We start from the raw sequence: 57671 nt of genomic DNA, 5'->3' as shown, positions 1-57671 counted from the left end.
TGTGGGTGGTGACCACCGTGGGGAAGTAGGAGCGGGCCGTCTCGAGGTTGTGGTTGTAGCGGTGGACGCCGATCTCGACCAGCTCGTCGACCTGCTCCTGGGTGAGCATGCCGAGCGAGGCGGCGACGTTGATGTCGACGGCGTCCTTGATCGCGGCGACACCGGCTCGCATCTGGGACATCAGCCGGGCGTCCGGTCCGCGGACGGCGGCGACGATGCAAAACTCGGTCGCCCCGGTGGCCGCCGTCTGTTTCGCGGCCTCCACCAGCGACGGGATGTCGAGCCACGCGCTGCGCACCGGGGACGCGAACAGCCCGGACTGGGAGCAGAAGTGGCAGTCCTCCGGGCAGCCGCCGGTCTTCAGCGACACGATGCCCTCCACCTCGACCTCCGGGCCGCACCAGCGCATCCGCACCTCGTGGGCGAGCGAGAGCAGGTCGTCCAGGCGCTCGTCGGGGAGCTCCAGGCACGCGAGCGCCTGCTCCTCGGTCAGGCCGCGGCCCTCCTCGAGCACCTGGGTCCTGGCGGTCCGGAGGATGTCCTCGGAGACACCGGTGGGTGCGGCAACGGTCGCGGTCATCGGTGACCTTCTTCCTTCGGGAGAGGGTGCGTGCGCTTACTGCGGGACGGCGGCCGGGGCCGGGTCGATGCTCGCGCGGAACGCCATCGCGTCGAACGTCCCGCCCCAGGAGGCGTCGAGTCCGGCGGCGGCGACCGCGAGAAAGTCGGCTTCGTGCGGTGCCCCGGCAGGCAGGACGCCGTCGAGCGGCCGGCCGGTGACGGTCTCCAGGTCGACGACGTTGCAGCGGGTGGCCAGGTCCGGGTCGGTCGGCCAGCTGCCGATCACCAGGCCGGCCAGCGGAACACCCCGGCCGTCCAGCGCCTCGACCGTGAGCGCCGTGTGGTTCAGCGTCCCCAGCCCGGCGGCGGCCACGAGCAGGACCGGTGCCTGCACGGCCCAGGCCAGGTCGGCGAGCGTCCAGCCGTCGGGTCCGAATCGGACGAGCAGACCGCCGGCGCCCTCGATGAGAACGAGGTCGTAGTCGTCCTCGAGCGCGGCGATGCTCTTCGCGACCGCAGTCAGCCGCAGCGGGCGGTCACCGGCCTGCCGCGCGGCGGCCTCGGGGGAGAGGGGATCGGGGTAGCGCGCGTATTCGTAGGTCACCACGCCGGGCGCCAGCCGTTCGATCTCGGCCAGATCGCCGGGCTCGCCGGGCCGCAGACCGGTCTGCGCGGGTTTGACGACGGCGACCGAGCGGTCGCGCGACCGAGCCAGTGCCGCGACGGCGGCGGTCGTGACGGTCTTGCCTACCTCGGTGGAGGTGCCGGAGACGGCGACGATGCCCACAGTCGGCCACCCTACGACGGCACGGTCTCCCCAGCCGCCCCACGACACCGACTGTGACCCGCGCCATCACCGTTTACCAACAGAGTGCTCGCTACTTTCGTACCTACCAAAGTCGACGGGCGCTATACGATCGAGTGTCTAGCACCCCGCTATTGCAGGAGAGCAGTCATGCCTCGAACGAGTCCCACCGTGCGTCGTCGTCGCCTGGGGCAGGAGTTGCGGGCCCTGCGGGAAGCAAAAGGCATGACGGTCGAGCAGGTAGCGAAAGAGCTCGACTGGTCACCGTCGAAGGTGAGCCGGATCGAGACGACCCCGATCAAGGTGGGGACCGTCGACCTGCGCGCGTTGCTCGACGTCTACGAGGTCTTCGAGAAGGACCGTCGTGCCGGCATGCTCGAGCTGGGCAAGGAATCGCGGGAACCGGCGTGGTGGATGAGCGTCAACGACCGCACGCCGGTCGACAGCTTCAAGGCATTCATCGGATTCGAGGCCGAGGCGCATCAAATCCTGACCTACGAGCCGACGATCATTCCCGGCTTGCTGCAGACCGAGGCTTACATGCGCGCGCTGATGCGTGCGCTGTTCACCAGGGATGCGGACATCGAGGAGGCGGTGAAGCTACGCCTGACTCGCCAAGAATTGCTCACCAGCGGGGACGATCCGCTCAAATACACGGCGATCATCGACGAGGCCGCTCTTCGCAGGCCGGCCGGCGGCGTCAGGCGGCGTGAGGTGATGCGGGAGCAGATCGAGAAGCTTCTGACGCTCTCCGAGCGCTCGAACATCGCGATTCGTGTACTGCCGCTGGCCAATGGACTTCACCCGGGGATGAACGGCGCGTTCACGGTGGTGGAACTGCCGCACCCGGATGATCCGGACATCGTTTGGCTGGAGGCGTTCACGGTTGGCGCGATGCTGAGCTCGAAAGAGGACGTCCGGTACTACAACCGCGTGTTCGACGGCGTGCAACAGGAGTCTCTCGGCCGCGACGCCAGTGAAAATTTTCTTCAGGAGATGCTCGCCACCTATTGAGGGCGGGCTGTGTCGGCGAGTTGGCCGATTACACGATGCCCTGACGACGGTCGGACTGTTCGATGCGGGACGGACGGCCGAGGCGCCCGGGCGGCGGCCGTCACAGCATGCCACCGTGCGGTGTGACCGAACTTGCGTGACCGGCGCAAACGCTGCGTGTTGCTACGTACCGTCACCGCGTGGTGCGGCTGTGTCGATGAAGACACGTGCAAGTCTCGCCTTGCAAGGCGCGTCTTGCACGCCCTAGGATGCAGATAACTCGGCGGGGCCCGCAGGCCAGGAGGTATCTCGATGCGGCCGCGTGTTTCGGGCCGGGAGGACTCTCAAGACGAGTTCTTCCCGCCCAGCTTCGGTGCTACGCGGATGATCTCTGCCTGTGCCGAGGTGCTCATCCGGTGCGGTGAATTCGCATGATGGTCGCATCGTGACGAGCCACCCGGCGTTGCTGGCGAATGTGGTCGGGAACCAGGTTCGTAACTCGTTCTTTGTGACAGCACATTATCGGTACAGTTTACGTCCGAAAAAGTGTGCCGAGCGTTCGAACGAACTAGGGGTTCGACCCGGGAAATGCTGTTCGGTCTCGCTTTCGTGGCCGATGTACTTTGTGTCAGCGTCGGTTGCCGCACCGCGTCAGCCGGCGATCGAAGGGCATTGAGCTGCGTCGTAAACCTGCATTCATTCCAGTGGGCACCATGGCGGTGCCGCCCGTTTCATTCGAGAGGTTCGGTCCTGATATGGAGACTTCATTGAGGTTCGAGGGTGTGGCGTGGCGCAAGAGCGCGTCCAGCGGCCTTGGAAACTGTGTCGAAGTGACGTCGGCTCCGATGGACGGTCTGGTCGGCATGCGTGACACGAAGGACCGCGGCGGCGTTGTCCTCGCGATTCCGACGACTACCTGGGTGTCGTTCTTGAGTGACCTCAAAGCGGGCCGCATGCGCTGAAACGAACGGAATGCGAAGCTTGGTGGTTAGGGAAGAAATTATCCGGTAACTCTCCCTTCCGGACGCCCGACTCTGCATACTGGTAGAGCCGTGGACACTTCAGCGTGCGGTGCCGGTCACGATAAGTGAGCCGCGCGTCTGACCCATGGGGAAGGGAGCGGGGCGTGGCGAAGAGGGACGGTGTATTCCGGAAGTCGATCTCGAGCGGCCTGAGCAACTGCGTCGAAGTGGCCTTCACCGAGAGCGATGTCCGGGTACGTGACTCCAAACAGGTTCCGGGTGGGGTGGTCTTAGCTTTTCCCACGTCGGTGTGGCTCGACTTCGCTGAAGGGGTGAAGGCGGGGCGCTTCGACCCACCGAGCTGCTGAGCGGCTCTGCACGTACGACTGTCCCCTCTGCGCAAGACGAGGATGCGCAGAGGGGACAGCCTTTTCTCGGCCCCCCCACCCCTGGGGCCGAGGCTCATGGGTGGTGGATCGTGCGTGTGAAGTTCGCCGTCAGCCGGCCGTGAGTGATTGGATCTCCGGGCCCGGTAGTCGGGCCAGCAGGTAACCGGTCGCGGTGGTTCGGTGCAGCGTGAGGCTGTCGAGCTCGGTCGTCAGGACCACCACCGGCCACTTGTCGGGGTCGTCCGAGGTGACCGCCCAGCCGACGATCTGTCGGCCGTGCAGGAGTCCCCAGGGCAGGATTCCCCCGGGTTCCGGATGAAACGGTGGCGGGAAGTGGTCGCAGGTGATCGTCCGCAGCGACGTCACCAACCGCTGAATGCCTTGCAGCCACGGCATCAGGTCGAGCGTGTCCTCGCCGCTGCCGGGGCCGTAGACGACGACGTCCGCGACGATGCCCGGCCCACGGTCGTCGATCAGTGCGCGATAGTCCGAGGGAAGTTCGGTGCCGAGATACCGCTCGGCGTCCGCCCAGGAGACCCGCCGTCGGCGCAGGGCCCTCGGCGGATCAACGCGGCGGAGTAAGTCGACCGCACCGGCCTGCGGTGGCTCCGCGGTCTTCCCGGCCAGGTCCCCCCACCCGGACGGGAACGCCCCCACCCCGCCGTGCCGTCGGCCACGCTCTGCGGCCGAGCAAGACGGGTACTCCGAGACCACCCAGACGGTTTCGCGCCGGAAGCGAAGCGTCCGGAAGGTGGGCGGCGTACTGCTGTTCCGCACCCGGAAGGCGCGGCGTACTCGGTGGAGTCCTCTTCGTGTCCAGAGAGTGTTCATCGCACTCACCCCTCCGACGGGCTGCCCATCTTCCCGTCCAGAGGCAGTATGCAAGATGCATGGCGAGTATCGCAACCAGCAAAGCGAGATTTCGCAATAGTCGGGCCGCAAGAATGCCCGCGCAAGTTTATGCTCGCAAAGTGACGCCAGAGCTCGTGCAGCGTACGCGCGACAAGCTCGTTACCAGCGCGTTCAGATGTGATTTCTGTGTCGAGAGTGGCTACGGATGAGGTCACGCTCCACGGTCTCGACCGTAGATGACACCATCCTTGCCATGACGACGTCGGGGCGGTCCGAGTCGCCGGCCGCGGAGGAGCGGGTCACCGGCGACGGGACGAGCGAATCCGCACCCGAACAGAGCCACGTCGAGGCCCCGTCCAACGGCTCCGCGCCTGCCGCGGAGCAGCCGCGGGCCGACGGGGCGCCGATCATCGAGGCGCCCGAGCCGCCGCGCCGCGTCCACCGCCCGCTCGACCTGGTCCGGCTCCTCGTCTCGGTGGCCGGCCTCGCGGTCGCGATGCTCTTCGGCGCCTTCGACAGCAACACGGTCGCCGGCCTCGACAAAGACGTCACCGCCGCCACCGCCCCGCTCCCGATCGCGCTCGGCGTCCTGATCACCACCGGGTCGGGCCTGCTGATGCTCGCGCTCCCGGCCGTCATCGTCGTGGACCTGCTCGTCCGCCGCCGGCTGCGGATCCTGGCCGACGGCACGCTGGCCTTCCTCGCCTGTCTGGCCTGGGTCGCCGCACTGCAGTCCGTGCTCCGCCAGCTGGGCAACGCGGACGCGCTCGCCGCCTCGCTCACCACCGCGCAGGCCGCCGACCCGGGCATCACCGGTTTCAGCGCCGGGGTGGCCGCGATCGCCACCGTGGCGCAGATCGGCCGCCAACCCCGGTTGCGCGTCCTGGGCGGCGTCGTATTTGTCTTGTTCGGCCTGGCGCAGGTCACGCTCGGAGCCACCGCCGTCGCGGTAGTGATCTCGCTGCTCATCGGCCGCGTCGTCGGCATGTTCGTGCGGTGGGCGGCCGGGACCACCCCGTCCAGGCCCAGCCCGCGCGCGGTGGTGGCGGAACTACGGCGGGCGGGCGTCGAGCTGGTCTCGCTGCGTCCCCGGCACCTCGACATCGACGACCCGGTGTTCTTCGACGCGATCGACAGCGGTGGGCGCTCGCTCGTCGTCCACGTGCTCGACCGCGACCACGAGGGCGCGGGTGTTCTGCAGGCGGTCTGGCGCACGGCGCGGTTCCGCGAACCGGCGGGCCGGAAGGCCCTCGTCTCGCTGCGCCGGGCGGTCGAACACGAGGCGCTGATCAGCGCGGTGATGGCCGCCGCGGGCGCGCGGGTGCAGGGCATGGTCGCGGCGGTTCCGGTGGAACCGGACGCGGTCGTCCTGGCCTATCAGGACGTTCCCGGCCCGACGCTCGACGAGATCCCGCTCGGCCAGCTGGACGACGACCGGCTGGACGCGGTCTGGCGGCAGGTACTGCTGCTGCACCGGCGAGCCATCGCGCACCGCGGGCTGGCCGGCCAGAACATCGTCTTCCCGCCGGACGGGGGCGCCGGGCTGCGGTTCAGCGGTGCCGGGTTGATCGCCGCGCCGGTCGCCGCGCTCCGCATCGACCTCGCGCAGTTGCTGGTCACGCTCGCGCTCAAGGTCGGCGTCGACCGCGCCGTCGAGAGCGCGCTGCGTGCGCTCGGTACCGAGCGGCTGGCCGAGGCGGTCTCGGCTCTGCAGCCGGTCGCGCTCGGCCGGACCAGCAGGCAGGCGCTGCGCCGTGACAAGGCGCTGCTCGACACGCTGCGGGACCGCGTACTGGACGTGATCGGCACCGCGCCACCCGAGCCGGTTCGCCTGGAGCGCCTGCGGCCGCGCACGATCATCTCGGTCGTCGCGCTCACCGCCGCGGCGTACGTGCTGCTCGACCAGATCGCCGGCCTCGACCTGGTCGCGGTGATCACCGACGCGGACTGGCGGTGGCTCGCGCTCGCGGTGCTGCTCGGCACCGTCCGGTTCGTCGGAGCGGCGATCGCGCTGACCGGTTTTGTCGCCGAACGTCTGCGGTTCGCGCGCACGTTCCTGGTTCAGGTCGCGTCGTCGTTCCTCGGGCTGGTGGCGCCGGCCGGTGTCGGTGGTGCCGCGCTGAACGTCCGGTACCTGCAACAGGCGGGCGTACCAGCGGCTGCCGCAGTGGCCGCGGTGGCGCTCTGGCAGCTCGGGACCGTGGCGGTCACCGTGCTGCTACTCATCGTCGTCGGACTGATCGCGGGCAACGACCAGGCGCGCTCGCTCGAAGTGCCGGACAGCGCGCTGATCACGCTCGGGATCGTCATGGCGGTGGTCGCTGCCGTGTTCATGGTCCCGTTCGGACGGCGGTTCCTGCTGGCTCGGCTGCGGCCCTACCTGGCCCAGATCACGCCCCGGTTGGCCAGCGTGTTCACCAGGCCGGCCCGCCTCGGTGCCGGAGTCTTCGGGACGATCCTGCAGTCGGCGGCGACCGTGCTCGTGATGAGCGCCTGTATCGAGGGGTTCGGCGGCTCGCTGTCCTGGTCGGTGGTCGCGGTCGTAGTGCTCGCCGGAACGGCGCTCGGCTCGGCCGCCCCCACGCCCGGTGGCCTGGGTGCGGTCGAGGCAGTGCTCTCCGCGGGCCTGACCGCGGGCGGCCTCGACGGTGCGACCGCGATCTCGTCGGTGCTGCTGTTCCGCATGCTCACGTTCTGGTTGCCCGTGCTGCCCGGGTGGCTCTCCTTCACCTGGCTGAGCCGCAAAGAACTGGTTTAGGACGCCAGGCAAGCAGCTGTTTCTGGGGCGCCTGAGCATTTCTGGGGCTGCTGCGTCGGCGCTCCGATTCTCGGCAGATCGTTGCCTTGTGCATGATGCATTGTTCGGGCATGCTTTCTGCAACTCATTGATCGCATCACTATCACTGCGGTTTGATCCACGAGAATTGCGGCGATAGGGAGGGTGGCGAGTAGCAACGGCGCTGATGGGTGTCGGAACGGCTCCGTGGAGTCGCACCGGGTCGACTGGGGGAGGCGGCGATGGGCGCGGAGGCATGGATCGGCCTGGTGACCGCGATCCTGGCGGCGGTGACGATCGGCGTGATGTACCGCCTGTCCCCGCGTGAACACGACGAGCCGCACTTCTCCGTCCTGCGGCGCCCCACCACCACCGGGTGGACGGTGACCGCCTACAACGCCGGGAACGGCGAGGCGCCGCTGGCGTGGTTCGAGCTGGTGCCCGATCCGGCGGGCCGTGCCTCGGCGATCGACCCCGACACCGCGATCCGGGTACCGGCGGGCGGGACGCTCCGGGCTGAGGTGCTCCGTTCCGAACGGCCGCGTGGGCTGGGGGTGGAGCTGTGCTGGCTCGACCGGGATCGCGAGGAGCACCGGTCGGCCGTGCTGCTCCCGGAGCCCGAGGAGCCGGCGGCCAAGAGCCGGAAGATCCGCCGCCGCCAGTCCTGACCGCCCCCGCGCGCCGCCCCGCATCGCCCGCGGGGCGGCGACGGGGCGATGGCGGTTACGGCATTGCCCGCGGGCCGGGCGGAGGGGATGGCCGCGGGGCGTCAGTGGCGGGTCGGGATGCGGAGCGTGCGGGCGACCGCGGTGAACGCACGCGCGGCCAGCGCCACCTCGGCGTCCGACAAATCAGCGCGCGCGGTCAATCGCAGGCAGGCCCGGCCCTCGGGAACCGAGGGCGGTCGGAAGCAGCCGACCTTCAGCCCGAACTCCGCGCAGACCGCCTGCGCGTGCAGCGCGGCGTGCGGATCGCCGATCGTCACCGACAGCACAGCACCGTCCGGACGCGTCACCGACAGCCCGGCCGAGCGGGCCGCCCAGGCCAGCTCGCTCGCCCGCGCACGGACGGTGGCCACCAGCTCCGGCGTGGACGCCAGGATCCGGAGCGCGGTCAGCGCGGCGGCCGTCGACGCGGGCGCCAGACCGGTGTCGAAGATGAACGGCCGGCCGCGGTCGATCAGCTCCTGGATCACCTCCGGAGCGCCCAGCACCGCCCCACCCTGCGACCCCAGCGCCTTCGACAGCGTCACCGTGCGGACGACGTCCGGCTCACCGGCGAGCCCGGCCGCGTACACCGCACCCCGCCCCCGCTCACCGATGACGCCCAGCGCGTGCGCCTCGTCGACGACCAGCAGCGCCCCGTACTGCCGGCACACCGCGTGCAGGTCGGGGAGCGGCGCCAGGTCGCCGTCGACGCTGAACAACGCGTCGGTGACCACGACCGCGTGCTCCTCCGGACGGCCGGCCAGTGCCCGCTCGACCGCGCCGACGTCCCGGTGCGGGGTGATCGTCACCCGGGACCGGGAGAGGCGGCAGGCGTCCACGATCGAGGCGTGGTTCACGGTGTCGGAGACGACCAGCACGTCCGGGCCACCCAGGACCGTCACCGCACCGAGGTTGGCCAGGTACCCCGAGGAGAAGACCAGCGCGTCCGGCGCTGCCGAGAACCGGGCCAGCGCGGCCTCCAGCTCCGCGTGCAGCACGGTCGTGCCGGTGACCAGCCGGGAGCCGGTGGCGCCCGCGCCCCACGTGAGCGCGGCCGCGGCCGCGGCCGACACCACCCGCTCGTCGCGGCTGAGACCGAGGTAGTCGTTGCCGGCCAGGTCGACGAGACCATCGCCGGCGACGGGCCGGGGGCGCAGCCGTCGGGTCAGCCCGGAGACCGTCCGGACCGAGTACGCGTCACGGAGACGCTGCAGTGGATCGCTCACTCGACGGAGTTCCTTACCTACTTCAAAGCCACGACCTGCGGTTATGCCCCGTGGGTCGGAGTCTGGCACAAACCTGGCACCGTCCGGGACGAGTCGCGGTTTCTCCTTACCGGGGAGTAGCACCGGATCTGGCTCAGTTGCGCGGCGCGACCTGGGACGAACCCTCCGAAGGGAGGATCAGGTCCCACGAGGGTCGAAACCGTCCGTTCGGAGGACCGGTTCGGTGGCCCCGACCTGCCCGTGCAATATTGAGCCGGTGTCGACACTCCGGGACCTGGTCGAGGAGCACACGTCTCTCTCCGGTGAGGACCTGGACCACCTGCACCGTCTCGCCGGCGACTGGCAGCTGGTCGCCGACCTGAGCTTCGCCGACCTCCTGCTCTGGCTGCCGGTCGCGGAGAGCGGCTTCCTGTGCGCGGCGCAGGTCCGCCCGACGACCGCGCCGACCGCCTACCACGACGACATGGTCGGCAAGATGGCCACCGGGCCGGTGGTCGACCAGCTCACGACCGCGATGATCGAGCGCCGGATCTGGCGCGAGGGCGACCCGGTCTGGCACGACGGCGTACCGGCCCGCCAGGAGGCGATCCCGGTCCGCCGGGGCGAGCGCGTGATCGCGGTCGTCGGACGGGTGACGAACCTGGCGGCGACCCGCGTGCCGAGCCAGCTCGAGCTCAGCTACCTGCAAGCCGCCGACGACCTGTGCCTGATGGTGGCCGGTGGCACGTTCCCGCCGCCGCCCGCGGAGGAGAAGACCGCGTCGGCGCCCCGGGTCGGCGACGGCCTGGTCCGGCTGAATTCGCTCGGCGTCGTCACGTACGCGAGCCCGAACGCCCAGTCGGCGTACCGCCGTCTGGGGTTGGCCGGGGACCTGGTCGGTGAGGACCTCGCGACGCTCACCCGCGGGCTGGCGACCGATCCGCTCGACGGCGGCGAGGTGTGCGCGCGGATCCAGGCGGCGGTGCACGGCGAGGTGAAGGGCCGCACCGAGGTCGAGGCGCGGGGTGCCACCGTGCTGATCCGGGCGTTGCCGCTGCTGCCGGACGGCTCGCCGATCGGTGCGCTGGTGCTGGTCCGCGACGTGACCGACGTCCGGCGGCGCGACAAGGCGCTGGTGACCAAGGACGCGACGATCCGGGAGATCCACCACCGCGTCAAGAACAACCTGCAGACGGTGGCCGCGCTGCTGCGTTTGCAGGCCCGGCGGGTCGGGACGTCGGACGCGCGGGCGGCGCTGGAAGAGTCGGTGCGGCGGGTGGCGTCGATCGCGATGGTGCACGAGACGCTCGCGTCGTCGCTGGACGAGACCGTCGACTTCGATTCGATCGTCGACCGGGTGATCTCGATGGTCGCCGACGTGGCCGCGCCCGAGTCGCGGGTGCTGGTGCGGCGGGTGGGTTCGTTCGGCGTGCTGTCGGCGCAGATCGCCACACCGCTGGTGACGGTCGCGACCGAGTTGGTGCAGAACGCCGTCGAGCACGCGTACGGGCCGGGTCAGGCCGGTGAGGTGATCGTGGCGGCGCACCGGTGGCGCGGCCGGCTGCACGTCCGGATCACCGACGACGGCCGGGGGCTGCCGGAGGACTTCGAGCTGGACAACTCCGAGCGGCTCGGCCTGCAGATCGTCCGGACGCTGGTCACCGGTGAGCTGAACGGGACCCTGGAACTCCGCCCCCGCCCCGAAGGCGGCACCGAAGCGGTCCTAGTAGTCCCCTTGATTCCCTTTCGCTGAGGGCGGCCGGGCCGATCAACGTGATCGGCCCGGCATCCCCGTCGTTGGGGGTGCCGGGCCGGTCAGGCTCGTGCGAAGGTTTCAGGCGGTGCGGGCGCGCTGCCGGTTGCGTCGCTTGAGCGCCCGGCGTTCGTCCTCGCTCATCCCGCCCCACACGCCGGCATCCTGACCCGATTCAATGGCCCACTGCAGGCAGGATTCCGTCACCGAACAACGGCGACAGACGGCCTTGGCCTCTTCGACCTGCAGCAGAGCCGGGCCGGTCGTCCCGATCGGGAAGAACAGCTCGGGGTCCTCGTCGCGGCAGAGGGCGCGGTGGCGCCAGTCCATGCCAATTCTCCTTGTATCGATCTGGGGTTCGCCGTCCTTGCCCACACCGAGCCGGACGGCGGCTGAAGCTCAAGTGTGGTGTTGCTTGTGAATGCTTTCACGAACTGCGGCTATGTCAAGGGGTTGTGAACCTTATTTAGGACGGTCGTGAGCCGACTCACCTGCGGTTAGATCGGACAATACGCTAGTAACGGTGTACTTCACCCTCAAATGAGGTGCAAACCGCGGCGAGTGTTACGCTCCGCAGCCACCGCCCGCGCCCGCAACGCTCGGCGTCGACACGTGGTGTGTTTAGCGCCGGGTGTCACGGATGTCGGTTGACCACCCTGAACCACAGGAGAGTTCTCTACTGAACCGCGTCCTGCCGGTCAGGTCCGTAACGCCCCTCACTGTCATGAACGCTCATGCGGCGGGGGGTTCCGCGCTTCTTAACGCCTAAAACGTTCGCGCACGAGGAAGTTTTAAGGTCCGTCGTTCAGTGATGCGAAAAAACGTGTCTCACACCACGACGCGAAGTGCGTTCGGCACCGCCGTGAATCGCAGCTCGGAGAGTTCGCCGAGGTAGTCACCGTCGACCTGGGCGGCCAGCGCGGCGTCCGAACGGAGCACGAACCCGGACAGGTCGTGCTCGCGGAGAATGTGGCGGCCGTGCGGATCCGGTTGCGGCGAAAGGATCTGCCAGACCGTTCGGAGCGTGCTCGGCAACCCGAGCGCGCGCAGCGCCAGCAAATCCAAACCCGCGTCGAACGACGCTTCGGGGCACGGATTCACCGGGCGCGGTCCGAGATAGGTCCACGGCGAACAGTTCTGCACGATCACCGCGGCGAACCGTCCACTCGGTTCGGCGCCGACGCCGTCCGCGGCATCCGCCGGCGGGGCGTCGAGTTTCAGCTCGATGCTCGTCGTGGTGCGCTCCGGCCCCCGGAAGTACTGGGCGACCGCCGACCGGACGTACAGGCCGGGCGTCGCGGTCCGGCCGCGACTGCGTGCCTGCTCCACCCGGCCGACGACGGCTGCGTCGAGGCCGAAGCCCGCGCAGAAGATGAACCAGCGGTCGTTGACCTGGCCGAGCCCGATCGAGCGTCGGCGGTTGGCCCGGAGGGCTTCGAGCAGCAGACCGGTGGCGTCGACCGGGTCCCGCGGAGCGCCGAGCGCCCTGATGAACACGTTCGCGGACCCACCCGGTACCACCCCGAGCGCCGGGAGGTCGTCGCGCGGCCCGTCGACGAGGAGGCCGTTGACGACCTCGTTGACCGTGCCGTCGCCGCCGAGCGCCACCACCACGTCGTAGTGCTCGCGGGCGGCACGGGTCCCGAGCTCGATGGCGTGCCCTCGGTGGGTGGTCTCCGCGATCTCCAGGTCGAGCTCGGCCGACAGCGCTGAGACCAACACCTCACGAGTGCGTGGCCGGGTGGTCGTGGCGATAGGGTTGACCACCAGAAGTGCACGCATAGTGGCGACTCTACTTGTCGGTAGGCTTGAGCTGTGACTGACCGCCCAGACCCGGTCGCCGGGACAGGCGCCCCGAAGCCCGCGACCCCCGACGTTCTCGCGGACGACGGCCCGCTGACGTTGCGCGTCGGCGTCCTCGTGCTCTGGATCCAGGCGGTGCTGGTCGCCGTGCTCGCCGTCGCGGAGATCGTCGGCCTGGTGCGCGACGGCACCGACCAGCTCGAATGGGCGGCCTGGATCATCGCGGGGCCGTTGGTCGCGGCCGCCGCGCTCTACTACGCCGGCCGGCTGCTGATCCACCGTCGGCTGGCCGGCCGCGGGCTCGCGGTCGCGCTCCAGCTGTGCGCGGTCCCGGTGGTGTTCTTCATGGTCACCGGTGAGAGCGACGCCTGGGTGAAGGTGCTCGGCGGCCTGATCGGGCTCTCTGTGATCGCCTGCGTCGCACTGGTGGTCGCCCCGGCGTCCCGGCAGGCCTTGACTGCCTGAACACCGTTTACGGACGGTGACGAAACAGCCACTACTCTGGGTGTCCCAGACCCTCACGCAAGTGTGCCAACGTCCGGCTGAGCAACCGGGACACGTGCATCTGTGAGACGCCGATCTCGGCGGCGATCTCTGACTGCGTCATGTTCGCGAAGAACCGCAGCGCGAGGATCTGTCGCTCCCGCGGGTTGAGCCGGTTGAGCAACGGTCGCAGCGACGCCCGGTGCTCGACGTTCTCCAGCGCCACCTGAGCGTCCCCGGCGGCCGGGTGGGCGGCGCCGCCGGGCGAGTCGTCCGCCAGCTCGACGTCGAGCGAGACGGTCGTGTACGCGTGCGCCGACCCGATCGCCTCCAGCACCTCCTCCTCGGTCAGGTGCGTGTACCCGGCGAGCTCGGCGATCGTGGGGGAGCGGGAGAGTCGGCCGAACAGGTCGCCGGTCGCCCGGGAGACCGCCAGCGTGTGCTCCTGCATTCGCCGCGGCACCCGGATCGCCCAGCCCCGGTCGCGGAAGTGTCGCTTGACCTCGCCGACGACGGTAGGGGTCGCATATGTGGAGAATTCGACCCCGCGTTCGAGGTCGAAGCGGTCCACAGCCTTGATCAGGCCGATCGTGGCGACCTGGATCAAGTCGTCCATCGGTTCACCGCGCCCGGCGAACCGCCGCACCAGGTAGTGGGCGAGCGGCAGGTGGCGCCGCACCAACTCGTCCCGGTGCACCCGCCACTCCGGGCTGCCCGGCACACAGGCCTGCAGACGGCGGAACAGCTCGTGCGACGCGTGCCGGTCCCGCTCCGCAGCGGTGTGGGCGACGTCCGACCCGTCGGCGGCGTCGGCCGGATCCGCCGACGAGGCCCGGCGCCGCATCGGCGCTCGGCGTAGCGGGGGACGCTCGTCGGCCGGGCCCTCGTCGGCCGGGCCCTCGTCGGTGGTGCGGTCGTCGGCCGGACCGGCCGGAACCGGCACCCGGGACGGGTCGTGCTGGGTGGCGTCGGGCCGGCCGGTCCGACGGCCGACCGGGCGTACCACGGGATCCGAGGAGGGGTTCCGGCTTCCGGCCCCCGGGCGTCGCGCGCTGCTCACGAGGCGCGGCTCCGCCGCTTGACCAGCCCGATGGTGAGCTGGTCGTTGCTGACCTCGGCGTCCACCTCGCCGGTCAGTGCGGTGAGCACCTGCCAGGCGAAGGTGTTCTGCGGGGGCAGACTGCGGCGGACGCCGGGGAGCGTCACGGTGACGGCGATCTCGTCAGGGGTGAGGGTGAAGCGGCAGTGCAGTTCGGAGTCGGGGAGCTCTTCGCCGTTCAGCAACATCGCGCACGCCTCGTCGACCGCGATCCGCAGATCCTCGATCTCGTCGAGCGTGAAGTGCAGCCGAGCGGCGAGGCCGGCGGTGGCGGTACGCAGCACCGAGAGGTAAACGCTGTTCGCGGGCAGGGTCAGAAGGACGATGTCCGGGTCGCCCTCCACACTGTCCCCCTTCGCGGTGCTGGGCCGGTTCGAGGTGCTCGGCCCGGTGGCGGGGTCTCCCGGTGCACGCGAACCGGGGACGTAGCCGGCGAGGAGCGCGCCGGAAGCGGATGGTCGGACGCCGGGGCTCGCTGCCCGGCCGGCTGCGGCGCCGCCGCTGTGGTGAGCTGCCCTCGCCTCCACGCCACCCCTCCCCGTGCGCCGTCGCCGTGCGGTGTTCTGTCGCGCTATGCGGTGTTCCCCCGCCCGCACTTTACGGCTCGGTGGGGTCGGAGGGGAGTCCACACGCGAGTAGCGGTGGTGATCGGTGTCGACAGACGCGGTCGACACGCCCGCCGAAGCCGATTCCGCCCGGCGTGTCGGATCGGTCAGCCGCCGGCCAGGCGGAGGAGGTCCTGGCCGTCGACCCGGTACGGGATCCACTCGGTGAGCGCGTTCGCCCCCATCGCGGCGTACGCGTCCCGAGCGGGGGTGTTCCAGTCCAGTACCCACCACTCCAGCCGGGCGTACCGGCGTTCGACGCAGATCTGCGCCAGGCGGGAGAGAAGAGCACGGCCGGCGCCGCCGCGGCGCGCCTCCGGCCGGACGTACAGGTCCTCCAGGTAGATCCCGTGGACGCCACGCCAGGTGGAGTAGTTCAAGAACCACACGGCGAAGCCCACCACGGCATCATCGTCCGCCCGGCTCACGACGTGCCCGAACAGCGCCGGAGACGGCCCGAACAGGGCCGTCTCGAGCTGCGGGACCGTCAGCGTGCACTCGTCCGGCGCCTTCTCGTAGGCGGCCAGCTCGTGCACCATCGCCACGATGTCGGCGACGTCGTCCGGGGTCGCCTCACGAACCCGCCAGCTCACCACGCCGCCGGCGCGTTCCAGCGCCGCACGACCGGTCGGTCGTGCTCGGTGTCCAGGACGCCGATCGTCGCGGTGTCGAGCGCGAACAGCCGCCCCTCGGATGCGGGCAGGCCCAGCCAGCGTGCGGTCAACACCCGCAGGATGTGGCCGTGCGCGAACAGCACGACGTGCCCGTTCGGCAGCGCTTTCCGGGCTCGGTCGAGAACCCGGTCGATCCGCCTGCCTGCCTCTTCGGCGGTTTCTCCGTTGGGCACCGCACCGGTCCAGACCGTCCAGCCGGGGTCGCGTTCCCGGATCTGCGGCGTGGTGATGCCTTCGTAGTCGCCGTAGTCGACCTCGCGGAGGTCCTCGTCGAGCTCGACCGGGACGCCGGCCAGCTCCGCGGTGCGGCGCGCGCGCTGCAGCGGGCTGGAGAGCGCCAACGCCGGCGGCCGCCCGCCGAGAACCGAGGCCAGCACCGGCTTCAACGCCAGCGCGACGGCCTCGCCGGTCTCGGTCAGCGGGAGGTCGGTGTGGCTGGTGTGCTGACCGGACCTCGACCACTCGGTCTCGCCGTGGCGCACCAGATAGAGCACGGCCGAATGAGAAACGCCGGCTGCCCCCACCGAGGTGGAGGCAGCCGGCGCCTGGTCGTCGGCCGTCACGCCTTCTTGGTCTCCCAGAAGATCTCGGCGATCTCGTCGATCTTGCCGAGGAGCTGGTCGGCGACCGCTACGTCCAGCGTGCCCTTGCCGCCGGCCGCACCGGCCAGCTTGGTGGCCTCGTTGAACAGCTGGTGCAGCTGCGGGTACTTCTCGAAGTGCGGCGGCTTGAAGTAGTCCGTCCACAACACCCACAGGTGGTGCTTGACGAGCTCGGACCGCTGTTCCTTGATGAGGATGGCCCTGGTGCGGAACACCGGGTCCTCGTTCCCCTGGTACTTCTCGATGATCGCCTTGACCGACTGCGCCTCGATCCGGGCCTGGGCCGGGTCGTAGACGCCGCAGGGCAGGTCGCAGTGGGCATGTGCGACAGTGCGCGGCGCGAGGAAGCGCGGCAACCGCATGGTCTCAGTCCTCCGGTGGGATGATGCGTCCGACGAACGACTACAGCCCGAACCCTACTCCCGGTTCACCGGCGCGCTTTCGACGCGGGCAGGTGTTCTGCGGACGGTTTCGAGCACGGAAGGGCCGGTGGTACCGGATGGCCCAGCCGGGGGCCGCATCACTACCGCCGGATTCCGGGCCGCCGGAGTCCGGAACGGCCGCGGAGCGGTCGCTGGGACGCTCGCGGTGGGTGCACATCCTCGTCAGCGGTCCGTCGATGGTTCCGACATTGCGGCACGGCGACCACATCCTGGTGCGCCGCACCCGCCGGATCCGCGCCGGCGACGTCGTCGTCGGCGCCTTTCCCGCCCGCCCTGAGCTGCTCGTCGTCAAGCGGGCGGTCCGCCGGGCGGGTAGTGGCTGGTGGCTGGCCTCGGACAACGAAGCGGTCGCCGACGACTCGCGCCGCTACGGCCCGGCCGAGGTCTACGGGCGGGCCGTGGCGCGCTGCTGGCCCCTCCGTCGCGTCGGTATTCTGAGTCGGAGGGATCTCGCCGGGACCGAGTGAATCACCGCACTCCGTCCCAGCACGTGGTACACCTGATCGATTCACCCGTGCGAGAATCCTGTGTTATCTCCGGGCGACCCCCGGGTGACGCGACGCCGCACCCACGACCGTGGGGTCATGCCGCACTGCCGGGCGATGAGCCGTGCTCGTCGTCGCCGCCGCACACCCGAAGTCGAGGAGCCCCCGTGAGCGCCCTACCCATCGATACCTCCGCGCTGGAGACCGGTGACGGTCCCGACCCCGTTTTCGCCGCTCACCGGGGCGGCAAGATGGAGATCGCCGCGACGATTCCGCTCGCCGACCGCGACGACCTCTCGATCGCGTACACGCCGGGCGTCGCCCGGGTCTGCAGCGCGATCGCGGCCGAGCCTGCCCTCTTCGACGAGTTCACCTGGGCGTCCCGCACCGTCGCCGTGGTGACCGACGGCACCGCCGTCCTCGGCCTGGGCAACATCGGCCCGAAGGCCGCCATGCCGGTGATGGAAGGCAAGGCGGTGCTGTTCAAGAAGTTCGGCGGCATCGACGCGATCCCGATCTGTCTCGACACCACCGACCCCGAGGAGATCGTCGAGACGGTCGTTCGGCTGGCACCATCGTTCGGCGGCATCAACCTCGAGGACATCAGCGCGCCGCGGTGCTTCGCGGTCGAGGCGATGCTGGCCGAGCGCCTCGACATCCCGGTGTTCCACGACGATCAGCACGGCACCGCCGTCGTCGCCACCGCCGCGCTCCAGAACGCCGCCCGGCTCACCGGCCGGAGACTCGCCGATCTGCGGGTCGTGGTCTCCGGGGCGGGCGCGGCCGGCGTCGCGGTGACGAAGATGCTGCTGTCGGCAGGCGTCGGTGACATCGCGGTGGCTGACTCCCGTGGCGTCATCCACGTCGGCCGGGACAACCTCACGCCGGTGAAGAGCGAGCTCGCCGCGATCACGAACCGGGCGGCGATCACCGGCTCGATCGAGGAGGCGCTCAAGGGCGCGGACGTGTTCATCGGGCTGTCCGCGGGCAAGGTGCCGGAGTCCGCGGTCGCGACGATGGCGCCGGACAGCTTCGTCTTCGCGATGGCCAACCCCGACCCCGAGGTGCACCCGGACGTCGCGCACAAGTACGCCGCGGTGGTGGCGACCGGGCGCAGCGACTATCCGAACCAGATCAACAACGTGCTCGCGTTCCCGGGCATCTTCCGTGGCGCGCTCGACGTCCGGGCGACCGCGATCACCGAGGGCATGAAGCTGGCGGCCGCCGAGGCGCTCGCCGCGGTGGTGGCCGGCGAACTGCGGGCCGACCACATCATCCCGAGCCCGTTCGACCCCCGCGTCGCTCCCGCCGTCGCCGCGGCCGTCGCCGCCGCAGCCCGCGCCGACGGCGTCGCCCGCGTCTGAAAACCACGAGGACGCTCCGCCGCGCGGCGGAGCGTCCTTTGTCGTTTCTAGACTCGGGACGTACGCGTGGGGCGCTCGTAGTCCTGGCCGTGCCACGCCTTGCCGAGCAGCGTCACCACGACGACCAGCCCGATGACGCCGATGTAGTTCCAGGCGCCCAGTGCCTCCAGCGCCGGCACCGAGAGCAGCGTGTACGCCAGGATCCAGGCCGCGCCGAGGAACGTCAGGCCGGTCGAGAGTGCGCCGACCCACGGAGCGGACGGTGGGCGTCCGGTCGCGGCGTACGGTCCCTGGTTTCCCGGTGCGGTCATGGTCCCTCCGAGGGTGTGGCAGCCGTCACGTGTACCGGAGAGTAGCGCCTGTCGCGGTCGATGACACAGATCCGGATCGTGACAGTTCCGCTGACATTTCCGAGCCTCTTGTCAGCGCGGGTGATCGCTGCCACAGTCGAACCAGCGACTCGATGCCATTGAGCGGTGTCGAGGTCCGACTCCCGCCTCACCGGAGAGGACCCAGCACAATGTCGACCGAAACCAGCAGAATCTCGTGGCGCGACGGCCGCCGGTACCTGTGGCCGTCGGCCATCATGGTTCCGATGCTGCCGTTCCTGAGCTACGGGATCGTGTCGCAGACCGGAGTCGAGGGCTGGTGGTGGCTCACGCCAGGCCTGGTCTTCGTCCTGATCCCACTGGTCGACATGGTCGGCGGTGACGACGTCGGGAACCCGCCCGAGGACGCGGCGAAGACGCTGCAGTCCGACCGCTACTACCGCTGGTTGACCTACCTCTACCTGCCGCTCCAGCTCGGTGGCCTGGTACTCGGGTCCTGGCAGTGGCAGCAGGGTGACCTCGGATGGGTCGGCCTGCTCGGCGTCCTGGTCTCGATCGGCACCGTGAACGGCATCGCGATCAACGCCGCGCACGAACTCGGGCACAAGCGCGAGAGCCTGGAGCGCTGGCTGTCGAAGATCGCGCTCGCGCCGACCGCCTATGGGCACTTCTACGTCGAGCACAACCGTGGTCACCACACCCGGGTCGCCACTCCCGAGGACGCCGCGAGCTCCCGGTTGGGGGAGAGCTTCTGGCGGTTCTGGCCCCGGACGGTGTGGGGCAGCCTGAAGTCGGCGTGGCACCTCGAGAGCAGCCGATTCGCGTTGCGGAAGCGCAACCGCTGGTCCTGGCGCAACGACGTGCTGAACGCATGGGCGATGACGCTCGCGCTGTTCGTCGTGCTCACCGTCGCCTTCGGACCGGGGCTGATCCCGTTCCTGATCGCCCAGGCGGTGCTCGGCTTCTCGTTCCTGGAGGTCGTCAACTACCTGGAGCACTACGGCCTGTGCCGGCAGCGGGTGGGCGAGAGCGGACGTTACGAGCGAGTCGACGAGCAGCACAGCTGGAACTCGAATCGCCTGGTCACCAACATGTTCCTCTACCAGCTGCAGCGGCACAGCGACCACCACGCCAACCCGATCCGGCGGTACCAGATCCTGCGGACGTTCGACACCTCACCGCAGCTTCCGGCGGGCTATGCCACGATGATCGTCGTGGCGCTCTTTCCCCCGCTCTGGCGCCGGATCATGGATCCGCGGGTGATCGCCCACTACGGCGGCGACCTCGACCAGGCGAACCTGCATCAGCCCGCCCGGGCCCAGCTGCTCGCGCGGTACGGCCCCCGGCCCGGCGGTGCCCTCGCCGCGGAAGCCCCTTGAGCACGGACGAGTTCGTCGGCGCGGGGCCCTTGGGAGGCGCACAGTCTTCCGAGGGTCGGCGCCGGTACGTCGAACGGGCTCGCGCAGGCATGCGCGAGGCCGTGCTGGACGCCGTCGAGGTGCTGGTGCGCGACCGGGGCTGGCAACAGACCCGGATGGCCGACGTCGCGGACGCGGCCGGGGTCAGCAGGCAGACCGTCTACCAGCTGTTCGGCTCCCGCGAGGAACTGGCCCAGCACTACATCCTCCGCGAGGCGGACCGCTTCCTGGGCAGCGTCGAGAGCGCGGTCGCCGCGCACGCCGACGACCCCTACGCGGCGGTGGAGGCGGCGCTCGACGCGTTCCTCACCGGTGCCGCCGACAACCTGATGGTGAAGGCGATCCTCTGCGGTGATGGCAGCAGCGACCTGCTGCCGCTGGTCACGACCCAGGGCCTGCCGGTGATCGAGGTGGCGCGGGAACGGCTGATCGCGGTGATCGGCGCGCACTGGCCGACGCTCGCCGCGGCGGACGTGCGGGTGTTCGCGGAGACGATCGTCCGGCTGGCGATCAGCCACGCGACGGTGGCCAGCGGTGACACGTCGCACGCCGTACAGGACGTCGTCGGGGTGCTACGGCCGTTCATCGCCGAGGTGTTCGCGGCAGCAGACTGACCCCGTAGGCGGATGCGTCGACAAAGCTTTCAGCCCGTTGGGGGCGCGAGCCGGCGGTAGCGGCCGTGCGCGAACACCAGCGGGTCGTTGTCGGCGCCGAGCCCGGACGCGCTGACCCGACCGGTGACGAACACGTGGTCCCCGGCCGGGTGCACCGACTCCAGCATGCAGTCGATCCACGCGATGACGCCGTCGAGCACCGGCGCACCAGAGACGGGCGAGGGACGCCATCCGACGCCCGCGAACCGATCGGCGACCGCTCCGGCGAACCGCCGCGCCAGCGCCTCCTGGTCGACCGCGAGCACGTTCACGCAGAACGCGCCGACCTGTTCGATCGACGGCCACGACCGGGACGTCACCGCGGGGAAGAACCCGACGAGCGGTGGCTCCAGCGAGACCGCGGTGAACGAGTTGATCGAGAGCCCGACCGGGCCGGGCGCGGTGGCGGCGGTGACGATCACGACGCCGGTCGCGAAGTGCCCGAGGACGTGCCGATACGTGTGACGGTTCACAACCCGACCAGACTACCCGCCGGTAGTGTCAGGTCGTGTTCGCCGCATACGCCGCTCGTATCGATGACGCCGATCCGCTGTCCGCGCTGGAGACCGGTCAAGTGCCGGATCCGACGCCTCCCGACGGCTGGGTGATCGTTGACGTCGTCGCCAGCGCTCTCAACCATCACGATCTCTGGTCGCTCAAGGGCGTCGGCCTCGGTGCAGACGCGCTGCCGATGATTCTCGGCTGCGACGCCGCCGGACGCGACCCCGACGGCAACGAGGTCGTCATCTACTCGGTGGTCGCCGACCCCGCGACCGGGAAGACGTCGATCCTTTCCGAGAAGTTCCAGGGGACGCTGGCCGAGAAGGTCGCGGTGCCGCGGGAGTCGCTGGTGCCCAAGCCGGCCGAGCTCTCGTTCGCCGAGGCGGCGTGCCTGCCGACCGCGTGGCTCACCGCGTACCGGATGCTCGTCTCGTGCGGGCAGGTCGGCGCCGGGTCGTCGGTGCTGGTGCAGGGCGCCGGGGGCGGTGTAGCGACCGCCGCGATCGCGATCGGCGTGGCGCTCGGGGCCACCGTCTACGCGACCAGCCGCGACGCGTCGAAGCGGGAGCGGGCCGAGAAGCTCGGTGCGATCGCGCTGGAGAGCGGTGCACGGCTGCCGCAGCGCGTCGACTGCGTGATCGAGACCGTGGGTGAGGCGACGTTCGACCACTCGCAGAAGTCGCTGAAGCCGGGCGGTCGGCTGGTCGTGTCCGGTGCGACCTCGGGCCACCTGCCGCGGCTCGACCTGCGTCGGCTGTTCTTCCACAACATCTCGGTGCTGGGGACGTCGATGGGATCGCGGGAGGAGCTGGCCGGGCTGCTCGATTTGTGCGCCCGCACCGGCCTGCGCCCGATCATCGACTCCACGTTCACGCTCGCGAACGCCCGCGACGCGTTCGCGCACCTGAACAGCGGCGACGTCTTCGGCAAGGTCATCGTCACCCCGTGAGCCGAAGCGGATCGGGCTCGCCGCGACGAGCCCGATCCGCAGCCGTCAGGCCTTCTTCAGATCGGCGAGGATGCCTCGGATGACGGGCTCGAAGGTCGTCTGGGGATTGTCTGCCCCGGTGCTGCTCTGGAGCACCGAGACGAGGTTGTGCCCCACCGCGAACTGGTACAGCGAGAAGTAGACCGTAATCCCCTCGACGGTGGTTGTGAACTGGATCGCGGACTGCTTCTCGCCCAGCGCGAGCGGCGTCAATTTCTTCGCGGTCACCGGGTAGGTGCCGTCGGGCTCGGTGGCGGAGAACGACGCGCACTGGTCGGCGGACGCGCCTGCCTCGATCGGCAGGGCGCTGTCGGCGGCGTTCGTCCAGGAGGCGACCTCGAAGAGGACCTCGGTGTACGAGCCGGGGGCCTCTGCGGTGTAGCCGGTGTTCTCCATGACCGCGATCTTCGGCTTGTAGCCGCTGTAGTCGGTGGCCACCTGGTTCCAGAGTGGGGCACAGGAGGCCGGTTCGACCTGGGAGTCTCCGTCCTCAGCGGGCACCGGAGTCGCCTTCCAGCCGCTGCCGGGCAGGTCGGTCAGGGCGGGAAGCGCGGCTTTGGCCTCGGCGGCGGTGAGCAGCCGGGCCTCGGGGGCTTCGGACGGGCTGGGCGACGCGGAGGGCGCCGGCTGGTCGACGGCGGCGGGTTTCGTGGCGGAGTCGGAGTCGTCGCTGCATCCCGTGAGTGCGAGAGTCAAGGCGCAGACGGTGGCTACGAACACGCTGGTGCGAGTGAACACTCAGTCACGGTAGTGGTCTGCTCTCACAGGAGTGACACAGGGTCCGGCAATCAGTGGAGCCCGTCGGCGTACACCGGCGGGCTCCACGGTCGACAGCGGTCGGTAGCGAGTGTCAGGCGGTCTTCTGCAGGTCCGTCACGATCGACTCGACCAGGGGCTTGTACTCGTTCGACTTGTCGGTGGGGTCGGGGCTGGTCTGGACCATGCTGATCAGGTTGTGGCCGATCCTCGCCTCGAAGACCGTCAGGTAGATCTTGGTGCCCTGGAATTCGGCCGCGAGCCGCACCGCGGCCTGCTGCTCACCGATCTGCAGCGGCGTAAGCGTCTCGGCGGTGAACTCCAGCGTCAGGCCCTCCTCGGTGGCGGAGAACGTCTTGCAGTTTTCGACGAGCTGCGCCGCGGTGAGCGGCAGTTGGCTGTCGGCCTCGTTGGTCCAGGAGGCCACCTCGAACAGCAGCTCGGTCTGGCCGGCGGCCTCGTTCGTGAACGTGATGTTCTCCCTGGCTGCCAGCTTCGACTTGTAGCCGGTGTAGTCGGTGGAGATCTCGTTCATCACCGGGGAGCACTTCTCCGGCGTCACCTTGGGTTCGGTGGTTTCGGTGGAGGCGGGGGCGGTCGTCCAGCCGCTGCCGGGCAGCTCGGAGATCGCGGGGAGTGCCGCCTTCGCGTCGGCGGCGGTCAGCAGGCGGCCCTCGGGCTTCTCAGCACCACCCGTCGGGGACGCGGAGGTCGCCGGCTTGTCGGCGGTGTCCGCGCTGTCGTTCTCGCTTCCGCATCCGGCCAGCGCGGCGCTCAGGGCAACCGCGGCGGCGATCAACAAACTCGTTCGAGTGAACATGTCGGCGCACCATAGTGGACCCTGCCATTGGTGATTGCGCAGCATCCTGCAACCACTTGTGCTCGGTGCCCAAAATCGCTGGGCCGGAGTCAGGCGGCCAGCCGCCCGCGCAGCCTCTCCAGCGTCGGCCAGTAGGTCTCCAGCGGGTCCTCGAACTCCGTGCCGACATGGATCATCGTGATCACGTTCCGGTCGATCTTCGCCTCGAACGTCGTGACGTGGACGGGCACGCCCTTCACCGTCAGCGTCAGCCGGAACGCGCACTGCTCGCGGCCGAGCGGTAACGGGCGCATCTGGGCGGCCGTCACCTGGAACGTCCCGCTCGAGTCCCGGCCGGTGAACGAGCCGCACTGACCGGCCAGCACGTCAGCCTCCGACGGCCGGACGGTGTCCGCGGCGTTCCGCCAGGATTCGACGATGAACGTGACCGTCGTCCGAGTACCGGTCGCGGTCGTCTTCGAGAACGAGACCTCGGACTCGACCGCCGCCAGCCGCCGGTTCCGGTCGACCTCCGGATCGAGCAGCGGCAGGCACACCGGCGGGTCGGCCGACGTGCCGCTGACGTAAGCCGAAGGACGTCCGCTACCGGTGGTGGTGCGCGGCCGCCCGGGATCGGTGGTCCACCCGGTGCCCCCGATCTCGTGGACGGACGGAAGCACACCCTCCGCCTCGTCCGCGGTCAGTAACCGGCCCTCGCGCGTCTCGGTCGCCGAGGGTGCCGGAGACGCCGTGGCCGGGGAATCCTCGGCGTCGGACCCTAAAACGCCGCACCCGCCGAGAGCGAAACTCAGGGCGAGTGCGGCGGCCGATGCGGACCAGGAACGCATCCGGTTATTCGTCGTCCTCGTCGGACCGCGCGAGGTACGTCGCGAGCCGCTCGACGGGGGTCTCGAACTCGGGGTTGAGGTCGACGAAGTCGCGGAGCTGCTCGGCGAGCCAGCCGAGCGTCACGGTCTCCTCGCCGCGACGCTCAGCCAGCTCCTCGATGCCCTTGTCGGTGAAGTACACGCTCAGCCCTTGGTGGGTAGCGCGGCCTCGATGAGGGCCTTCTGCTCCTGCTCGTGCACCTTGCTCGACCCGACGGCCGGCGACGCGGCGGCCTTGCGCGAGACCCGACGCAGCCGGATGCCCTCGAGCTGCTCCAGCAGGTTCAGCGCGACGAAGCTCCAGGCGCCCTGGTTCGCCGGCTCCTCCTGCACCCACACGTGGTCCTCGGCGTTCGAGTAGCGGTCCAGCGCCGCCCGCGCCTCGTTGACCGGCAGCGGGTAGAGCTGCTCCAGCCGGATGATCGCGACGTCGTCGAGCTTGCGCTGCGCCCGCGCCGCGGCCAGGTCGTAGTAGACCTTGCCGGAGCAGAGCAGCACGCGCTTGACCTTGGCCGGGTCGGGCTTGACGCCGTCCACCCCCGGGTCGTCGATGACCGGCTGGAAGCGGCTGCCCTCGGTGAACTCCTCCAGCGGCGAGACCGCGGCCCGGTGCCGCAGCAGCGACTTCGGCGTGAACGCGACCAGCGGGCGGTGGATGCCCGACAGCGCCTGCCGGCGGAGCAGGTGGAACCAGTTCGCCGGCGTCGTGCAGTCGACGACCGTCATGTTGTCTTCCGCGCACATCTGCAGGAAGCGCTCGATGCGGCCGGACGAGTGGTCCGGGCCCTGGCCCTCCTGGCCGTGCGGCAGCAGCAGGCCGACGTTCGACCGCTGGCCCCACTTCGCCTCACCCGAGGACACGAACTCGTCGATCACGGTCTGGGCGCCGTTGACGAAGTCGCCGAACTGCGCCTCCCACAGCACCAGCGCGTCCGGCTGAGCCAGCGAGTAGCCGTACTCGAAGCCCATCGCCGCGTACTCCGACAGCAGTGAGTCGTGCACGAAGAACCGGCCGGTGCCCTGGTCGTTCCGCGCACCGAGCAGGTCGAGCGGCGTGAACTCCGAGCCGTTCTCCTTGTCGATGAGCACCGAGTGCCGCTGGACGAACGTGCCGCGGCGGGAGTCCTGACCGGCCAGCCGGACGACCTTGCCCTGCGCCACCAGCGTGCCGAGCGCGAGGATCTCGCCGAACGCCCAGTCGATGTTGCCCTCGCGGGTCATCTTCTGGCGCTTCTCCATGAGCGGCTTGACCCGCGGGTGCGGGTGGAAGCCCTCGGGGTAGCTCACGTGCGCGTCGCCGACCCGGTGGAGCAGGTCGAGCGGCACCGCGGTGTCGACGATCTGCTCGGACGGGTTCGGCTGCAGCTTCGGCTCCCGGCGCGACGTCTGCGTGGAGTCCTTCGTCGCGCGGAAGACCTGCTCGAGCTTGCCCTGGAAGTCCTTGAGGGCTTCCTCGGCCTCCTCGACCGTGATGTCGCCGCGCCCGATCAGGGCCTCGGTGTAGAGCTTCCGGACGCTGCGCTTGTTGTCGATGATCGCGTACATCTCCGGGTTGCTCATCGAGGGGTCGTCCCCCTCGTTGTGCCCCCGGCGCCGGTAGCAGACCAGGTCGATGACGACGTCCTTGTGGAACGCCTGCCGGTACTCGAACGCCAGCCGCGCCACGCGGACGCAGGCCTCCGGGTCGTCGCCGTTCACGTGGAAGATCGGCGCCTGGATCATCCGGGCCACGTCGGTCGAGTAGAAGCTCGACCGGGAGTAGGCCGGGGCGGTGGTGAAACCGACCTGATTGTTGACGACGACGTGCACGGTGCCACCGGTGCGGTATCCGCGCAGCTGGGAGAGGTTCAGCGTCTCGGCGACCACGCCCTGGCCGGCGAACGCGGCGTCGCCGTGCAGCAGCACCGGCAGCACCGTGTAGCCCTCGAGACCCTTGTCGAGCAGGTCCTGCTTGGCCCTGACGATGCCCTCAAGGACCGGGTTGACCGCCTCGAGGTGGCTCGGGTTGCTGGTCAGCGAGACCTTGATCGTGTGCTGGCCGTCCGGGGTCGTGTACTTCGACTCCGCGCCCAGGTGGTACTTCACGTCGCCGGAGCCCTGGGTGGACTCCGGGTCCATGTTGCCCTCGAACTCGTTGAACACCTTCTCGTACGGCTTGCCGACGATGTTCGTCAGCACGTTCAGCCGGCCGCGGTGCGCCATGCCGATGACGAGCTCGTCCATGTCGTCCTCGGCCGACGCCTGGAGCACCTCGTCCAGCAGCGGGATCACGGCCTCGGCGCCCTCGAGCGAGAACCGCTTCTGCCCCACGAACTTCGTCTGCAGGAACGTCTCGAACGCCTCGGCCTCGTTCAGCTTGGCCAGGATGCGCTTCTGTGTCTCGGGGTCGGGCTTGGAGTGCTTGACCTCGACCCGCTTCGCGATCCAGGCCCGCTCGACCGGCTCCTGGATGTGCATGTACTCGACGCCGATCCGACGGCAGTACGAGTCACGCAGCACACCGAGGATCTCGCGCAGCTTCATCGTCCGCTGGCCGGAGAAGCCACCGACCGGGAACGTGCGGTCGAGGTCCCACAGCGTCAGGCCGTGCTCGAGGATGTCGAGGTCGGCGTGGCGGCGCTGGCGGTACTCCAGCGGGTCGGTGTCGGCCATCAGGTGGCCGCGGACCCGGTAGGAGTGGATCAGCTCGAGGATGCGCGAGGTCTTGTCGATCTCGCCCTCGTGCATCGTCGTGACGTCGCGGACCCAGCGGACCGGCTCGTACGGGATGCGCAGCGACGCGAAGATCTCGTCGTAGAAGCCGTCGGCGCCGAGCAGCAGCTGGTGGATCCGCTTGAGGAACTCGCCGGACTGCGCGCCCTGGATGATCCGGTGGTCGTAGGTGCTGGTCAGCGTGATGACCTTGCTGATCGCGCTGTTCGCCAGCTGCTCCTCGGACAGACCGGAGAACTCGGCCGGGTACTCCATCGCGCCAACGCCGAGGATCGTGCCCTGGCCCTTGGTGAGCCGCGGCATCGAGTGGACGGTGCCGATGCCGCCGGGGTTGGTCAGGCTGATCGTGGTCCCGGCGAAGTCGTCGGTGGTCAGCTTGCCGTTCCGGGCGCGGCGGACGATGTCCTCGTAGGCCTGCCAGAATTGCGAGAAGTCGAGCGTCTCGCACTTCTTGATGCTGGCGACGACGAGCGAGCGGCTGCCGTCCTTCTGCTGCAGGTCGATCGCGAGCCCGAGGTTGACGTGGTCGGGCACGAGCAGCGCCGGCTTACCGTCCACCTCGGTGTAGGAGTTGTTCATCTCCGGGTGGGACATCACGGCCTTGACCTGGGCCCAGCCGATCAGGTGCGTGAAGCTGACCTTCCCGCCCCGCGAGCGGGCCAGGTTGGAGTTGATGACGATCCGGTTGTCAGCCACCAGCTTCGCCGGGACCGCCCGCACGCTGGTGGCGGTCGGGACCTCGAGCGACGCCTCCATGTTCTGGACGATCCGCGCGGCAGCGCCGCGGATCGGCTTGGTGGAGGGGCCGGTCTTCTCCGGCTCGGCGGCCTTCGGCTCCGCAGCCTTGGCGGCCGGAGCAGGGGCCGGGGCGGGCTTCGCGGGGGCCGGCTTGGCCGGGCCGGGCTTGGGAGGCGCGGGCTTCGCAGCCGCCGACGCGGCCGGCCCGGGCTTCGGGGCAGGCTTGGGAGGCGCGGGCTTCGGCGCGGCCTTGCTCGCGAGCGTCGCCGGGGACGGTGCCCCACCGTTCGACGAGGACGTGGAGCCGCCGGCCCGCCCGTCCGCACGGTCCGCCGCCGGGGCGGTGCTGTTCTCGGTCGTGGCCGGACCGCTCGGGCTGCCCGCGCCGGTGGGCTTGTAATCGGCGAAGAACTCGTGCCAGGCCGGATCGACGCTGGCAGGGTCGGCGAGATACTGCTGGTAGATCTCCTCGACCACCCATTCGTTGGCCCCGAAGGCCGCCAGGGAATCCTCGGTCTGCGTTGAGGTGCTGCTCTGCGTCGACACGGCCGCGTGTTCGCCTTCTTCTCAGCTACTCGTGCGTACGGTTCGTTCGTTTTCGAGGGGGTTCCGGAGGAGCCCACCCACGGCACGGTAACCCCGCCGCCGCAACTGACCAGGCTACGCCGCAGCGCTATTGAGTGCTGAGCGCGCCCGGTCAGCGGAAGGGATTTCGAGTGCAACACGACACTCGGTTCTCAGGGGTCCCGCCCAGCCGAATCGGTTCAGTGCTCGCGGCGTGTCAGCTGACGTCGCGCGCCGCCGTGATCAGCGTTCCGTAGGCGGTGGTGAGGACGCCGTAGACGAGCAGGACGAGCGCGGCGATCCACCAGGCGGGCATATCCTCCAGCGGGATCACCGACGTCATCGCGCGGGACGCGCCGCCCGGGAGGTAGTACTGAAGGCTGCGGATCCAGTCCTGCTCGAAAGCGGCCGCGAGCTGCGGGAACACGAACCCGGAGCCGAGCTCGCCGAGGTACAGGACGATCGCGGCGACCACGGCGACGACCTGGTTGCGGATCATCGTCCCGAGGCCGACGCCGAAGATCATCCAGATCACGTAGGCCAGCGCGTTGAGGGCCACCGCGCCGAGTGCGGTGCCCAGTTCGGTTCCGGCCGGGACGCCGAGCGAGAGCAGCATCGCGGTTCCGCCGCCGACCGCCAGCACGGTGCTGATCGCGAAGAAAGAGAGTGCAAAAAATAGCCCGGCGGTGATCTTCGCCAGCACGACCCGGCTGCGGCGGGGCGTGGCGAGGAACGTCGAGGTGATCGTCTGATGGGTGTATTCGCTGGTGACGATCGTGACGCCGAAGATCATCGTGAGCAGCAGCCCGAAGTACTGGCCTGCGGTGAACACGCTCTGCTTCACGTCCGCCATGTCGTCCGCGGCCACGTCCTGGGCCTGCAGGAGCAGGTACCAGAACAGCAGCGCGAGCAGCGTCACCAGCAGCACGCCGAACGCGGTGGCCCAGCCGACCGCCAGCGACCGGATCTTCAGCAGCTCGGAACGCACTGTGTTCATCAACGGATCCCCGCGGTGTGGTTGGTCAGCGCGAGGAACAGGTCCTGCAGGTCGGACTGGACCGGTGTCAGCTCGTGCAGCTCCACCCCGGCGGCCAGCGCCACCCGGCCGATGTCCGCGGCCGCTACCCGCTCGATCATCAGGAGGCCGGGCTCACCCGCCGCCCGTACCGGCACCCCGGGCAGGGCTCGGACGAGCCGGTCGGCGTGCGGTGTGCGGACCCGGACGCCGGAGTGCGCCTCCGCCTTGAGTTCGGCGACGCGTCCCTGCCGGACGCTCCGGCCCGCCGCGATGATGACGACGTCGTCCACCGTCTGTTCGACCTCGCTGAGCAAGTGGGACGAGACGAGGACGGTCTTGCCCGCGGCGGCCAGCGAGCGGAGCAGCTCGCGCAACCAGCTGATCCCGGCCGGGTCGAGGCCGTTGGCAGGCTCGTCCAGGATCAGCACGCCGGGATCGCCGAGCAGCGCCTGCGCGAGCGCGAGCCGCTGGCGCATGCCGAGCGAGTAACCGCCGACCCGGCGGCCGGCGGCCGGTCCCATCCCCACCAGCTCCAGCGCCTGGTCCGCGCGCCGCGCGGGCAGGCCGGCGGCCGCGCAGAGGACGCGGAGGTGCGCGAGCCCGGTGCGGCGCTTGTGGAAGCCGGACGCCTCCAGCGCCGCGCCGACGACCTCCACCGGCCGGGGGAGGTCGGCGTAGCGGTGACCGCCGATCGTGGCGGAGCCGTGCGTCGGGGCGACCAGGCCCAGCAGCATCCGCAGCGTGGTCGTCTTGCCCGCGCCGTTCGGGCCGAGGAAGCCGGTGACGGTGCCGGGCTCGACCGTGAACGAGAGGTTGTCGACCGCGCGGATCGCGCCGAAGCGTTTGGTCAAGTTGTTGACCACGATCCGGCCGGGGTGCTGGTGAGGGCGCAACGGTCTACCGATCGGCGAGGCGGATCACGAACTTCAGGCCGGACCAGGTGCCGTCGACCGCGCAGACCTTGGTGTCCACCCGGCCGTTGGCCAGGCCGTAGTCCCGGACGACGTTCTCGTCGAGGTCGGTGGGGATCTTGGCGGCCCGCTTCGGCCAGGCGACCCAGAGCGCCCCGGCGGCGGTGGTGCGCTGGTGGACGGTTGGCCACCGCTCGCGCAGCGTCGCCTCGTCCGGGCAGAACAGCAGGACGACGTCGTAGGGCTGGTCCGAGACCGGGGTGCGATCCACCTCGACGTCGTCGGGCAGCGGAGCCAGCGCGAAGTCGGCAGGCGCGTTGTCGAGCAGCACCGAGTGGCCGGACTTCACGCCGAGCTTGCGTGGCAGCGGCGTGCCGCTGTAACCGGCGTCGGAACTCACGCGGTCACGCTAATGGTTCCGCCGATCCCGGCGGGTCCGAAACCTGACGTCAACAGGGGGTGGGACGCGAGTGACCGCTGTTTCTTAGGGATTTCGATGGTTAGCCGCTTTCAAACGGACTCCTCAAGACTTGCTCAGATCTGCGGCCTCCGGGTGACGCTGCGCGGATGCTCTCCGTCAGCGGGGGCCGTGGACGCCAGAGGGCTGGGAGGTCACCATGATCCGCTCGGAGGTGGACGCGCTGCGCGCAGCGATGGTCCGCGCACCGCTGGATCCGGCATGGGCGCCGTTCGAAGCGGCCATGCTCGTCCGGACGGCGGCCCGGCCCGGAATCTGCCGTTCCCCGGGAACCCGGCCGACCGTGCACCATCCCCGGCCGGAGACCTGGGCGGGCGAGCCGGGTCTTCTCGCCGAATTCGACACCGACGCCGCCGCGCAGCGGCTCGTATCGACGCTGGCCGCGATCGCCCCGTCCGCCGCGGTGGACTCGGGGTATCAGGGTGGGCGCCACCGCTACGAGATCCATCGGGTGACGGTCGCGCCCGAGGCGGGCGCGCAGGTGCAGGAGGTGCTCACCCGCTCGGCGTCGGCCGGGGCGACCGCGCTCCGGACGGTTGCCGTCGTGCCCGCGGGCAGCGCGGCACCGACCGCGGCCTCGCGTCGGCGACGGGAGCTGGTCATCGCGGCGGCGGCCTGGCGAGCCGCGTTGCTCGCGGTCGGACCGGGCCGGGGCGGCCCGGACGGGCTGGCGGTCCGGGTGGGTGACCCGTGGTCGGCGTCGACGCTGCTGCGCGCGGCCGACCTGCTCCGGGTGCCGGTGCGGGCGGTCCGGCGGCCGGGTGGCCAGCTGTTGACGGTGGACGGGCGGACCGCTCTCGGCGCGCTGGTCCACGTGGTGACCGGCGGCACGGGGGCGCCGGTCGCCGCGCGGGTCGGCCTGGTGGGCTGAGAAACACGCGGGCCGGAGCTCGTCGCCCGCGATCATTCGCGGGATCCCGAACACCGCGGCGGTGATCCGCGCGGGCTGGTGGTCGTGTTCGTGGCCGGGGCGGTCATGATGGTGGTGGCCCGGATCACGTGGAGGATGCAGTGCCACCGAAGGCGACGTCATGACCGCCCCGACGTGCGGTGCCACGGCCGGCCCCGGCGACGAGGCCGCGGAGGAGAGCGTCACCACACGGCTGCCGGTCGCGCTCGCCCGGCTGTCGCGCGCGCTGCGCCGCACCGAGCCGAGCGAGCTCGGCCCCGGGTCGGTCGCCGCGCTGGCCACCGTCCGGCGGGAAGGCCCGATCCGCCCCGGTGACCTGGCGCTGCGCGAGGGCGTGACCCCGTCGACGATGACCCGGATCGTCGCGCTGCTGGAGAACAATCAGTTCCTGGCCAGGGAGAACGACCCGGCCGACCGGCGCGCGTACCTGGTGCGCATCACCGAGGCCGGTGAAACCTTCCTGACCCGCCTGGCCGGCATCCGCTCGAAGGCCCTGCAGGCGCAGCTGGACCAGCTCTCTCCGGAGGAGCGCGCCGCGATCGAAGCAGCACTCCCGGTGCTCGAAACGCTGGCCGCGAACCTCTCCCGCTGAGTTCAGTGACGCGAAACCGGCCTCTACCGACGCGGTAGAGGCCGGTTTCGAGTCTCTGAGCGCAGCAGTATTCTGGAGTTGTCTACATGGCGTAGACGACTCGCTGGACGGGGAGCGCGGATGGACCAGCTCGACCTCGCGCGGTGGCAGTTCGGCATCACCACCGTTTACCACTACGTGTTCGTGCCGATCACGATCGGCCTCTCGGTGCTGGTCGCGGTCCTGGAAACCGCGTACGTGCGGACCGGCAAGGAGCACTACAAGCGCGCCGCCAAGTTCTGGGGCAAGCTCTTCCTGATCAACTTCGCGATCGGCGTCGCCACCGGGCTGGTCCAGGAGTTCCAGTTCGGCATGGCCTGGAGCGACTACTCGCGCTACGTGGGCGACGTGTTCGGCGCGCCGCTGGCGATCGAGGCGCTGCTCGCGTTCTTCCTCGAGTCGACGTTCCTCGGGTTGTGGATCTTCGGCTGGGACAAGCTCCCGAAGTGGGCGCACGCCGCGTGCATGTGGATCGTCGCGATCGGCACGATGCTCTCCGCGTACTTCATCCTGGCCGCCAACTCGTGGATGCAGCACCCGGTCGGGTACCGGATCAACCCGGACAGCGGCCGCGCGGAGCTGACCGACTTCGTCGCCGTGCTCACGAACTCGACGCTGCTCTCGGCGTTCCCGCACGTGCTGTTCGCCTGCTTCATGACCGGCGCGGCGCTGATGATCGGGGTGTCCGCCTGGCACCTGGCCCGGCGTCGGCACCAGGACGTCATGCGCCCGTCGTTCCGGCTCGCGTCCTGGGTGATGCTGGTGGCCGCGGTGGGCGTCGTGATCAGCGGTGACATGCAGGCCCGGATCATGACCGAGCAGCAGCCGATGAAGATGGCCGCGGCCGAAGCGCTCTACGACACGGTCGCTCCGGCGTCGTTCTCGATCTTCACGATCGGTTCGCTCGACGGTTCCGACGAGCTGTTCAGCGTCCGCGTCCCGCGTCTGCTCTCGTTCCTCGCGACCGCGACCTGGGACGGCGAGGTCGAGGGCATCAACGACGTCCAGCGCGAGGAGGAAGCGGCGTACGGCCCGGGCGACTACCGGCCGAACGTCCCGGTGGCGTACTGGACGTTCCGACTGATGATCGGCACCGGCCTACTCGCAGCGGCCGTGGCCGCGGCACTGCTCGTGCTCACCGGCCGCCCCGGACGGTGGATCCGCGGGCTGTGGCCGCGCCGGCTCGCACCACCGGACGGCGAGACCGTGCCGCGCAGGGTGTGGCGGATCGGGGTGTGGGCGATCCCGCTGCCGATCCTGGCCAACTCGTTCGGCTGGATCTTCACCGAGATGGGCCGCCAGCCGTGGGTGGTCTACGGCATGTTGCGCACCGCCGACGGTGTCTCACCGAGCGTCTCGGCGGGCACCGTGGCGACCTCGCTCACGGTCTTCACGCTCCTCTACGCGGTGCTCGGCGTCATCGAGTTCCGGCTGCTGCGGTCGTACGCGATGGCCGGGCCCGAGGAACCCGCCCCGGAGAAGCCCGTCGACGAGGACGCCGAGGACGCCGAGCGGCAGCTCGCGTTCGCGTACTGAGGAGAAACGGCACATGGAGCTCACTACCGTCTGGTTCGTCGTCCTCGCGTTCCTCTGGACCGGCTACTTCTTCCTCGAAGGGTTCGACTTCGGCGTCGGCGCGCTGCTGCCCGTGCTCGGCCGCAACGACACCGAGCGACGGGTGCTGATCAACACGATCGGCCCGGTCTGGGACGGCAACGAGGTCTGGGTCGTGGCCGCCGTCGGCGCCACGTTCGCGGCGTTCCCGGAGTGGTACGCCACCCTGCTCAGCGCGTTCTACCTGCCGATGCTGCTGATCCTGATCGCGCTGATCGTGCGGGCGCTCGCGTTCGAGTACCGCGGCAAGCGGGTCGATCCGGCCTGGCAGCGGCGCTGGGACCGCTGCATCGTGTTCGGTTCGGTCGTCCCGGCGTTCGTCTGGGGCTTCGTCTTCGGGAACCTGCTGGCCGGCCTTCCGATCGACGCCGACAACGAGTTCGCCGGGTCGGTGGCCGACCTGTTCACGCTCGCCGGTCTGGTCGGTGGCCTCACCACGCTGACGCTGTCGGTGCTGCACGGCGCGGTGTTCCTCGCGCTCAAGACCACCGGCGACGTGCGGACGCGGGCCCGGACGCTGGCAGGACGCGTGCTGCTCGGGGCGCTGGTGGTCACCGCGGTCGCACTTGTCGCCAGCGATCCGGAGCCGATCACCTGGGCCACCGGCGCCGCCGCGCTCGTCGCGCTGCTGGCCGCCGGGGCGGCGAACGCCCGGGGCCGCGAAGGCTGGGCGTTTCTCGGCACCGGCGCGGCGATCGTGCTCGTCTCCGCGACGCTGTTCGTCCGGCTGTTCCCGGACGTCGCACCGTCCAGCCTGGCCGACGCCTACGGCCTGACCACGACGAACGCGGCCGCGACGCCGTACACGCTGTCGATCATGTCGTGGGCGGCGCTGGCGTTCACGCCGCTGGTCCTGCTGTACCAGGCCTGGACGTACTGGGTGTTCCGCAAGCGCATCGGGGTCAACGACCTCCCGCCGTCGGCGGGCGCGGCGCTGGCCTCCGCAGCGAAATGAAGCCTCTGGACCCACGGCTGCTCCGCTACGCGCGGGCGACCCGCTGGTTCCTGGTCGCGAGCGTGGCGCTCGGGACGGCGTCCGCGGTGTTGCTCGTCGCGCAGGCGACGTACCTGGCGAGCGCGATCGCCGGAGTGGTCGCCGGCGGCGACCGGGACGTGCGGCCCGAGCTGATCGGGCTCGCGCTGGTGACGCTCGGTCGCGCGGTGCTCGCCTGGGCGCAGGACACGATCGCGCACCGGACGGGCGCCGCGGTGATCTCCGCGCTGCGGCGCGCGCTGCTCGCCAGGGCCGTCGCGCTCGGCCCCGCCTGGCTGGAACGCGCCGGGGCGGGCAACCTCGCGACGCTGGCCACCCGCGGCGTCGACGCGCTCACCGGCTACTTCGCCCGCTACCTGCCGGTGCTGATCCTCGCGGTCGTGGTGCCGGTCCTGCTCGGTGCCCGGCTGCTGGCCGCGGACCCGCTCACCGCGGTCGTGCTGGTCGTGACCGTGCCGCTGATCCCGATCTTCATGGCCCTGGTCGGCTGGTACACGCAGAGCCGGACGCGGCGCCAGTTCGACGCGTTGTCCCGGCTGTCCGGCCACTTCCTGGACGTCGTGGCCGGGCTCCCGACGCTGATCGTGTTCGGCCGCGCCAAGGCCCAGGTGGCGACCGTGCGGCGGATCACCGACGACTACCGCCGCACCACGCTCGGCGTCCTGCGCGCGGCGTTCCTCTCCTCGTTGGTGCTCGAGCTGCTCGCGACGATCTCGGTGGCGCTGGTCGCGGTGTCGATCGGGCTGCGGCTGGTCGAGGGTTCGCTGACGCTGGAGGTCGGCTTGCTCGTGCTGATCCTGGCGCCCGAGGTCTACCTGCCGCTGCGCCAGGTCGGCGCCCAGTTCCACGCGAGTACCGAGGGGCTGGAGGCGGCGAACCAGGTGTTCACGGTCCTGGAGACCCCGTTGCCCTCGGCGGGATCGCGCACCGGCGTGCCGGTCGGTGCGCTCACGCTGGAGAACGTCACGGTCCGGTACCCCGGGCGGTCGGAGGCGGCCCTCGACGGCACCTCGCTCGTCGTCCGGCCCGGAACCGTCACCGCGCTGACCGGCCCCAGCGGGGCAGGCAAGTCCACGGTGCTGTCCGTACTGCTCGGTTTCGTTCCCCCGGACGCCGGTCGGGTGCGGATCGGCGGTACCGACCTGGCCGACCTCGACCCGTCGAGCTGGCGGTCCCACCTCGCGTGGGTCCCGCAGCGGCCGACGCTGATCGCGGGCACGATCGCGGAGAACATCCGGCTCGGCCGCCCGGACGCGACCGACGCCGAGGTCGCCGCCGCGGCCGCCGACGCCGACCTGGGTGGGTTCGCGCTCGACCGGACGCTGGGGGAGGACGGCTCGGGGTTGTCCGCCGGTGAGCGGCAGCGGGTGGGGCTGGCTCGGGCCTTCCTGCGTAACGCACCGATCGTGCTGCTCGACGAGCCGACCGCCAACCTCGACGGGGACAGCGAGCAGCGGGTACTCGCCGCGCTGCGTCGCCTGGTGGAGGGTCGCACCGCGGTGGTGGTCGCGCACCGGCCCGCGCTGGTGTCGCTCGCCGATCACGTCGTGCGGATGGGTGGTGTACGCGTTGCGTAGGTTGGTCGCCGCGGGAGCACTGGGCGCCGGGGCGCTCGGGTGCGCGGTCGCGCTGCTGGCGACGTCGGGATGGCTGATCAGCCGGGCGTCGCAGCAGCCGCCGGTGCTGGAGCTGGCGGTCGCGGTGACCGCGGTCCGCGCGTTCGGGCTGGGGCGGGGCGTCCTGCGGTACGCCGAGCGGCTGGTCGGGCACGACGCCACGTTCCGCGTCCTGGCGTCGCTGCGGTCGCGGGTGTACGCCCGGCTGGAACGCCTCGGCCCGGCCGGCCTACCGGCGTTCCGGCGTGGCGACCTGCTCGCCCGGTTCGTGTCCGACGTCGACCAGATTCAGGACCGCTACCTGCGGGTCCGGCTGCCGATCGCGGTCGCGGTGGTCGTCGGCGGGCTGTCCGTCCTCGGCGCCGGGCTGCTGCTCCCGGCCGCCGGTGCGGCGCTGGCCGTCGCGCTGCTCGTCGCGGGCGTCGTCGTCCCCTGGCTGACGGTGCGCACCGCGGCCAGAGCCGAGCGGGAGACGGTCACCGATCGGGCCGCGATGACCGCCGGGGTGGTGGAGCTGCTGCAGGGTGCGCCCGAGCTGATCGCCCACGGCTCGGCGCATGGGCGGCTGGTGGCGCTCGACGCTCTCGATCGGCGGCTCGCCCGCGCTGCGGCCCGGTCGGCGGTCGCTGCCGGCGTCGGCGCGGGGCTCACCGCGCTGGCCACCGGCGGAGCGGTGCTCGCCGCTCTCGCCGCGGGCGCGACCGCGGTGGACGCCGGGCGGCTCGACCCGGTGCTGCTCGCGGTCGTGGTCCTGCTACCGCTGGCGGCGTTCGAGGCGGTGACGGGGTTGCCTGCGGCGGCGCAGTCGCTGGTGCGGGTCCGGGAGTCGACCGCGCGTCTGAACGAGGTGTTCGCGGCCGAGCCTCCGGTGGCCGCGGGGACGGGGACGCCGGGCTCCCCGTTCCCGCTCGTGCTCTCCGGGGTGAGCGCACGCTGGCCGGGAGCGTCGCGTCCGGCGCTCTCCGACGTCGACCTGCGGGTCGAGCCGGGGCGTCGGATCGCGGTGGTCGGCGCCTCCGGCGCCGGTAAGAGCACGCTCGCCGCGGTGCTGGTGCGATTCCTCGACCCGTCTGCCGGATCGTTCACGCTGGCTGGCCTCCCCGTCGACAAGCTCGATCCGGACGCCGTCCGCCGGCTGATCGGCTGGTGTGCACAGGACGCCCACCTGTTCGACACGTCGATCCGGGACAACCTTCGTGTCGCCCGTCCGGCCGCGGACGAACCGGAACTCTGGGCCGCGCTGGCGGCCGCGCGGATCGACGGGTGGGTGCGGTCGCTACCGGACGGTTTGGACACGCCGGTCGGGGAGCGTGGCGCGCAGGTCTCCGGTGGGCAGCGGCAGCGGCTCGCGCTGGCCCGCGTGGTGCTGGCCGGGTTTCCGGTGGTCGTGCTGGACGAGCCGACCGCGAACCTCGACCCGGTGACCGCCGACGCGCTGGCCCGGGACCTGTTGGCGGCCACCGAGGGCCGGGCGACCGTGCTGATCACGCACCGGCTGGCCGGATGCGAGCAGGCCGACGAGGTCGTGGTGCTGGACGCCGGACGGGTCGTCCAGCGCGGAACGCACGAGGCCCTGCTGGCCGTTGACGGTCCGTACCGGAACTGGTGGGACCGTGAACGACGCACCGACGCCTGGCTCAGCGCGACCGGGGCACCCGAGCGAGTGGGAGACTGAGGATCGTGACCGGAGAACGCAAGCTCCATGTCGTCGCCGGCTCGGGTTCGTCCGAGTCGGATGATCCTGGGTCGGGTACGTCGCTGACCGATCGGACGTCGGTCCGGTCGAAGGCGTCGATCGGCTCGGCAGGCAGCATCTTCTCGTTCGGGAGCGCGGGGTCGATCGCGAGCATCGGCTCCGCCGGGAGCATCGCGTCGATCGGTTCCGCGGGCAGCATCGCGTCGATCGGCAGCGCCGGGTCGATCGCGAGCATCGGCTCGATGGGCAGCATCGCCTCGGTGCGGTCGATCGGGTCGATCGGCTCGAAGAACGCGTTCGGCTGCGTCTTCAACGTCCCGGTCGCGGAACTCTGGCTCCGTTGGCTCGGCCGTAAGCGATAGCTTCGGCCGCGACGCCCAGGAGGCCGGCCTTTTCGGCTTCTTCGGCGAGGGCGCGGAGTTCGGCCGGATCGGGGGCCTCGGCCAGCTGCGCTGCGAGCAGGCGGCAGCGGAGCAGGGTGGGCTGACCGCCGGTGCGTTCGGCCAGCGCGCGGGCGGCGTCCAGCGACCGGTGGGCGGCGTCGTGGTCGCCCGCCAGCGCGTGCAGCCGGGCCAGCGCCAGGTCGACCGGGCTGAGCACCCCGATGACACCGATGTTCGCGATCTGCCCGGCCAGCGGCTCCAGCGCCGCGAGCAGCGCCGGGACGTGCCGGGTGAGCCCGGCGTCCACCGTGAGGTGCGCGAGCAGCGTCAGCTTGCCGTGCGTCGTCCAGGTGGTGAGCGCGGTGTGGGCGAGCGCGGACCCGATCAGCCCGTCCAGGTCGTTCACCCGGCCGTCGGCGGCCGCCTGCGCCGCCCGGGTGAAGTCGAGGACGTCCGGATTCGCCTCCTGGTCCTCGGCCCACTCGTCCGGCGGCAACGCCGCGTCCAGCCGCCCCTCCTCCCAGCGCAGCGACAGCATCGCCAGGTACTGGGCGCCACCGATGTACAGCTCGGTCTGCCGGTGCAGCTGATAGGCGTGGTCGTAGATCGCCTGGGCGGCATCCAGGTCGCCCCGCCAGTGCGCGAGCGTCCCCTCGGCCCACCGGAACTGGACCCGGCTGACCGGCAGCCGCAGCAGGTCACAGCCCTCCGCGCCGAGCCGGTGGTGCTCCTCGGCGGCGTCCAGGTTGCCCATCATGAACTCGGCCAGCCAGAGCATGCCGTGCCGCAGGACGTCGTCCACCGGTGCTTGTTCGTGGGGCAGCTCGGCCAACCGCTGCAGCACCGCCTCGGATTCGGCCGCGCGGCCGGCGATCGCCGAGAACGTCAGCGCGCGGCCCAGCAGCGCGTCGGCCAGCGCGTCCGGGTCGCCGGTCTGCTCGGCGAGCTCCAGCGCCCTCGCGCTGAGCAGGTCGGGCACGGACGAGTCGGGGTCGTAGTAACTGCCGACCGCGAGCGCGGCCAGCACCTGTGCGTGCGCAACCGGATCGTTCACCAGCCGGCGCTCCACACCGGCCAGACGCGCGAGCAGCGGCCCGGGGTCGGCGCCGTACGTCGCCCACGGCCAGGAACCGGCCGTGCGCAGCAGCGTGCTCGCCAGCCGTCCGGCCGAGCGCGTGCGGCCTGCCCGGACCGCGTCCAGCAACGCGGCGTCGACGACGTCCAGCACGGTCTGGCCGCGACCGGCCTTGGCCAGCGCGTTCACCCGGGCGATCAGCAGCTCGTCGCGGGCGGCGTCGGAGCGGCGGTCGGGCGGGAGGAGGTCAAAAACCTCCGACGCCGCACCCCACCATTGGGCCGCCGAGTCGGAGTGCCAGTGGTGCTCCGCGTCCGTCGCGGCGGTCCGGCAGGCCTCGTACGCCTCGGTCGCGTCGACCATCGGGACGGCGGCGGTCAGGTGCGCGGCCCGGCGGACGAGCCGCTCGGTCGGGCCGCCGGGCCCCAGCGCCTCGGCCGCCCTGGCGTGCAGGCGCTGCAACCGCACCGGCGACATGCCGGTGAGCACCTCGTCCCGCAGCAGGCCGTGCGCGAACGCGTAGCTGCCGCTGCCCGGTGCCGGAACGATGATGCGTTCGTCGGCGGCCTCGTCGAGGCGGTCGGCGAGGTCGTCGGCGTCCAGCCGGGTCACGGTCCGGAGCAGGTCGAGGTCGAGCGGATCGCCGAGCACGGCCGCGGCCCGGAGCACCTCGACGACGGCCGGGTCCAGGCCGCCGAGTCGCCGTCCGAGCACCGACCGCACGGCCAGCGGCAGCTCGCCCGCCGCCCGGTCCTCGCGGGGCAACCGCGCGTACTCGCTGACGAAGAACGGGTTGCCGCCGGTGCGGTCGGTGAGGTCCCGGGCTTCCTGGACCGCGACGGCTTCGCCGCTCACCGTGCTGACCAGCTCGGCGACCTCGTCCGCGAGCAGCGGCGGCACCGGGAGCTGACGGGTGCCGGTCCGCCGCGCGATGCCGGTGAGCAGCCGCGGCATGTCGCCGCACGGCGGTCCGGACGGATCGCGCATCGTGAGGATGACGGCCAGCAGCAGCGGGTCCGGAACGGCGGCCAGGTAAGTCAGGAACCGCAGCGACGAGGCGTCCGCCCATTGGACGTCGTCGACGAACGCGAGTACCGGCGCCCTGCCGGTGGCCTCGGCCAGCAGGCCGTGCACCCGCTCGTAGACCGCGTAGCGGGCTGCGTCGGCGTCGATGTCGGCGGGCGCGGCCAGGACGACGTCCGGGTCGGCACCGAGCCCGCGGATCAGCTGACGGATCGGCCACCAGGGCGGCACACCGTCGTCCTCCGGGCAGCTCGCCCTGGTCACCGTGCCACCCCAGCGCGCCACCGCCTCCTCGGCGAGCCGGGTCTTCCCGATGCCCGCCGGGCCGGTGATCAGCGCCCAGCGGCCGGTGCCCGCCCGCAGGTCGGCGAGGAGCGCGTCGATCTCCGCGAGTTCGCGGTGGCGGCCGACCAGCGTCTCGGTGGTCGTCGGAGCGGTCGGCGGCGCGGCCTGCTGTTCCACGGCCGACGGCGGAGGCGCGGTCGGGGCCGGCCAGGCGAGCAGCGCGGCGTCCTGCCGCAGGATCGCGCTCTGCAGGTCGCGGAGGGTGGGGCCGGGCTCCAGCCCCAGTTCGGTGTTCAGGATGCGGACGTGCGCCCGGTAGACCTCCAGGGCGTCGCTGGTTCGTCCGGTGCGGTGCAGCGCCAGGACGTGGAGCCAGCAGGCCCGCTCACGCAGCGGCTGGGCGTCGTGCAGTTGCCGGGCCAGGTCGAGCGCGTAGGTGGCCCGCCCGGCACCGAGCAGAGCGGTGACCAGGTCCTCGACGCACTCGGTGCGCCGCTCGTCCAGGCCGGTGGCGACGAGCCGCACCCACTCCTCGTCCTCCACCTCGGACAGCAGCGGACCGCGCCACCGTGCCAGGGCCCCCTCCGCAGCCACGACGGCGTCCGCCCACCGCCCGTCCCGCACGGCGGCCTGCGCCCGGTCGGCGTCGGCCCGGAAGTGCGTCAGGTCCAGCTGCTCCGGCCGGACGTCCAGCAGGTAACCGGGCATCCGGCGGACGATCGGGGAGGTGACCGAGTCACCGTCCCGCAGGATCCGGCGGAGGTTCGAGACGTACGCCTGCAGGCTCGCCGTCGCGCTGGGCGGGTGGTCGTCGCCCCAGACCGCGTCGAGCAGCCGGTCGACCGACACGACGCGCCCGGCGTCGAGCAGCAGGAGCGCCAGCACCGTGCGTTGCTTGGGGGCGCCCAGATCCAACGGCCTGCCGTCGCGCAGCACTTCCAACGGACCCAGGACGCGGTACTCCACCTGGTCCTCCGTCACCGGTCGCGGTACAGCCGTCCCACGATTTTTGCCCCGGGAACGGCCGCGCACGGTGGACGAGTCGGAAATCCGTCCGCACACGCACCGGAACCACCCGATCGGCCGGTAGGGGATCCGGCCGATCGGGTGCGTCACTCAACCGATCACTTGCTCAGCAGGCAAGCGGCGTGGATCGGCTGGGCTGCGGCGATGACCCCGCGAGCGTCGTAGGTCGCGGCCAGCGTCGCGAGCCGGGTCAGCGTCTCCGCGTCGTACTTGCGCGCGACCTCGGCCGGGTCGTGCGACGCGACGAAGTTCGGCAGGCACCCCTCGACCGACCACGGTCCCAGCGCGCTCAGCAGCGCGTCGCCGTGCGCGGTCACCGCCTCGACGACCGGCGGCGCGCCGATACCGATCGTCTGCACGGTGTAGGCCGCGTGCCGGTGGTTGAACGCGCTCGGGTGGGCGGACGGGCGGGCGAACGCGCCGCCGAGGTGCCGCAGCTCGACGATCACCTGCGGGCACTCGGCGTCCGGACCGGCCAGCGCGATCAGCTGGTCGACGGCCGCGGAGGGCAGCCCGCTGAGCAGGCCGCTGGCCTCGTGCACCGGCATCGGGTCGACCGGGTCGGCGTGGATCGAGCCGAGCGCGGCGTACGGCAGCACGCCCATCCCGCCGAGGACGATCGTGCCGAGCTTCAGCATCGGCGCGACGACCCGCTCGCCCTGCTCGGGGTCACCGACCCAGGCGAAGCGCAGCGCCACGGTGACCTTCCCGGCCAGCGGCTCGGGCACACCCGGCATCGGCGGCATCCGCATCACGGCCAGCGACGAGGTCGCCTCCTCCGGCAGCTCCTCGGTCCACATCGCCCACGAGTGCGCGATCGCCGACGCGTCCGCGGCGTCGAAGTAGACGCAGCCGCCGAAGATCTCCGCGACCTGGACCAGCTCGAACTCGACCGCGGTGACGATGCCCAGCGCGCCCTTGCCGCCGCGCAGGCCCCAGAACAGCGCCGGGTTCTCGGTGGCGGTCACCCGGCGGAGCTCGCCGTCGCCGGTGACGACGTCGAACGCGGTGACCAAGTCCGAGGCGACGCCGAACGTCCGGACGACCGGCCCGATCCCGCCGCCGGTCAGGTAACCGACAACGCCGACGTTCGGCGCGGAACCGGCCAGCCCCGCGAGCCCGTGCGGCGCGGCGGCCTCCAGCACCTGAGCCCAACGGACGCCGGCACCGACCCGGGCCGACCCCGCCGGGTCGATGACCAGCTCGTCCAGGCGCCCGGTGTGTACGAGCAGCGACGGGCGCTGCGGTCCGGCCGGGGCCCCGTGGCCGGTGGCTTGGACGCTCACCTCGATCCCGTGGCGCCCGGCGAACCGGACCGCGGCGACGACGTCGTCCGCGGACGCCGCCTCGACGACCGCGATCGGTGCGCTCGGAACGGCGACGTTCCAGGGCATCGCCAGCTCGGTGTAGCCCGGCTCGCCGGGCAGCAGGACGCGTCCGGCCACGGTCAGCTCGGACAGCGGCGCGGCAACGGTGAGGTCGGTCATGGGTCTTGCTCCATTCGGTGTCGGTGGAATGCCGACACCGTGACCCGCCGCTATTGGGGTGCGCTTGGGGCGACTTGGCGAGTACTTAAGACGACGCTTGGCGTCCGGTGCGTGCCCGTCAGCCGAGGACCAGGCGGCCGTCGGGATCGACGCTCACCGGGTAGGACGTGACCGGCGGCTGCCCCGTGGTGGAGCACCCGGTGGCCAGCTCGAACGCGTTGTTGTGCAGCGGACAGAGCACGATCGCCCCGTCGATCAGTCCGTCGGCCAGCGGACCGCCGGCGTGCGGGCAGACCGCTCCCAGCGCCCGTACCGACCCGTCGGTCAGCCGGAACACCGCGACCTGCTCGCCGTCGACCACGTACACCCGCCCTTCCCCCGGCGGGATCTCGTCCACCGGCCCGACGACGGTCACCGCACCTCCACCAGGGGCAACGCCGTGCGGAACTGTCCGGGCGTCGCCGGGTCACGCCCCTCCAGCCACGGATCGCGGTACGCGCCGATCGATACCGCCAGGCGTGCGTCCAGCCCTTCGGCGTCGTCGGCGATGGCGGCCCGGATCGCCTCGATGCCCAACCGCGGCACCCACGTGTACGTGCGCTCCAGCCACTTCGCGGTCTCCCGGTAGTACTGGATGCAGCGCCCGACCAGCTCCACCACCGTGTCGGGGGAGTCGACGGTCGCCAGCAAGTCGCCCTTCCGGATGTGCGCGCCAGCCGCCCCACCGATGTAGATCTCCCAGCGCCCGCCGTCCACCGCCACCACGCCGAAGTCCTTGCAGTACGCCTCGGCACAGTTCCGTGGGCAGCCGGTCACCGCGAGCTTCATCTTCGCCGGGCTCTCCAGGCCCTTGAACCGGTCCTCGATCGCGATCCCGAGCGCCGTGGAGTCGCCGAGACCGTAGCGGCAGAAATCCGAACCGACGCACGTCTTCACCGTGCGGAAGCTCTTGCCGTACGCGTATCCGGACGGCATGTCCAGGTCGGCCCAGACCTTCGGCAGGTCCTCCTTGCGGACGCCGAGGAGGTCGATGCGCTGACCTCCGGTCAGCTTGACCATCGGAATCCGGTACTTCTCCGCCACGTCCGCGATGCGGCGCAACTGGTGCGGGTTCGTGACGCCCCCCTTCATCTGGGGGACGACGCTGAACGTGCCGTCGCGCTGGATGTTGGCGTGCACCCGGTCGTTGATGAACCGGCCGCCCCGTTCGTCGACGAACTCGTCCGCCCACATCATCCGCAGCAGCGACGTGAGCGGCATCTTGCTGGCGGCGTCCTCCTGTCCGTCCATGGCCAGGGCCGCGAACACGGCCGAGACGGATTTCAGCTCCTGCGATCGAATCGCCGCCATCAGCTCGGGCTTCTCCATCGGGATGCACGGCACGTACCAGTCTGCGGCCGGATCTTCCTCGACGTCCCCGTCGGCGGCCCACTCGACGACCTCGGCGACCAGGCCTTTGCACGCCCCGCAACCCTTGCCCGCGCGAGTCGCGGCCATCACCCCGTTCACGGTGCGAACGCCGCCGCGGACGCACGCGACCAGCGCACCCTTGCTCACCCCGTTGCAGTTGCAGACCTGGGCGTCCTCGTCGAGCTCGGCCACGCCCACGGCCGCTTCCGGGGTGCCGAGGTCGAAGAGCAGCGCCACCCGTTCCTCGGGCAACGGCAGCCCACGGTCGAACGCCTGCATCAGGAACGAGACCTTGCCGACGTCGCCGAGCAGTACCGCGCCGACCAGCCGTCCGTCCCGCACCACCACGCTCTTGTAGACACCGCGCTTCGGCTCGGAGAAGCGGACGAACTCGTCGTCGTCCCGCTCCGGGCGGGTGAACCCCATCGACGCCAGGTCGATGCCGGCCACCTTGAGCTTCGTCGCGGTGCGTGTGCCGTGGTACGCCGCCTGCGGGTTCGTACCCGTAAGGACATCGGCCAGCACCGACGCCTGCTCCCAGAGCGGAGCCACCAGGCCGTACACCTCGCCGCGGTGCTGGACGCATTCGCCGACCGCGTAGATGGCGTCGTCGTCGATCGATTGCATCCGGTCGTTGACGACGATCGCACGCTCGACGGTGAGGCCGGAGACCTGCGCCAGCCCGGTGTTGGGGCGGATGCCCGCGGTGACCACCACCATGTCGGCATCGAGGACGGTGCCGTCCGCGAACTCGACGCCGGACGCTGCTCCGGACGAATTCCGCCGGATCGCCACCGTGCGGGCACCGGTGTGGACGGCGATCCCACGGCGCTCGATCGTATTCCGGAGTATTCGGCCGGCTTCCTCGTCCAACTGTTGGTTCATCAGGACCGGGCCACCCTGCACGACGTGCACCGTCAGACCGTGCTGCTGGAGGCCGTGCGCGGCCTCCAGGCCGAGCAGGCCGCCGCCGATCACGACCGCACGCCGATGGCTCTTCGCGTACGCGACCATCGCGTGCGTGTCGGCCAGCGTGCGGAAGCCGAAGACGCCCGGCGTCAGCCGGTGGTTGTCGGCCCAGAGGCCGTCCATCGGCGGGAAGAACGTGCGGCTGCCGGTGGCGAGGATCAGCGTGTCGTACGGCGTGATCTCGCCGTTGTCCGCGTAGACCAGCTTCGCCCACCGGTCGATCCGGACCACCCGGACGCCCGCGTGCAGTGTGACCGCGTTCTCGCGGTACCAGTCGACCGGGTTGAGCAGCAGGTCCTCGGGGTCCTCACCGGCCAGCAGGTGGGAGAGCAGGATCCGGTTGTAGTTGCCGTGCGGCTCGTCGCCGAACATGGTGATCGTGAACCGCGCGCTGCCGCCGCGGGCGAGAATCTCCTCCACCGCGCGGGCGCCGGCCATCCCGTTGCCGACGACGACCAGTCGCGCCATCAGATCTCCACCAGGCCGAGATCGACGATCAGCGTCCCGGCCAGTCCGTCCGGTGCGGCGACGTACAGTTCGATCCGGGTGTCCGACAGCAGGTCCTCGACCACCCGCAGCGCGACGTGCGTGTTGCCCTTGGCCCCGATCGGGAAGTACCGCATCGGTGTCCCGTCGCGCATCAGCACGACGGCGACCAGCTCGTCGGTGCTGTTGCCGCCGCGGAAATAGAGCGGTTGTGCGGTGGCTCCGAGTGGCACGACGTAGGACAGGCTCGGTGCCAGCAGGATCGGCTTTTCCAGGCCCTCTCCGACGAACGGGAAGGCTCCCTGCAGGAATCGCGGCGTCGTCTGCATCTCTCGAGGGTCGGTGACGGGTATTTCAGCCGGATTGTTCGCGGGTTACTACGTCGCTCGTGGGTTATTGGGCTTGCGAATTGAGGTAGCGCAGAACGGCGAGCACCCGGCGGTGGTCGGTGCGGTCCTGCGGCAGGTCGAGCTTCGTGAAGATCGCGGTGACGTGTTTCTCGACGCTGCGCGCGGCCAGCCGCAGGTGTTCGGAGATCGCGATGTTCGAGCGACCCTCGGCCAGCAACTCGAGGATCTCGCGCTCGCGGGCCGAGAGCCGGGCCAGCCCCGCGTCGACCGGCCGGACCGCGACCAGCTGGCGGACCACCTCCGGGTCCAGCGCGGTGCCGCCCTCGGCGACGCGCTGCAGAGCGTCCAGAAAATCGCGGGTCCGGACGATCCGGTCCTTCAGCAGGTACCCGACTCCGGTGGGCCGGTCGGCGAGCAGCCGACGGGCGTATCCGGTCTCCACCCACTGGGAGAACACCAGGACGCTGGTTCGGGGATGCTCGGCCCGGATCGTGATCGCGGCCCGGAGCCCCTCGTCGGTGTGGGTCGGCGGCATCCGGACGTCGACGATCGCGGCGTCCGGGTCGTGCTCGGCGACGGCGGCGAGCAGCTCCTCCGCGTTGTCGACGGCGGCGCAGACCGCGATGTCGTGGTCGGTCAGCAGCAGCCGGATGCCGTCCCGGAGCAGGGGATTGTCCTCGGCGATGACGACCCGCACTAGTCAGGCCTCCTTCGGGAGCGTGACGGTCACGGTGGTCGGGCCGCCGGTCGGGCTGTCGATGTCGAGCGTGCCGTCCAGCGCGACCGCCCGGCGACGCAGGCCGACCAGACCGCTGCCGTGCGGGTCGAGGCGGGCGCCGCCGCGTCCGTCGTCGGCGACGACCAGGCGCACCACCTCGCCCTCCTCGCGGAGGTCCAGCCGGGCGCGGGTCGCGCCCGCGTGCCGGGACACGTTCGTCAGCAGCTCTCCGGCCGTGAAGTACAGCGCGGACGCGATCGCGTCCGGCGGCTGGCCGGTCAGGTCGATGTGGACGTCGACCGGAACGGCACCCCGGCCGGCCAGCGTTTCGATCGCGACCGGCAGGCCGTCGTCGAGGGCGGGCGGGTGTAGCCCCCGGACGATGTCGCGCAGTTCGGTGAGCGCGTCGACGACCGCGTCCTGGGCATCGGCGACCATCGAGCGCACGGCCCCGTCGTCGACCCTGGCCTCGATGCGGGACAGCGTGACGCCGAGGCCCACCAGGCGGGCCTGGGTACCGTCGTGCAGGTTCCGTTCGACCCGCCGCAGCACCGCCGCCGAGTCGGCGCGCAGCGCGGCCCGGCTGGCCTCGAGCGCGGCGATCCGGGTGGCGTCCGGGTGGGGCTCGAGCAGGGCGCGGATCAGTAACCGGTCGAGGCCGACCAGGAGCCGGATCACCCAGGGGAACACGAGCACGAGCGCGACGCCCTGGGGTACGAACCACCAGGTGCCCGCCCACGTGCGGTCCAGCGGAACGAGGAACCACCAGGCCGGGTACGTGGTCGCGAGGACGCCGACCAGCGCGGCGCTCCCACCCAGGTAGGTCGCGGCGAACATCAGCGGGAACTTCACGATGCCGTACGCGAACGCACGCCACGCGGTGCCGTCACGCAGCACGGATTCCACGAATCGGACGACGCCCCCGGAGGTGGGCCGGGGAGCCGGTGACGGCCAGTCCAGGCCGAGTAACCAGCGCGCGGGCAACCGGAACCACCGCACCGTGTGCCGGAACACGAGCAGGGCGCCGACCAGCAGCGGGAGACCGATCGTGACCAGCGAGTAGATCACCCCGGCGATACCCACGACCGCGACCGGGACCACCGGCAGGGCAAAACACAGGCCGACGAGGACGTAGCGGAACTCCTGCCACGTCCTCGCCTCGATCGGCGCCCGGAGGAGGGACCGAATCACGAACCGTCTCCCACCGAGGCGATCGCCGGCCGGCGCATCACGCCGAGCGCGGGTGCGACCATCCCCGCCCCGACCACCAGCGCCGTGCCGAGCACACCGGCGACCACGACGCCGCTCGGCACGTAGGGCGCCGTGGGCAGCATCGGCAGCAGCGTCGCGGCAGCGGCGCCCGCCGCCACCAGCAGACCGGTGACCGTCACGATCAGAGCCTCGCAGACCACGACCCCCAGCGCGGACGCCCGCGTGGCACCGGCCAGCCGCAGCAGCGCCAGTTCCCGGCGGCGGCCCAGCACCACGGTGATCAACGTGGTGAGCGCCGCCACCGCGGCGAACACCGTGTAGACCGCGGTGCCGGAGTAGTCGAGCCAGACGTCCGAGGCCGGCTGCGGACGCCCGGTGACGTGTTCGGCCGTCGTATGCGCCGCGATCTTGATCAGGGCGAACGCGGCGGCGAGCACCAGCGGGACGAGCGCGCCGGAGTACGACCTCGCCCGCGCGGCGAGGTTGTCGGCGGCCAGCCGTCCGATCGGGCCGAGCAGCAGGGCGAGCGGAGCGGTGACCCGCAGCAGCGCCGGTGCGAGCAGTCCGGCGCCCACGCACATGGCCAGCAGGACGAAGAACGCGCTCTGCTCGGCCGCGTCCGCGTCGAGCCCGGAGATCACGATCGACCCGGCCACGCCACCGGCGACGAAGAGGAGGCCGAGCAGCGTCCGGATCGGTCCGAGCTGCCGCCGCGGCGCCGCGGTGTCGGTCAGCGCGACCGCTGGCCGCACCCGGGACGGGCGGATCGCCGCGATCAACGCGCCGACGACCGAGGTTCCCAGCGTGATCGCCAGCGCGATCGGGAACGCCGCCGGATGCGCTTCGAACGTGACCGTCGCCGATACGACGTCGTGCGTGACCAGGCTGTCGACCCAGGCGCTGCCACCCACCGTGCCGAGCGGGACACCGGCCAGCGTGGCCGGAACGGCCACCACCGCGGCCTGCCCCGCGGCGGCCCGCCGCACCTGTCCCGGCGCGGCCCCGACCGCACGGACCAGCGCGATGTCCCGCGCCTGCCGGGCGATCGTGGAGCTCATCGTCACGCCGACGATGATCGCGGAGAGGTAGACCGCGAGACCGACCAGGACCCCGGCGAACGCCGCGAGGTCCGATCCGGCCGGGAGCGACGACGCGGCTCCCAGCGCTCCGGTGACCAGCGCGGCGGCCAGGCACTGGGTGATGAACGGTCCGGCGAACGACCAGGGCTGCTTGCGCAGTGCCTGCCGGACGAGCCCGGCCCTCATGCCGCGTTCACCCCGGCGAACGCGGCGCGCAGCCGGGTGGCGATCGTCTCGGTGGCGGGCGTGGGGGAGTCGGAGACGATGGTTCCGGTGTGCAGCAGCACGAGCCGGTCGCTCCAGGCAGCCGCCACCGGGTCGTGGGTCACCATCACGACCGTGAGGCCGTCCCGGTCGACGGATTCGCGCAGCAGCCGGAGGATCTGGCCGCCGGTCGTGGGGTCCAGCGCCCCGGTCGGCTCGTCCGCGAACACCACCGCGGGACCGGTGATCAGCGCGCGGGCGAGCGCGACCCGCTGACGCTGCCCGCCGGACAGCTGCCCGACCTTGCGTCCGCCGAAGCCGCCCAGCCCGACGGCCTCCAGCGTGTCCTCCACCGGCCTGGTGCGGCGCGCGCCCAGCCGGACCGGCAGCAGCACGTTCTGCCGGACCGTCAGCTCGGAGAGCAGGTTGTACGACTGGAAGACGAAGCCGATCTTGTCGCGCCGCAGCCGCGTCAGCGCTCGTTCGCGCTTCCGGCCGATGTCGTCACCGGCGAGCCGGACCGTTCCGGAGTCGGGCCGGTCGAGCCCGGCCGCGCACTGCAGCAGCGTGCTCTTCCCGGATCCGGTGGCGCCCATGACCGCCACGAACGAGCCGGACGGAATGCTCAGGCTGACGCCGTCGAGGGCGGTGGTGTTGCCGTATCGCCGGGTGACCCGGTCGAGTTCCACTACGTTCATGCGGTTCAGCGTCGCGGGAGCGGCGTCGGCGTACATCCGGGCGGACCGGCCGTCCGAGGTGCGGATAACCGCACCTCGGAGTTGCGCTACGTGCCGGCAGGCTCGGCTGCGGGGGCCCCGTTCTCCTGGTTGCCGACCTTCTGGGCACCGTCCTTCTGGGCACCGTCCTTCTGGGCACCGTCCTTCTGGGCACCGTCCTTCTGGGCACCGTCCTTCTGGGCACCGTCCTTCTGGGCACCGTCCTCGTGGGCGTCGTCCGGCATCGGGCGCCAGCGGTCGGGTTCGGCAGGCTCAGGCTGACCGACGCGCAGCGCCTCCAGCTGAGCGGCGAACGCCAACCCGAGGAACAGCGCGATCGACGTCAGGTTCGCCCAGAGCAGCAGCGCCATCACCGCGGTGAGCGGTCCGTAGGTGTCCGGGAACGCCCCGCTCCCCTGGACGTACAGCGCCAGGCCCAGCGTCGCGGCGAGCCAGAGCACGGTCGAGACACCGGCCCCGAACACCAGCCACGACACGCCCGGCTGTCGCCGGCGCGGTGCCTGCTCGAACAGCAACGCGATCGAGACGACGGTGAGCACCAGCCCGATCGGCCAGCGGACGATGTCCCAGGTGGTCTCGATCCACGCGGGCCAGCCGTACTCGGAGACCACCGCGTCACCGAACGGCTCACCGGCCACCAGCACCAGGAACCCGAGGAACGCCGGCAGCCCGGCGATGAACGACAGCACGATCGCGCGGGCGTACTTGTGCAGGGCGGGCCGGTCCCGCTCGACGCCGTACATCCGGTTCGCGCCGCGCTCGACCTGCGCCATCGCGGTCGCGAGCGCCACCATCCCGGTGATCAAGCCACTGACCAGCGCGAACTCGCCGACGTTCTCGGCCTGCTCGCCGCCGTGCAGGGTCTGCTCGACGAGCGCGTCGCTGCTCCGCGGCGTCAGCTCCAGCACCGTGTCGGCGACGATCTTGCCGCCCTCCTCGGCGCCGAGGTCGGCGGCGAGGCCGGTGAGCGCGATCAGGAACGGCACCGCGGCCAGACACAGCTGCAGCGCCAGCGCCCGCGAGTGGCTGAACCCGTCGCCGTACCGGAACCGCACGAACGCGTCCCGCAGCAGATGCCACCGGCCGTACTGCCGCAACGTTGCCCACGCGTCGTCGGCTGAGAGCTCGTCGTCGCCCATCAGCCTGGTTTCCGGAACCCGGTTGGTGCTACTCACCTCTCTATCGTCCAGTACCTGAACGAGTCGTGTGTCGGCGACGTCATGCGGATGTGATGCGGTACGCGTCGGCTCGGCGCACCGGGAGCGGCGGGGGGCGCCTACACTCTGTCGACGTGACCTCCTCCACCCACGCGCGCACGATGGCTGCGCCGGAGAGGGACGGCGACACCCTCGGGTCCGCCGTCGAGGTCACCGGGCTCGTCAAGCGGTACGGCGCGAAGGTCGCGGTCGACGGCCTGAGTTTCCGGGTTCCCCGCGGGGTCGTCTTCGCGGTCCTCGGCCCGAACGGCGCAGGTAAGACGAGCACGATCGAGACGTGTGAGGGCTTCCGCCGCGCCGACGGTGGCCAGGTGCGGGTGCTGGGCCTCGACCCGGTGCGCGACGCGGCGGCGCTGCGGCCGCGGGTCGGCGTGATGCTGCAGGCGGGCGGTGGTGCCTATCCGGGCGCGCGTACCGCCGAGATGCTGCGCCTCACCGCCAGCTACAGCCGGAACCCGCTCGACCCCGACCTGCTGCTCGAGCTGCTCGGCCTCACCGACGTCGCCCGCACCGCGGTGCGTCGGCTCTCCGGTGGTCAGCAGCAGCGGCTGTCGCTGGCGATGGCCGTCGTCGGGCGTCCGGAATTGGTCTTTTTGGATGAGCCGACCGCGGGCCTGGACCCGCAGGCGCGGCACGCGGTCTGGCGCATCGTGGAGGCGCTCCGCGCCGACGGCGTGACAGTCGTGCTCACCACCCACCACATGGACGAGGCCGAGCGGCTGGCCGACGAGGTGCTGATCGTCGACGCGGGTAAGGCCGTCGCGCAGGGCACCCCGGCCGCGCTGACCCGCGGCGAGCAGCCGACGCTGCGGTTTCGCGCGGACGCCGACCTGGACGCCGAGGCGCTGCTCGGGCTCACCGCGACGCTGCCGGCCGGCTGCGTCGCCGCGAGCGCGGGCGACGGCGGCTACCAGGTGACCGGGCCGCCCGCGGCGATCGGTCCGCAGTTGCTGGCCGCGGTGACGGCCTGGTGCGCGGACCGGGCGGTGATGCCGAGCGACCTGCAGGTCGGACGGCGCACGCTGGAGGACGTTTTTCTTGACCTGACCGGACGGGAACTGCGGTGAATCTCGCGCCCGGCCTTTTCACGCCCGACGCCGGACCGGCTCCGTGGCGCCGGATGCTGCTGGCGCAGACGTGGATGGAGCTGAAACTTACGCTCCGGCACGGTGAGCAGCTGCTGCTCAACCTGATCATCCCGGTGCTGCTGACGGTCGCGCTGGTGACCCAGCCGTTCCTCGACCTGGAGACCACGTCCGGGCTGAGCAAGGTCGACTTCCTGGTGCCCGGCATCTTGGCGCTCGCGGTGATGTCGGCCGCGTTCACCGGGCTGGCGATCGCGACCGGGTTCGAGCGGCGGTACGGGGTGTTGAAGCGGCTCGGAGCGACGCCGCTGCCTCGGTGGGGCCTGATCGGCGGTAAGACGCTGGCCGTCGCGGCGCTGGAGGTCATCCAGATCGCGGTGATCAGCGGCGTGGGCATCGCGCTGGGGTGGCGTCCGCACGGCAATCCGCTCGCGGTCGTGCTGCTGGTCGCGTGTGGCACCGCTGCGTTCGCCGGGCTCGGCCTGCTGATGGCTGGCACGCTCCGGGCCGAGGCGACGCTCGCCGCCGCGAACCTGATCTGGTTCCTGCTGCTGTTCGCTGGCGGCATCGTGTTCCCGCTCTCCTCGCTGCCGGACGGCGTCGCGGGGGTGCTCGGCTACCTGCCGAGCGCGGCGCTCGCCGACGGTCTGCGGGCGGTGCTCGGCGAGGGCGGCGGCGTTCCCCTGAACGACGTGCTGACGCTGTTGGCCTGGGCGGTCGTCTCGCTGGCTGCGGCGGCGAAGTACTTCCGCTGGGACTGACGGGAAACCGGGCTGTAAGGCGCGCTTAGAGCCCGCCTTCGCGTCGATGAGCGCAGGGCGTCATGAGCGCAGGGCGTCGTTAGCGCAGCGCGTCGGGTCAGCGCAGCGCGTCGGGTCAGCGCAGCGCGTCGGGTCAGCGCAGCGCGTCGGTCAGCGCAGCGCGTCGGGTCAGCGCAGCGCGTCGGGTCAGCGCAGCGCGTCGGTCAGCGCAGGCTGTTGGTGGCCGCGGCGAGCCGGCGCACTCCGGTGGTGATCCGTTCCGGGGGTTGTACCGCGAAGTTGAGGCGGACGTGACCGGCGCCGTGCGTGGGGTCGAGGAAGAACCGGGACCCTGGCGCCACATCCACGCCTCGATCGCGAGCGGCCCGGACCAGGGCGTCCGAGCGCACCCCGGCGGGCAGCGCGACCCAGCAGAACAGCCCGCCGGCCGGTAGCGCGAACCGGGCATCCGGCAGGTGCTCGGTGAGCGCGCTCCGCAGGGTGTCCCGCCGCTCGCGGTAGAGGCGCGTGGTGCGGCGGAGGTTGGCCTGGTATCGGCCCACCGTGACGAAGCGGTCCAGCGCCCGCTGGAGCAGGAGCGACGTCCCCAGGTCGGTGACCTGCTTGGTCTCGACCAGGCGTCGGCGGATCGGGCCGTCGACGACCAGGTAACCGACGCGCAGCCCCGGCATCAGCAGCTTCGAGAACGTGCCCGCGTAGAGGACGTGGCCCCCGTCGTCCAGAGACTTGATCGCGGGCGTCGCGCGGCCGGAGTAGCGCAGGTCTCCGGCGAAGTCGTCCTCGAAAACCGGCACGCCGTGCGCGCGGGCGGTCGCCAGCAGCGCGTGACGACGGGGCCCGCTCAGCGTCGCGCCGGTCGGGTTCTGGAAGTTCGGCACCACGTACAGCAGGCGCGGGCGGTGCTGCTCCAGCAGCCGTTCCAGAACGTCGACCCGGAGGCCATGGGTATCCACCGGGATGCCGATCAGCTGCGCACCCGCAGCGCGCAGCAGCCGTAGCGCGAGATCGTAGGTGGGTTCCTCCACCAAGACCGTGTCGCCGGGGCGCACCAGCACCTGGCAGACCAGGGCGAGGGCCTGCTGGGACCCCGATGTGACGAGTACCGACTCGGGTGAGGTGCTGATCCCCTGGCTGGCCAGTAGCTGAGTGATGGTCCGCCGCAGCGACTCGTCACCCGCCGGGTCCGGGCCATAACTCAGCGCCGCCGCACCTTCCCGAACCAGTACTTGCCGGAGCGTCCGGCCGAACTCGGCAACCGGGTAGGCCGCCGGGTCGCCGACACCGGTGAACGCGATGACGTTCGGGCCGAGTGGTTCGCTACCAGGCACTCCCGGGATCGGGCCGTCTGCCGCGAGATCACCCTGCCACGCCGGCCATGGCCCGCCCGGCTGCGCCGCTGACGCGAGGGACGTTGTGTGGTGAGCCGTTGACGCCGGGGACGTCGTTCGGGGTGCGGTCGGCCCCGGAGACCTCGTTCGAGGTGCCGTTGACGCCGGGGACGTCGTCAGGGGTGCCGTTGACGCCGGGGACGTCGTCAGGGGTGCCGGTGACGCCGGGGACGTCGTCAGGGGTGCCGTTGACGCCGGGGACGTCGCATCGGGTGTCGTTGACGCCGGGAACGTCGCATCGGGTGTCGTTGACGCCGGGAACGTCGCATCGGGTGTCGTTGACGCCGGAGATGTCGCTTTGGGTGCCCTTGACGCCGGGGGTGTCCCGCGGCGCGCCGTAGACGGTCGTGGACCTGCTGGCGCGCGGCTGCCGGGTCGCGCGGCGCTGACCGCGGCCGGGAGCGTGGGCGCTACGCGCGTGCCGCTGCCGACGGCGGCGACGACCAGCCCGGCAGCCTCAAGTTCCGCGTAGGCCGTGGCCACCGTGACCCGGCTGACGCCGAGGTCGGCGGCGAGCGCTCGACTGGACGGCAGCCGACTGTCCGGTGGAAGCGCGCCGCGTGTGATCGCGTCGGCGAACCAGCGCTCCAACTGCCGGTACAGCGGCACAGCACTTGCGGGGTCCAGAGGGATGCGCACGGAATGGTCCTATCGAATTGGCCCGGAAATGGCCATGGTTACCCGTCCATTTGGCTTCTACCGTCGACAGCAGCACCACCGACGAAAGGAGACCGGCATGGCGCCGGCACAACCGCGGACGCTCGGCCGTTCGGGCATCGACGTCTCTGCCCTCGGCCTGGGCTGCTGGGCCATCGGCGGAACCTGGACGTTCCTGGGTTCCCCCGGCGGCTGGAGCGCGGTGGATGACGAGGAATCCGTGCGTGCCCTGCGTCGCGCGCACGAACTCGGCATCACGTTCTTCGACACCGCGGCGAACTACGGCGCCGGGCACAGCGAAGTCATCCTCGGCCGAGCCTTCGCCGGCCACCGCGACGACGTCGTCCTCGCCACGAAGTTCGGGTACCGCGTCGACGAAGCGCAGAGCGCCGTCTCGGAGTACCCGGTGCCCGACCCCGACCTGGAGTCCCGCATCCGGTCGGAGCTGGCCGCGAGCCTGCGCCGGCTTGGCACCGACTACATCGACGTCTACCAGCTGCACGTCGGCGACCTGCCCGCCGAGGAAGCGCTGCGGATGGTCGACGTGCTCGTCGACCTGGTCCGTGAGGGCTCGATCCGCACCTGGGGCTGGAGCACGGACGACGTCGCCTCGATCCGCGCGGTCGCCGAGGCGCCCGGCTTCTCGGTCGTCCAACATGGCCTGAGCGTGCTGGGCTACGAGGACCCGGCGATGCTCGCACTCTGCGACGAGTTCGGACTGGGAAGCATCAACCGCAGCCCGCTGGCCATGGGGGCGCTGACCGGCAAGTTCACCCCAACCACGACGTTCGCCGACGACGACCAGCGGCGCCGTGCCTCCTGGCACCCGGCGTTCGCCGACGGTCGACCGACGGCGGACTGGCTGGCCCGGCTGGACGCCGTCCGCGACGTGCTCACCAGCGACGGCCGCACGCTGGCGCAGGGCGCGCTGGCCTGGATCTGGGGGCGCAGCCCGCGGACGGTGCCGATCCCCGGCTTCAAGACCGTGGCGCAGGTCGAGGAGAACGCCCGGGCCCTCGAGAAGGGCCCGCTGACGGCAGAGCAAATGGACGAGGTCGCGCGCATCGTGAACGGCGCACCGGTCGGCTGAATCGTCGAGCGGCGAGGCCTGTGGGGTGCCGCTGGGTCGGTGTTAGCCCTCGGCCCTAGCCGTTGGTCGGCGATGCTGCCGGGCCGGAGTGCTGCGGTGGGCTGGGGTGCTGCGCTGGGCTGGGGTGCTGCTGGGCCAAAGTGCTGCTGCACCGGGTGCTGCTGGGTCGGGGTGCTGCGCTGGGTCGGGGTGCTGCGCTGGGTCGGGGTGCTGGGCTGGGTCGGGGTACTGGCTGGGCCGGGGTGCTGCGCTGGG

Annotated in this window: 52 protein-coding genes and 2 pseudogenes (1 of these 54 running past the window's edge); 20 read left to right on the top strand and 34 right to left on the bottom strand. The window is 71.1% G+C overall.

What is annotated here, in order from left to right; translation table 11 throughout:
* Together bioB and bioD are read right to left on the bottom strand one after the other, a co-directional pair.
* On the bottom strand, positions 1-580 hold the 5' portion of the coding sequence (bioB, locus tag BUB75_RS17805; protein WP_073258639.1) for a biotin synthase BioB. Its footprint begins 446 nt before the window's first position; only the first 580 of its 1026 coding nucleotides appear in the window; the start codon lies at positions 578-580; its stop codon lies off the left edge, out of view.
* Between the two features lie 36 nt (positions 581-616).
* A complete protein-coding gene (gene bioD, locus BUB75_RS17800; protein ID WP_073258637.1) occupies positions 617-1348 on the bottom strand; it encodes a dethiobiotin synthase in 732 nt (243 codons plus the stop codon).
* 168 nt (positions 1349-1516) lie between these two features.
* Between bioD and BUB75_RS17795 the strand changes: the two genes are divergently transcribed.
* The 3 genes from BUB75_RS17795 to BUB75_RS48520 all read left to right on the top strand — a co-directional run bounded on the left by BUB75_RS17795 (position 1517) and on the right by BUB75_RS48520 (position 3689).
* On the top strand, positions 1517-2380 hold the full coding sequence (locus BUB75_RS17795; RefSeq protein WP_073258635.1) for a helix-turn-helix domain-containing protein: 864 nt from the start codon (positions 1517-1519) through the stop codon (positions 2378-2380).
* Positions 2381-3072: 692 nt separating this feature from the next.
* Positions 3073-3321, top strand: coding sequence for a DUF397 domain-containing protein (locus BUB75_RS17790; protein WP_218617597.1), 249 nt, complete (start codon positions 3073-3075; stop codon positions 3319-3321).
* Positions 3322-3446: 125 nt separating this feature from the next.
* Positions 3447-3689: a DUF397 domain-containing protein gene (locus BUB75_RS48520; RefSeq protein WP_342761144.1), complete on the top strand. Its 243-nt coding sequence runs from the start codon at positions 3447-3449 to the stop codon at positions 3687-3689.
* A gap of 129 nt (positions 3690-3818) precedes the next feature.
* Here BUB75_RS48520 and BUB75_RS17780 read toward each other — a convergent pair whose 3' ends face one another.
* Entirely contained in the window at positions 3819-4367 is a 549-nt protein-coding gene (locus BUB75_RS17780; protein WP_073258629.1) for a hypothetical protein, read from the bottom strand.
* Positions 4368-4815: 448 nt separating this feature from the next.
* On the opposite strand from BUB75_RS17780, the gene BUB75_RS17775 reads away from it, so the two are divergent.
* A complete protein-coding gene (locus BUB75_RS17775; protein WP_073258627.1) occupies positions 4816-7320 on the top strand; it encodes a lysylphosphatidylglycerol synthase transmembrane domain-containing protein in 2505 nt (834 codons plus the stop codon).
* Positions 7321-7580: 260 nt separating this feature from the next.
* Positions 7581-8006, top strand: coding sequence for a hypothetical protein (locus BUB75_RS17770; protein ID WP_073258625.1), 426 nt, complete (start codon positions 7581-7583; stop codon positions 8004-8006).
* Positions 8007-8107: 101 nt separating this feature from the next.
* On the opposite strand, the gene BUB75_RS17765 is transcribed toward BUB75_RS17770, so the two are convergent.
* The gene (locus BUB75_RS17765; RefSeq protein WP_073258623.1) at positions 8108-9271 is read right to left on the bottom strand and encodes an 8-amino-7-oxononanoate synthase; all 1164 of its coding nucleotides are present in this window, start codon (positions 9269-9271) and stop codon (positions 8108-8110) included.
* Positions 9272-9527: 256 nt separating this feature from the next.
* On the opposite strand from BUB75_RS17765, the gene BUB75_RS17760 reads away from it, so the two are divergent.
* Positions 9528-11003 (top strand): sensor histidine kinase, encoded by a 1476-nt coding sequence (locus tag BUB75_RS17760; protein ID WP_073258621.1) that lies wholly within the window; start codon positions 9528-9530, stop codon positions 11001-11003.
* An 81-nt stretch (positions 11004-11084) separates the two neighbouring features.
* On the opposite strand, the gene BUB75_RS17755 is transcribed toward BUB75_RS17760, so the two are convergent.
* Positions 11085-11333: a WhiB family transcriptional regulator gene (locus BUB75_RS17755; protein WP_073258619.1), complete on the bottom strand. Its 249-nt coding sequence runs from the start codon at positions 11331-11333 to the stop codon at positions 11085-11087.
* Between the two features lie 498 nt (positions 11334-11831).
* Positions 11832-12785: a diacylglycerol/lipid kinase family protein gene (locus BUB75_RS17750; RefSeq protein WP_073258617.1), complete on the bottom strand. Its 954-nt coding sequence runs from the start codon at positions 12783-12785 to the stop codon at positions 11832-11834.
* Positions 12786-12818: 33 nt separating this feature from the next.
* Here BUB75_RS17750 and BUB75_RS17745 point away from each other — a divergent pair, with 33 nt between their 5' ends.
* Positions 12819-13271, top strand: a complete 453-nt coding sequence (locus BUB75_RS17745) for a hypothetical protein (protein ID WP_073258615.1) — start codon at positions 12819-12821, stop codon at positions 13269-13271.
* A gap of 31 nt (positions 13272-13302) precedes the next feature.
* Here the strand turns inward: BUB75_RS17745 and BUB75_RS17740 are convergent, their stop codons facing one another.
* The 5 genes from BUB75_RS17740 to sodN all read right to left on the bottom strand — a co-directional run bounded on the left by BUB75_RS17740 (position 13303) and on the right by sodN (position 16631).
* Positions 13303-14295: a SigB/SigF/SigG family RNA polymerase sigma factor gene (locus BUB75_RS17740; RefSeq protein WP_218617596.1), complete on the bottom strand. Its 993-nt coding sequence runs from the start codon at positions 14293-14295 to the stop codon at positions 13303-13305.
* A 50-nt stretch (positions 14296-14345) separates the two neighbouring features.
* Complete coding sequence (locus BUB75_RS17735) at positions 14346-14732, bottom strand: ATP-binding protein (protein ID WP_073258611.1); 387 nt, start codon at positions 14730-14732, stop codon at positions 14346-14348.
* Between the two features lie 368 nt (positions 14733-15100).
* On the bottom strand, positions 15101-15586 hold the full coding sequence (locus BUB75_RS17730; RefSeq protein ID WP_218617594.1) for a GNAT family N-acetyltransferase: 486 nt from the start codon (positions 15584-15586) through the stop codon (positions 15101-15103).
* Positions 15583-16161: a histidine phosphatase family protein gene (locus BUB75_RS17725; RefSeq protein WP_073259138.1), complete on the bottom strand. Its 579-nt coding sequence runs from the start codon at positions 16159-16161 to the stop codon at positions 15583-15585. The genes BUB75_RS17730 and BUB75_RS17725 overlap by 4 nt, the downstream gene beginning before the upstream one ends.
* Positions 16162-16226: 65 nt before the next feature.
* Complete coding sequence (gene sodN / locus BUB75_RS17720; protein WP_073258607.1) at positions 16227-16631, bottom strand: superoxide dismutase, Ni; 405 nt, start codon at positions 16629-16631, stop codon at positions 16227-16229.
* 137 nt (positions 16632-16768) lie between these two features.
* Between sodN and BUB75_RS17715 the strand changes: the two genes are divergently transcribed.
* Both BUB75_RS17715 and BUB75_RS17710 read left to right on the top strand, forming a co-directional pair.
* On the top strand, positions 16769-17179 hold the full coding sequence (locus BUB75_RS17715; protein WP_084741427.1) for a S26 family signal peptidase: 411 nt from the start codon (positions 16769-16771) through the stop codon (positions 17177-17179).
* 185 nt (positions 17180-17364) lie between these two features.
* Positions 17365-18561, top strand: coding sequence for an NAD(P)-dependent malic enzyme (locus BUB75_RS17710; protein WP_073258605.1), 1197 nt, complete (start codon positions 17365-17367; stop codon positions 18559-18561).
* A gap of 47 nt (positions 18562-18608) precedes the next feature.
* On the opposite strand, the gene BUB75_RS17705 is transcribed toward BUB75_RS17710, so the two are convergent.
* Positions 18609-18872, bottom strand: coding sequence for a cell division protein CrgA (locus BUB75_RS17705; protein WP_073258603.1), 264 nt, complete (start codon positions 18870-18872; stop codon positions 18609-18611).
* 209 nt (positions 18873-19081) lie between these two features.
* Between BUB75_RS17705 and BUB75_RS17700 the strand changes: the two genes are divergently transcribed.
* Positions 19082-20269: an alkane 1-monooxygenase gene (locus BUB75_RS17700; protein ID WP_073258600.1), complete on the top strand. Its 1188-nt coding sequence runs from the start codon at positions 19082-19084 to the stop codon at positions 20267-20269.
* Positions 20266-20922, top strand: coding sequence for a TetR/AcrR family transcriptional regulator (locus BUB75_RS17695; protein WP_073258598.1), 657 nt, complete (start codon positions 20266-20268; stop codon positions 20920-20922). The genes BUB75_RS17700 and BUB75_RS17695 overlap by 4 nt, the downstream gene beginning before the upstream one ends.
* 29 nt (positions 20923-20951) lie before the next feature.
* Here BUB75_RS17695 and BUB75_RS17690 read toward each other — a convergent pair whose 3' ends face one another.
* Positions 20952-21434, bottom strand: a complete 483-nt coding sequence (locus tag BUB75_RS17690; RefSeq protein WP_073258596.1) for a flavin reductase family protein — start codon at positions 21432-21434, stop codon at positions 20952-20954.
* A gap of 35 nt (positions 21435-21469) precedes the next feature.
* Here BUB75_RS17690 and BUB75_RS17685 point away from each other — a divergent pair, with 35 nt between their 5' ends.
* On the top strand, positions 21470-22411 hold the full coding sequence (locus BUB75_RS17685; protein WP_073258594.1) for a zinc-binding dehydrogenase: 942 nt from the start codon (positions 21470-21472) through the stop codon (positions 22409-22411).
* Positions 22412-22456: 45 nt separating this feature from the next.
* Here the strand turns inward: BUB75_RS17685 and BUB75_RS17680 are convergent, their stop codons facing one another.
* From BUB75_RS17680 to BUB75_RS17650, 8 genes are all read right to left on the bottom strand, one after another.
* A complete protein-coding gene (locus tag BUB75_RS17680; RefSeq protein WP_143175272.1) occupies positions 22457-23146 on the bottom strand; it encodes a hypothetical protein in 690 nt (229 codons plus the stop codon).
* Between the two features lie 154 nt (positions 23147-23300).
* A complete protein-coding gene (locus BUB75_RS17675) occupies positions 23301-24026 on the bottom strand; it encodes a hypothetical protein (protein ID WP_143175271.1) in 726 nt (241 codons plus the stop codon).
* Between the two features lie 89 nt (positions 24027-24115).
* Positions 24116-24853, bottom strand: a complete 738-nt coding sequence (locus tag BUB75_RS17670; RefSeq protein WP_073258587.1) for a hypothetical protein — start codon at positions 24851-24853, stop codon at positions 24116-24118.
* A gap of 4 nt (positions 24854-24857) precedes the next feature.
* Positions 24858-25034 (bottom strand): DUF6104 family protein, encoded by a 177-nt coding sequence (locus BUB75_RS46280; RefSeq protein ID WP_178379900.1) that lies wholly within the window; start codon positions 25032-25034, stop codon positions 24858-24860.
* A gap of 2 nt (positions 25035-25036) precedes the next feature.
* On the bottom strand, positions 25037-28888 hold the full coding sequence (locus BUB75_RS17665) for a multifunctional oxoglutarate decarboxylase/oxoglutarate dehydrogenase thiamine pyrophosphate-binding subunit/dihydrolipoyllysine-residue succinyltransferase subunit (protein WP_073258585.1): 3852 nt from the start codon (positions 28886-28888) through the stop codon (positions 25037-25039).
* Positions 28889-29123: 235 nt separating this feature from the next.
* On the bottom strand, positions 29124-29903 hold the full coding sequence (locus tag BUB75_RS17660) for an ABC transporter permease (RefSeq protein WP_084741422.1): 780 nt from the start codon (positions 29901-29903) through the stop codon (positions 29124-29126).
* A complete protein-coding gene (locus BUB75_RS17655; protein WP_218617592.1) occupies positions 29903-30817 on the bottom strand; it encodes an ABC transporter ATP-binding protein in 915 nt (304 codons plus the stop codon). The genes BUB75_RS17660 and BUB75_RS17655 overlap by 1 nt, the downstream gene beginning before the upstream one ends.
* Positions 30818-30821: 4 nt before the next feature.
* A complete protein-coding gene (locus BUB75_RS17650; protein ID WP_073258579.1) occupies positions 30822-31235 on the bottom strand; it encodes a DUF3052 domain-containing protein in 414 nt (137 codons plus the stop codon).
* A 217-nt stretch (positions 31236-31452) separates the two neighbouring features.
* Here BUB75_RS17650 and BUB75_RS17645 point away from each other — a divergent pair, with 217 nt between their 5' ends.
* From BUB75_RS17645 to cydD, 5 genes and pseudogenes are all read left to right on the top strand, one after another.
* A complete protein-coding gene (locus BUB75_RS17645; RefSeq protein WP_073258577.1) occupies positions 31453-32184 on the top strand; it encodes a hypothetical protein in 732 nt (243 codons plus the stop codon).
* Positions 32185-32344: 160 nt separating this feature from the next.
* The gene (locus tag BUB75_RS17640; RefSeq protein ID WP_073258575.1) at positions 32345-32815 is read left to right on the top strand and encodes a MarR family winged helix-turn-helix transcriptional regulator; all 471 of its coding nucleotides are present in this window, start codon (positions 32345-32347) and stop codon (positions 32813-32815) included.
* Positions 32816-32935: 120 nt separating this feature from the next.
* Positions 32936-34390 (top strand): cytochrome ubiquinol oxidase subunit I, encoded by a 1455-nt coding sequence (locus BUB75_RS17635; protein ID WP_073258573.1) that lies wholly within the window; start codon positions 32936-32938, stop codon positions 34388-34390.
* Between the two features lie 13 nt (positions 34391-34403).
* Entirely contained in the window at positions 34404-35423 is a 1020-nt protein-coding gene (gene cydB / locus BUB75_RS17630) for a cytochrome d ubiquinol oxidase subunit II (RefSeq protein ID WP_073258571.1), read from the top strand.
* A pseudogene (gene cydD / locus BUB75_RS48515) lies at positions 35420-38753 on the top strand (thiol reductant ABC exporter subunit CydD). The gene cydB and the pseudogene cydD overlap by 4 nt, the downstream one beginning before the upstream one ends.
* On the opposite strand, the gene BUB75_RS46275 reads toward cydD, so the two are convergent.
* The 11 genes from BUB75_RS46275 to BUB75_RS17570 form a co-directional block, all read right to left on the bottom strand.
* A complete protein-coding gene (locus tag BUB75_RS46275) occupies positions 38716-39087 on the bottom strand; it encodes a hypothetical protein (protein ID WP_073258569.1) in 372 nt (123 codons plus the stop codon). The pseudogene cydD and the gene BUB75_RS46275 sit on opposite strands and share 38 nt — an antisense overlap.
* Positions 39084-42506: an ATP-binding protein gene (locus tag BUB75_RS17615; RefSeq protein ID WP_073259136.1), complete on the bottom strand. Its 3423-nt coding sequence runs from the start codon at positions 42504-42506 to the stop codon at positions 39084-39086. The genes BUB75_RS46275 and BUB75_RS17615 overlap by 4 nt, the downstream gene beginning before the upstream one ends.
* A 158-nt stretch (positions 42507-42664) precedes the next feature.
* Complete coding sequence (locus BUB75_RS17610) at positions 42665-44053, bottom strand: FAD-binding oxidoreductase (protein ID WP_073258567.1); 1389 nt, start codon at positions 44051-44053, stop codon at positions 42665-42667.
* 118 nt (positions 44054-44171) lie between these two features.
* Positions 44172-44468, bottom strand: coding sequence for a Rieske (2Fe-2S) protein (locus tag BUB75_RS17605; protein ID WP_073258565.1), 297 nt, complete (start codon positions 44466-44468; stop codon positions 44172-44174).
* On the bottom strand, positions 44465-46900 hold the full coding sequence (gene nirB, locus BUB75_RS17600; RefSeq protein WP_073258563.1) for a nitrite reductase large subunit NirB: 2436 nt from the start codon (positions 46898-46900) through the stop codon (positions 44465-44467). The genes BUB75_RS17605 and nirB overlap by 4 nt, the downstream gene beginning before the upstream one ends.
* A complete protein-coding gene (locus BUB75_RS17595) occupies positions 46900-47247 on the bottom strand; it encodes a molybdopterin oxidoreductase (RefSeq protein WP_073258561.1) in 348 nt (115 codons plus the stop codon). The genes nirB and BUB75_RS17595 overlap by 1 nt, the downstream gene beginning before the upstream one ends.
* Positions 47248-47311: 64 nt before the next feature.
* Positions 47312-47965 (bottom strand): response regulator transcription factor, encoded by a 654-nt coding sequence (locus BUB75_RS17590; protein ID WP_073258559.1) that lies wholly within the window; start codon positions 47963-47965, stop codon positions 47312-47314.
* Between the two features lie 3 nt (positions 47966-47968).
* Entirely contained in the window at positions 47969-49177 is a 1209-nt protein-coding gene (locus BUB75_RS17585) for a sensor histidine kinase (protein WP_084741419.1), read from the bottom strand.
* Positions 49174-50463: an FtsX-like permease family protein gene (locus tag BUB75_RS17580; protein ID WP_073258557.1), complete on the bottom strand. Its 1290-nt coding sequence runs from the start codon at positions 50461-50463 to the stop codon at positions 49174-49176. The genes BUB75_RS17585 and BUB75_RS17580 overlap by 4 nt, the downstream gene beginning before the upstream one ends.
* Entirely contained in the window at positions 50460-51179 is a 720-nt protein-coding gene (locus BUB75_RS17575; protein ID WP_073259134.1) for an ABC transporter ATP-binding protein, read from the bottom strand. The genes BUB75_RS17580 and BUB75_RS17575 overlap by 4 nt, the downstream gene beginning before the upstream one ends.
* A gap of 86 nt (positions 51180-51265) precedes the next feature.
* Positions 51266-52393 carry a YhjD/YihY/BrkB family envelope integrity protein gene (locus BUB75_RS17570; RefSeq protein WP_084741416.1) on the bottom strand — a complete coding sequence of 376 codons (1128 nt, stop codon included), beginning with the start codon at positions 52391-52393 and terminating at the stop codon, positions 51266-51268.
* Positions 52394-52536: 143 nt separating this feature from the next.
* Between BUB75_RS17570 and BUB75_RS17565 the strand changes: the two genes are divergently transcribed.
* Both BUB75_RS17565 and BUB75_RS17560 read left to right on the top strand, forming a co-directional pair.
* The gene (locus tag BUB75_RS17565; RefSeq protein ID WP_073258554.1) at positions 52537-53502 is read left to right on the top strand and encodes an ATP-binding cassette domain-containing protein; all 966 of its coding nucleotides are present in this window, start codon (positions 52537-52539) and stop codon (positions 53500-53502) included.
* A gap of 53 nt (positions 53503-53555) precedes the next feature.
* Positions 53556-54281 carry an ABC transporter permease gene (locus BUB75_RS17560; RefSeq protein WP_073259133.1) on the top strand — a complete coding sequence of 242 codons (726 nt, stop codon included), beginning with the start codon at positions 53556-53558 and terminating at the stop codon, positions 54279-54281.
* A 203-nt stretch (positions 54282-54484) separates the two neighbouring features.
* On the opposite strand, the gene BUB75_RS47675 is transcribed toward BUB75_RS17560, so the two are convergent.
* Positions 54485-55609 (bottom strand): aminotransferase-like domain-containing protein, encoded by a 1125-nt coding sequence (locus tag BUB75_RS47675; RefSeq protein ID WP_245806287.1) that lies wholly within the window; start codon positions 55607-55609, stop codon positions 54485-54487.
* 483 nt (positions 55610-56092) lie between these two features.
* Positions 56093-56278: pseudogene (locus BUB75_RS48850) on the bottom strand (GntR family transcriptional regulator); the annotation flags it as partial.
* A 127-nt stretch (positions 56279-56405) separates the two neighbouring features.
* Here BUB75_RS48850 and BUB75_RS17550 point away from each other — a divergent pair.
* Positions 56406-57416, top strand: a complete 1011-nt coding sequence (locus BUB75_RS17550) for an aldo/keto reductase (RefSeq protein WP_073258550.1) — start codon at positions 56406-56408, stop codon at positions 57414-57416.
* Positions 57417-57671: the final 255 nt, after the last annotated feature.

The organism is Cryptosporangium aurantiacum, from assembly GCF_900143005.1.
In the GTDB taxonomy this organism is placed as follows: Bacteria; Actinomycetota; Actinomycetes; order Mycobacteriales; family Cryptosporangiaceae; genus Cryptosporangium; species Cryptosporangium aurantiacum.
Note: the sequence above shows the minus strand (reverse complement) of the source record. Positions and strands in the feature narration are given on the sequence as shown.

Excerpts from the sequence above, each read along its gene's own strand:
- BUB75_RS17795 (WP_073258635.1), top strand. The coding sequence starts at position 1,517 with ATGCCTCGAACGAGTCCCACCGTGCGTCGTCGTCGCCTGGGGCAGGAG.
- BUB75_RS17790 (WP_218617597.1), top strand. The coding sequence starts at position 3,073 with ATGGCGGTGCCGCCCGTTTCATTCGAGAGGTTCGGTCCTGATATGGAG.
- BUB75_RS17775 (WP_073258627.1), top strand. The coding sequence starts at position 4,816 with ATGACGACGTCGGGGCGGTCCGAGTCGCCGGCCGCGGAGGAGCGGGTC.
- BUB75_RS17770 (WP_073258625.1), top strand. The coding sequence starts at position 7,581 with ATGGGCGCGGAGGCATGGATCGGCCTGGTGACCGCGATCCTGGCGGCG.
- BUB75_RS17755 (WP_073258619.1), bottom strand. The coding sequence starts at position 11,333 with ATGGACTGGCGCCACCGCGCCCTCTGCCGCGACGAGGACCCCGAGCTG.
- BUB75_RS17750 (WP_073258617.1), bottom strand. The coding sequence starts at position 12,785 with ATGCGTGCACTTCTGGTGGTCAACCCTATCGCCACGACCACCCGGCCA.
- sodN (WP_073258607.1), bottom strand. The coding sequence starts at position 16,631 with ATGCGGTTGCCGCGCTTCCTCGCGCCGCGCACTGTCGCACATGCCCAC.
- BUB75_RS17715 (WP_084741427.1), top strand. The coding sequence starts at position 16,769 with ATGGCCCAGCCGGGGGCCGCATCACTACCGCCGGATTCCGGGCCGCCG.
- BUB75_RS17705 (WP_073258603.1), bottom strand. The coding sequence starts at position 18,872 with ATGACCGCACCGGGAAACCAGGGACCGTACGCCGCGACCGGACGCCCA.
- BUB75_RS17700 (WP_073258600.1), top strand. The coding sequence starts at position 19,082 with ATGTCGACCGAAACCAGCAGAATCTCGTGGCGCGACGGCCGCCGGTAC.
- BUB75_RS17675 (WP_143175271.1), bottom strand. The coding sequence starts at position 24,026 with ATGTTCACTCGAACGAGTTTGTTGATCGCCGCCGCGGTTGCCCTGAGC.
- BUB75_RS17670 (WP_073258587.1), bottom strand. The coding sequence starts at position 24,853 with ATGCGTTCCTGGTCCGCATCGGCCGCCGCACTCGCCCTGAGTTTCGCT.
- BUB75_RS17660 (WP_084741422.1), bottom strand. The coding sequence starts at position 29,903 with ATGAACACAGTGCGTTCCGAGCTGCTGAAGATCCGGTCGCTGGCGGTC.
- BUB75_RS17645 (WP_073258577.1), top strand. The coding sequence starts at position 31,453 with ATGATCCGCTCGGAGGTGGACGCGCTGCGCGCAGCGATGGTCCGCGCA.
- BUB75_RS17640 (WP_073258575.1), top strand. The coding sequence starts at position 32,345 with ATGACCGCCCCGACGTGCGGTGCCACGGCCGGCCCCGGCGACGAGGCC.
- BUB75_RS17635 (WP_073258573.1), top strand. The coding sequence starts at position 32,936 with ATGGACCAGCTCGACCTCGCGCGGTGGCAGTTCGGCATCACCACCGTT.
- cydB (WP_073258571.1), top strand. The coding sequence starts at position 34,404 with ATGGAGCTCACTACCGTCTGGTTCGTCGTCCTCGCGTTCCTCTGGACC.
- BUB75_RS17610 (WP_073258567.1), bottom strand. The coding sequence starts at position 44,053 with ATGACCGACCTCACCGTTGCCGCGCCGCTGTCCGAGCTGACCGTGGCC.
- nirB (WP_073258563.1), bottom strand. The coding sequence starts at position 46,900 with ATGGCGCGACTGGTCGTCGTCGGCAACGGGATGGCCGGCGCCCGCGCG.
- BUB75_RS17595 (WP_073258561.1), bottom strand. The coding sequence starts at position 47,247 with ATGCAGACGACGCCGCGATTCCTGCAGGGAGCCTTCCCGTTCGTCGGA.
- BUB75_RS17580 (WP_073258557.1), bottom strand. The coding sequence starts at position 50,463 with ATGAGGGCCGGGCTCGTCCGGCAGGCACTGCGCAAGCAGCCCTGGTCG.
- BUB75_RS17575 (WP_073259134.1), bottom strand. The coding sequence starts at position 51,179 with ATGAACGTAGTGGAACTCGACCGGGTCACCCGGCGATACGGCAACACC.
- BUB75_RS17565 (WP_073258554.1), top strand. The coding sequence starts at position 52,537 with ATGGCTGCGCCGGAGAGGGACGGCGACACCCTCGGGTCCGCCGTCGAG.
- BUB75_RS17560 (WP_073259133.1), top strand. The coding sequence starts at position 53,556 with ATGCTGCTGGCGCAGACGTGGATGGAGCTGAAACTTACGCTCCGGCAC.
- BUB75_RS17550 (WP_073258550.1), top strand. The coding sequence starts at position 56,406 with ATGGCGCCGGCACAACCGCGGACGCTCGGCCGTTCGGGCATCGACGTC.